This window comes from Vibrio sp. E150_011 (assembly GCF_053544015.1).
The window spans coordinates 57,672-115,342 of record NZ_JBHFOL010000006.1 but is presented as its reverse complement, the minus strand read 5'-3'; the positions used below and the strand labels follow the sequence as shown (position 1 = coordinate 115,342).

General features: G+C 44.2%; 49 protein-coding genes and 1 pseudogene (2 of these 50 cut by a window edge). 35 read left to right on the top strand and 15 right to left on the bottom strand.

The window, feature by feature from the left end:
• The 9 genes from ACE1OE_RS11765 to ACE1OE_RS11725 form a co-directional block, all read left to right on the top strand.
• On the top strand, positions 1–160 hold the 3' portion of the coding sequence (locus ACE1OE_RS11765; RefSeq protein ID WP_102468532.1) for a hypothetical protein. The gene continues 32 nt to the left of window position 1, outside the view; 160 of the gene's 192 nt are visible here — the last part of the coding sequence; its start codon lies beyond the left edge, outside the window; its stop codon occupies positions 158–160.
• A gap of 632 nt (positions 161–792) precedes the next feature.
• Positions 793–1,866, top strand: coding sequence for a 4-hydroxyphenylpyruvate dioxygenase (gene hppD, locus ACE1OE_RS11760; RefSeq protein WP_449211171.1), 1,074 nt, complete (start codon positions 793–795; stop codon positions 1,864–1,866).
• Complete coding sequence (locus ACE1OE_RS11755; protein WP_449211170.1) at positions 1,859–3,004, top strand: homogentisate 1,2-dioxygenase; 1,146 nt, start codon at positions 1,859–1,861, stop codon at positions 3,002–3,004. Before hppD ends, ACE1OE_RS11755 begins: the two co-directional genes overlap by 8 nt.
• A 12-nt stretch (positions 3,005–3,016) precedes the next feature.
• Positions 3,017–4,054, top strand: coding sequence for a fumarylacetoacetate hydrolase family protein (locus tag ACE1OE_RS11750; protein ID WP_449211169.1), 1,038 nt, complete (start codon positions 3,017–3,019; stop codon positions 4,052–4,054).
• 39 nt (positions 4,055–4,093) lie between these two features.
• The gene (gene maiA / locus ACE1OE_RS11745; RefSeq protein WP_449211168.1) at positions 4,094–4,768 is read left to right on the top strand and encodes a maleylacetoacetate isomerase; all 675 of its coding nucleotides are present in this window, start codon (positions 4,094–4,096) and stop codon (positions 4,766–4,768) included.
• A 699-nt stretch (positions 4,769–5,467) separates the two neighbouring features.
• Positions 5,468–7,012 carry a ParB-like protein gene (locus ACE1OE_RS11740; RefSeq protein ID WP_449211167.1) on the top strand — a complete coding sequence of 515 codons (1,545 nt, stop codon included), beginning with the start codon at positions 5,468–5,470 and terminating at the stop codon, positions 7,010–7,012.
• 535 nt (positions 7,013–7,547) lie between these two features.
• On the top strand, positions 7,548–8,174 hold the full coding sequence (locus ACE1OE_RS11735; protein ID WP_449211166.1) for an SGNH/GDSL hydrolase family protein: 627 nt from the start codon (positions 7,548–7,550) through the stop codon (positions 8,172–8,174).
• A 622-nt stretch (positions 8,175–8,796) separates the two neighbouring features.
• Positions 8,797–9,537, top strand: coding sequence for a DUF1499 domain-containing protein (locus ACE1OE_RS11730; protein ID WP_449211165.1), 741 nt, complete (start codon positions 8,797–8,799; stop codon positions 9,535–9,537).
• A 98-nt stretch (positions 9,538–9,635) separates the two neighbouring features.
• Positions 9,636–10,193, top strand: coding sequence for a ricin-type beta-trefoil lectin domain protein (locus ACE1OE_RS11725; protein WP_449211164.1), 558 nt, complete (start codon positions 9,636–9,638; stop codon positions 10,191–10,193).
• A 622-nt stretch (positions 10,194–10,815) separates the two neighbouring features.
• Here the strand turns inward: ACE1OE_RS11725 and ACE1OE_RS11720 are convergent.
• Entirely contained in the window at positions 10,816–12,204 is a 1,389-nt protein-coding gene (locus tag ACE1OE_RS11720; protein ID WP_449211163.1) for a DUF1254 domain-containing protein, read from the bottom strand.
• 184 nt (positions 12,205–12,388) lie between these two features.
• Positions 12,389–13,294, bottom strand: coding sequence for a LysR family transcriptional regulator (locus tag ACE1OE_RS11715; protein ID WP_449211162.1), 906 nt, complete (start codon positions 13,292–13,294; stop codon positions 12,389–12,391).
• A 211-nt stretch (positions 13,295–13,505) separates the two neighbouring features.
• On the opposite strand from ACE1OE_RS11715, the gene ACE1OE_RS11710 reads away from it, so the two are divergent.
• The 4 genes from ACE1OE_RS11710 (at position 13,506) to ACE1OE_RS11695 (ending at position 18,271) form a co-directional block, all read left to right on the top strand.
• Positions 13,506–15,035 (top strand): sulfatase-like hydrolase/transferase, encoded by a 1,530-nt coding sequence (locus ACE1OE_RS11710; RefSeq protein ID WP_449211161.1) that lies wholly within the window; start codon positions 13,506–13,508, stop codon positions 15,033–15,035.
• 123 nt (positions 15,036–15,158) lie between these two features.
• Positions 15,159–16,316: an anaerobic sulfatase maturase gene (locus ACE1OE_RS11705; protein WP_449211160.1), complete on the top strand. Its 1,158-nt coding sequence runs from the start codon at positions 15,159–15,161 to the stop codon at positions 16,314–16,316.
• 287 nt (positions 16,317–16,603) lie between these two features.
• Positions 16,604–17,872: a DUF1254 domain-containing protein gene (locus ACE1OE_RS11700; RefSeq protein ID WP_449211255.1), complete on the top strand. Its 1,269-nt coding sequence runs from the start codon at positions 16,604–16,606 to the stop codon at positions 17,870–17,872.
• Between the two features lie 102 nt (positions 17,873–17,974).
• Positions 17,975–18,271 (top strand): hypothetical protein, encoded by a 297-nt coding sequence (locus tag ACE1OE_RS11695; protein WP_449211159.1) that lies wholly within the window; start codon positions 17,975–17,977, stop codon positions 18,269–18,271.
• 38 nt (positions 18,272–18,309) lie between these two features.
• Here the strand turns inward: ACE1OE_RS11695 and ACE1OE_RS11690 are convergent, their stop codons facing one another.
• Complete coding sequence (locus ACE1OE_RS11690; protein WP_449211158.1) at positions 18,310–20,328, bottom strand: acetoacetate--CoA ligase; 2,019 nt, start codon at positions 20,326–20,328, stop codon at positions 18,310–18,312.
• A 199-nt stretch (positions 20,329–20,527) separates the two neighbouring features.
• Between ACE1OE_RS11690 and phhA the strand changes: the two genes are divergently transcribed.
• Positions 20,528–21,322, top strand: coding sequence for a phenylalanine 4-monooxygenase (gene phhA, locus ACE1OE_RS11685; RefSeq protein WP_372059646.1), 795 nt, complete (start codon positions 20,528–20,530; stop codon positions 21,320–21,322).
• Positions 21,312–21,656, top strand: a complete 345-nt coding sequence (locus ACE1OE_RS11680) for a 4a-hydroxytetrahydrobiopterin dehydratase (protein ID WP_102468540.1) — start codon at positions 21,312–21,314, stop codon at positions 21,654–21,656. The genes phhA and ACE1OE_RS11680 overlap by 11 nt, the downstream gene beginning before the upstream one ends.
• A gap of 285 nt (positions 21,657–21,941) precedes the next feature.
• Here the strand turns inward: ACE1OE_RS11680 and ACE1OE_RS11675 are convergent, their stop codons facing one another.
• Positions 21,942–22,415 carry a CreA family protein gene (locus tag ACE1OE_RS11675; protein WP_372059644.1) on the bottom strand — a complete coding sequence of 158 codons (474 nt, stop codon included), beginning with the start codon at positions 22,413–22,415 and terminating at the stop codon, positions 21,942–21,944.
• A 75-nt stretch (positions 22,416–22,490) separates the two neighbouring features.
• Between ACE1OE_RS11675 and ACE1OE_RS11670 the strand changes: the two genes are divergently transcribed.
• Both ACE1OE_RS11670 and ACE1OE_RS11665 read left to right on the top strand, forming a co-directional pair.
• A complete protein-coding gene (locus tag ACE1OE_RS11670) occupies positions 22,491–22,985 on the top strand; it encodes a flavodoxin (RefSeq protein WP_102468542.1) in 495 nt (164 codons plus the stop codon).
• Between the two features lie 122 nt (positions 22,986–23,107).
• The gene (locus tag ACE1OE_RS11665; RefSeq protein WP_102468543.1) at positions 23,108–23,785 is read left to right on the top strand and encodes an HAD-IA family hydrolase; all 678 of its coding nucleotides are present in this window, start codon (positions 23,108–23,110) and stop codon (positions 23,783–23,785) included.
• A 447-nt stretch (positions 23,786–24,232) separates the two neighbouring features.
• On the opposite strand, the gene ACE1OE_RS11660 is transcribed toward ACE1OE_RS11665, so the two are convergent.
• Positions 24,233–25,933, bottom strand: a complete 1,701-nt coding sequence (locus tag ACE1OE_RS11660) for an amidohydrolase (RefSeq protein ID WP_449211157.1) — start codon at positions 25,931–25,933, stop codon at positions 24,233–24,235.
• Between the two features lie 489 nt (positions 25,934–26,422).
• Here ACE1OE_RS11660 and hpf point away from each other — a divergent pair, with 489 nt between their 5' ends.
• Entirely contained in the window at positions 26,423–26,779 is a 357-nt protein-coding gene (gene hpf, locus ACE1OE_RS11655; protein ID WP_372059641.1) for a ribosome hibernation-promoting factor, HPF/YfiA family, read from the top strand.
• Positions 26,780–27,132: 353 nt separating this feature from the next.
• Positions 27,133–27,942, top strand: coding sequence for a ribonuclease H family protein (locus tag ACE1OE_RS11650; RefSeq protein WP_449211156.1), 810 nt, complete (start codon positions 27,133–27,135; stop codon positions 27,940–27,942).
• 185 nt (positions 27,943–28,127) lie between these two features.
• Here the strand turns inward: ACE1OE_RS11650 and ACE1OE_RS11645 are convergent.
• Positions 28,128–28,763: pseudogene (locus tag ACE1OE_RS11645) on the bottom strand (CoA transferase); the annotation flags it as partial.
• A 49-nt stretch (positions 28,764–28,812) separates the two neighbouring features.
• Between ACE1OE_RS11645 and ACE1OE_RS11640 the strand changes: the two are divergent.
• A complete protein-coding gene (locus ACE1OE_RS11640) occupies positions 28,813–29,151 on the top strand; it encodes a hypothetical protein (protein ID WP_449211155.1) in 339 nt (112 codons plus the stop codon).
• Positions 29,152–29,201: 50 nt separating this feature from the next.
• Here the strand turns inward: ACE1OE_RS11640 and ACE1OE_RS11635 are convergent, their stop codons facing one another.
• The 4 genes from ACE1OE_RS11635 to ACE1OE_RS11620 form a co-directional block, all read right to left on the bottom strand.
• On the bottom strand, positions 29,202–30,656 hold the full coding sequence (locus ACE1OE_RS11635; RefSeq protein WP_449211154.1) for a catalase: 1,455 nt from the start codon (positions 30,654–30,656) through the stop codon (positions 29,202–29,204).
• A 431-nt stretch (positions 30,657–31,087) separates the two neighbouring features.
• Positions 31,088–31,333, bottom strand: coding sequence for a hypothetical protein (locus ACE1OE_RS11630; protein ID WP_449211153.1), 246 nt, complete (start codon positions 31,331–31,333; stop codon positions 31,088–31,090).
• Between the two features lie 178 nt (positions 31,334–31,511).
• The gene (locus ACE1OE_RS11625) at positions 31,512–33,587 is read right to left on the bottom strand and encodes an alpha-amylase (RefSeq protein WP_449211152.1); all 2,076 of its coding nucleotides are present in this window, start codon (positions 33,585–33,587) and stop codon (positions 31,512–31,514) included.
• Positions 33,588–33,747: 160 nt separating this feature from the next.
• Complete coding sequence (locus ACE1OE_RS11620) at positions 33,748–35,814, bottom strand: ATP-binding protein (RefSeq protein WP_449211151.1); 2,067 nt, start codon at positions 35,812–35,814, stop codon at positions 33,748–33,750.
• Between the two features lie 156 nt (positions 35,815–35,970).
• On the opposite strand from ACE1OE_RS11620, the gene ACE1OE_RS11615 reads away from it, so the two are divergent.
• The 4 genes from ACE1OE_RS11615 to lhgO all read left to right on the top strand — a co-directional run bounded on the left by ACE1OE_RS11615 (position 35,971) and on the right by lhgO (position 42,231).
• Entirely contained in the window at positions 35,971–37,320 is a 1,350-nt protein-coding gene (locus ACE1OE_RS11615; protein ID WP_449211150.1) for a sigma-54-dependent transcriptional regulator, read from the top strand.
• Between the two features lie 355 nt (positions 37,321–37,675).
• The gene (locus tag ACE1OE_RS11610; RefSeq protein ID WP_449211149.1) at positions 37,676–38,689 is read left to right on the top strand and encodes a TAXI family TRAP transporter solute-binding subunit; all 1,014 of its coding nucleotides are present in this window, start codon (positions 37,676–37,678) and stop codon (positions 38,687–38,689) included.
• 156 nt (positions 38,690–38,845) lie between these two features.
• The gene (locus tag ACE1OE_RS11605; RefSeq protein WP_449211148.1) at positions 38,846–40,999 is read left to right on the top strand and encodes a TRAP transporter permease; all 2,154 of its coding nucleotides are present in this window, start codon (positions 38,846–38,848) and stop codon (positions 40,997–40,999) included.
• Between the two features lie 8 nt (positions 41,000–41,007).
• On the top strand, positions 41,008–42,231 hold the full coding sequence (gene lhgO / locus ACE1OE_RS11600) for an L-2-hydroxyglutarate oxidase (protein WP_449211147.1): 1,224 nt from the start codon (positions 41,008–41,010) through the stop codon (positions 42,229–42,231).
• Between the two features lie 86 nt (positions 42,232–42,317).
• Here lhgO and ACE1OE_RS11595 read toward each other — a convergent pair whose 3' ends face one another.
• Positions 42,318–42,926, bottom strand: a complete 609-nt coding sequence (locus tag ACE1OE_RS11595) for a YitT family protein (protein ID WP_449211146.1) — start codon at positions 42,924–42,926, stop codon at positions 42,318–42,320.
• Between the two features lie 284 nt (positions 42,927–43,210).
• Between ACE1OE_RS11595 and ACE1OE_RS11590 the strand changes: the two genes are divergently transcribed.
• Together ACE1OE_RS11590 and ACE1OE_RS11585 are read left to right on the top strand one after the other, a co-directional pair.
• Positions 43,211–43,816, top strand: a complete 606-nt coding sequence (locus ACE1OE_RS11590) for an acyl carrier protein phosphodiesterase (protein ID WP_449211145.1) — start codon at positions 43,211–43,213, stop codon at positions 43,814–43,816.
• A gap of 270 nt (positions 43,817–44,086) precedes the next feature.
• A complete protein-coding gene (locus ACE1OE_RS11585; RefSeq protein ID WP_102468553.1) occupies positions 44,087–45,175 on the top strand; it encodes a ketoacyl-ACP synthase III in 1,089 nt (362 codons plus the stop codon).
• Positions 45,176–45,281: 106 nt separating this feature from the next.
• Here ACE1OE_RS11585 and ACE1OE_RS11580 read toward each other — a convergent pair whose 3' ends face one another.
• Entirely contained in the window at positions 45,282–46,985 is a 1,704-nt protein-coding gene (locus tag ACE1OE_RS11580; RefSeq protein ID WP_449211144.1) for an FAD-dependent oxidoreductase, read from the bottom strand.
• Between the two features lie 223 nt (positions 46,986–47,208).
• On the opposite strand from ACE1OE_RS11580, the gene ACE1OE_RS11575 reads away from it, so the two are divergent.
• The 3 genes from ACE1OE_RS11575 to ACE1OE_RS11565 are packed head-to-tail and all read left to right on the top strand — an operon-like array spanning position 47,209 to position 48,390.
• The gene (locus ACE1OE_RS11575) at positions 47,209–47,502 is read left to right on the top strand and encodes an ArsR/SmtB family transcription factor (protein ID WP_102468640.1); all 294 of its coding nucleotides are present in this window, start codon (positions 47,209–47,211) and stop codon (positions 47,500–47,502) included.
• 48 nt (positions 47,503–47,550) lie between these two features.
• On the top strand, positions 47,551–47,967 hold the full coding sequence (locus ACE1OE_RS11570; RefSeq protein ID WP_449211143.1) for a YeeE/YedE family protein: 417 nt from the start codon (positions 47,551–47,553) through the stop codon (positions 47,965–47,967).
• 9 nt (positions 47,968–47,976) lie between these two features.
• Positions 47,977–48,390: a DUF6691 family protein gene (locus ACE1OE_RS11565; protein WP_372059625.1), complete on the top strand. Its 414-nt coding sequence runs from the start codon at positions 47,977–47,979 to the stop codon at positions 48,388–48,390.
• Between the two features lie 111 nt (positions 48,391–48,501).
• Here ACE1OE_RS11565 and ACE1OE_RS11560 read toward each other — a convergent pair whose 3' ends face one another.
• On the bottom strand, positions 48,502–49,392 hold the full coding sequence (locus ACE1OE_RS11560) for an endonuclease/exonuclease/phosphatase family protein (RefSeq protein WP_449211142.1): 891 nt from the start codon (positions 49,390–49,392) through the stop codon (positions 48,502–48,504).
• A gap of 295 nt (positions 49,393–49,687) precedes the next feature.
• Here ACE1OE_RS11560 and nrdD point away from each other — a divergent pair, with 295 nt between their 5' ends.
• The 4 genes from nrdD (at position 49,688) to ACE1OE_RS11540 (ending at position 54,745) form a co-directional block, all read left to right on the top strand.
• Complete coding sequence (nrdD, locus tag ACE1OE_RS11555) at positions 49,688–51,808, top strand: anaerobic ribonucleoside-triphosphate reductase (protein ID WP_372059623.1); 2,121 nt, start codon at positions 49,688–49,690, stop codon at positions 51,806–51,808.
• 212 nt (positions 51,809–52,020) lie between these two features.
• Entirely contained in the window at positions 52,021–52,494 is a 474-nt protein-coding gene (gene nrdG / locus ACE1OE_RS11550) for an anaerobic ribonucleoside-triphosphate reductase-activating protein (RefSeq protein ID WP_102468559.1), read from the top strand.
• A gap of 243 nt (positions 52,495–52,737) precedes the next feature.
• Positions 52,738–53,922 (top strand): amino acid aminotransferase, encoded by a 1,185-nt coding sequence (locus ACE1OE_RS11545; protein WP_449211141.1) that lies wholly within the window; start codon positions 52,738–52,740, stop codon positions 53,920–53,922.
• Between the two features lie 103 nt (positions 53,923–54,025).
• On the top strand, positions 54,026–54,745 hold the full coding sequence (locus tag ACE1OE_RS11540; RefSeq protein WP_449211140.1) for a putative ATP-dependent zinc protease: 720 nt from the start codon (positions 54,026–54,028) through the stop codon (positions 54,743–54,745).
• A gap of 115 nt (positions 54,746–54,860) precedes the next feature.
• On the opposite strand, the gene ACE1OE_RS11535 is transcribed toward ACE1OE_RS11540, so the two are convergent.
• Positions 54,861–55,397 carry a hypothetical protein gene (locus ACE1OE_RS11535; RefSeq protein ID WP_102468562.1) on the bottom strand — a complete coding sequence of 179 codons (537 nt, stop codon included), beginning with the start codon at positions 55,395–55,397 and terminating at the stop codon, positions 54,861–54,863.
• A 112-nt stretch (positions 55,398–55,509) separates the two neighbouring features.
• Complete coding sequence (locus tag ACE1OE_RS11530) at positions 55,510–55,881, bottom strand: YgiW/YdeI family stress tolerance OB fold protein (RefSeq protein ID WP_449211139.1); 372 nt, start codon at positions 55,879–55,881, stop codon at positions 55,510–55,512.
• A 194-nt stretch (positions 55,882–56,075) separates the two neighbouring features.
• On the opposite strand from ACE1OE_RS11530, the gene ACE1OE_RS11525 reads away from it, so the two are divergent.
• Positions 56,076–57,548 carry a cobyric acid synthase gene (locus tag ACE1OE_RS11525; protein WP_449211138.1) on the top strand — a complete coding sequence of 491 codons (1,473 nt, stop codon included), beginning with the start codon at positions 56,076–56,078 and terminating at the stop codon, positions 57,546–57,548.
• A protein-coding gene (gene modA, locus ACE1OE_RS11520) for a molybdate ABC transporter substrate-binding protein (protein ID WP_449211137.1) crosses the window boundary here: on the top strand, positions 57,545–57,671 show its 5' portion. It continues 635 nt past the right edge of the window; 127 of the gene's 762 nt are visible here — the first part of the coding sequence; its start codon is at positions 57,545–57,547; its stop codon lies off the right edge, out of view. Before ACE1OE_RS11525 ends, modA begins: the two co-directional genes overlap by 4 nt.

The following is a 57,671-nucleotide window of genomic DNA, read 5'->3' as shown; positions in this document are numbered from 1 at the left end:
GCTTTTTACCAGTCGATTATTTGCCAGTATCGGACCGCATATTACCCAACTTGAGCATGATGCACCTATTCTCATTCGCTCGGCAATCATTGTCGGCGTTGCGGTATATCTCATTTGGACGGTAGTGAAATACCTTAAAAAGTACAAAGCGTCTCGCTAAAGTTAGTTTTCGCAAAAACCTTTAAAGGGTGGCCTACCAAAGTTCAAAGCGAAAACAGAGCTGAAGTGTGCGGCACCAGCCAAGCTGGACATCCTGTGATTCGAATTGACAGTACTTAACGTTATTCATGTTTTTCGAATGACGCTAAGAAGCTTTGTCCAAAGCTTTGGACAAAGGTGTGTCCGTGTTGCTCTACGCTAACACGGAATCGACTATGTCCCGTCATTGCACCCGCAAGTCCAAATTCTCTTCATCCCCTTGAAAAAGCACGTTTTCATCCGCGTGTTGTTTCGATTCATGAACATTTTAAAACTTATTAAGCCACTGACTATAGCGTTTTATGTCTTAGAAGCGTTTGTGTAAGTGATACCTTCGCGATGAAAAGGCCGCCTTGTAACAATTCATTCACATCTGGCGCTTGACTGTAAATCAAACCACCGCCATTCAATCCATTGGTGTTATTCACTTTCCTGATTTAGCTATCTGCGTGTAATAATTATTTTACAACCTGATGGGGTTTAACCATGATGGGCTATTTTCATCCATGAATTTCCTTATCTCGGCCTGTGAGCCAAATTTAATAAAGGACAAAAAAACACAACACGACACCAACAGGTACAAGGAGATAGTTCATGGTGGATACATACAACCCGCTTGGCACGGACGGATTCGAGTTTGTTGAATATACCGCCGTTGACTACAAGGGAATTGAGCAACTTAAAGCGCTGTTTGTGTCACTTGGTTTTGCTGAAATCGCCAAGCACCGTTCAAAAGAGGCTTGGCTGTATCGACAAGGTGACATCAACTTTATCGTTAATGAACAGCCACACAGTCAAGCGGAAGCGTTCGCCAAGGTACATGGACCATCGGTCTGTGGCATGGCTTTTCGGGTTAACGAAGCTACGGCTGCAATGGAGCAAGCGCTCAAGGGCGGCGGTGAAGAGTACAAAACAGAAATAGGGCCGATGGAATTGAGCATTCCTGCCATTTACGGCATCGGTGAAAGCTTGCTCTATTTTGTCGATCGTTATGGTAAGCAGAGCATCTATGATGTGGATTTCCGATTTTACGATGATGCTGAAGAACGCATGGCCGAAGCCAATGTTGGATTGTATGAAATCGATCACCTCACGCACAACGTTAAGCAAGGCAACATGGACGTGTGGTCTGGGTTCTATGAGCGTCTTGGAAACTTCCGCGAGATTCGCTACTTCGACATTGAAGGTAAGCTCACAGGCCTTGTGAGCCGCGCCATGACCTCGCCATGTGGCAAAATACGAATACCAATCAATGAGTCTTCCGACGACAAATCACAAATTGAAGAATTCATCCGTGAATACAACGGCGAAGGCATTCAACACATCGCGCTCACCACCGATGACATCTACAAAACCGTGAAAACCTTACGTGATCACGGCATGGACTTCATGCCAACCCCAGATACTTACTACGACAAAGTCGATCAGCGTGTGAAAGGCCACGGGGAAGACACCGATTTGCTGCGCGAATTACGTGTGTTGATTGATGGTGCGCCTACCAAAGACGGCATCTTACTCCAAATTTTCACGCAGACGGTCATCGGCCCAGTGTTCTTTGAAATTATTCAGCGTAAAGGCAACGAAGGCTTTGGCGAAGGCAACTTCAAGGCGTTGTTTGAATCGATTGAAGAGGACCAGATTCGTCGGGGAGTATTAGACGATGCATAAATGGATCTCGTTTCCTCATCGGGAGGGCGTGTGCTCCAAACAAGCGCATGCCGACTTTCCCAAAGAGGCTATTTATGAAAGGGAGGCGGGGCGGAGTGGTTTCTTCGGTCCTGCAGCTCACTTTCATCACCAACATGCCCCAACAGGGTGGTCTGAGTGGGAGGGTGATTTACGCCCGCGTGCGTTTGATTTTACGCTAGTGGAAAAAGCCAGCCAGATAACCCCTTGGGCGGTGCCTCATCTCTTGCACAATGCTGACTGCAAAATCCGCGTGTGGCGAATGGATGAGAAGATGGAGTTCTTGGTGCGTAACTCTGATGGGGATGAGCTGCTGTTCATTCACCAAGGCAGCGCCGATCTCTATTGTGATTATGGCCATTTAGCCTTGAGCGAAGGGGATTACGTGATGATCCCACGCTCGACCAATTGGCGCTTAGAGCCAAGCGAGCCGATGTTCATCTTGATGATCGAAAATACCGATGCCGCGTATTCCTTGCCAGAAAAGGGCATGGTCGGTAATCACGCGGTGTTTGATCCAGCCGTGCTCGATATCCCGTCGATCAATGACAAGTTCCGCACTCAGTATGCAGAAAGCCAGACTCAGGTTCAGGTAAAACGCCACGATAAAGTGAGTGTGATCACCTATCCGTTCAACCCATTGGATGCGATTGGTTGGCATGGCGACTTAGCGGTAGTGAAAGTGAATTGGCGAGATATTAGGCCGCTGATGTCACATCGCTATCACTTACCTCCTTCCGCACATACCACATTTGTGGGCGCTGGGTTTGTGGTGTGTACCTTTGTGCCGCGTCCGATTGAGAGCGACCCCGGTGCATTGAAAGTGCCGTTCTATCACAACAACGACGACTACGACGAGGTGCTGTTTTATCATGCGGGAGATTTCTTCAGCCGCGACAATATTGAAGCGGGCATGGTGACCTTCCATCCAGCTGGATTTACCCACGGGCCTCATCCTAAAGCCTTCAAAGCAGGGCAAGCGCACAAGAAAAAATTCACCGATGAAGTGGCCGTGATGATCGATACTCGCCATGCACTGCAGTTCTCTGATGAACTCGATAGCGTTGAGAACAAAGAATATGTCTATAGCTGGCAAGAGTCGGCTGACGATAAGAAGTAAGGGACAACAAGGATGAAATTAGCAACCAAGAAAAATGGCACTCGTGATGGGCTGTTGATGGTCGTGAGCAAAGATCTCAAACAGTGTGTCGCTGCCACTGAAATCTTCCACGCCATGCATCTTGCGCCAACCATGCAGGTGGCATTGGATAACTGGGATAACGTGGCTTCACAGTTGCAAGCGTTATACCTCGCGTTAAACCACGGGCAGGTGTCAGGCAGTGAAGTTTTTGACTCCCAGTATTGTGAATCACCTCTGCCGCGTGCGTATCAATGGGCAGACGGCAGTGCGTATGTCAACCACGTTGAGTTGGTGCGTAAAGCGCGTGGCGCTGAAATGCCAGAAAGCTTCTGGGTTGACCCCTTAATGTATCAAGGCGGCTCAGACGCGTTTATCGGTCCTCGTGACAATATTGAATTTGCCAGCGACGAATGGGGTATCGATTTTGAGGGTGAAGTCGCCATTGTGACAGGCGATGTGCCGATGGGTGCAGATGCTAAACAGGCGCACGATTCCATTCGTTTACTGATGTTGGTGAACGATGTGTCGCTACGCGGCTTGATTCCCGCGGAGCTTGCTAAGGGCTTTGGCTTTTTCCAATCTAAACCGTCTTCGGCGTTCTCTCCGGTCGCGGTCACACCCGACGAGCTTGGCGAACAATGGAAAGGCAGCAAGGTACATTTACCGCTGATCTCAACCTACAACGACCAGCCTTTTGGCTGCCCAAATGCGGGCGTTGATATGACCTTCAATTTCGCACAGTTAGTTGTGCATGCCGCGAAAACTCGCCCACTATCGGCGGGTGCAATCATTGGATCTGGCACGGTATCGAATAAGCAAGGCATGGATCACGGCACCTCAATTGCTGAAGGAGGCGTGGGGTATTCATGCATAGCGGAAGTACGCATGATTGAGACCATCCGAGATGGCAAACCAGCGACGCAATTTATGTCGTTTGGTGACTCAATTCGCCTAGAGATGTTTGATGCGGCAGGAGAGTCTATTTTTGGCGCGATTGACCAAAAAGTGAGCCAATATCGAGCGCTATGATCCACATAATGAGGGGTTTTGTATGAGCGAGCGCATTTTATGAATGAGCACATCACACTCTATGACTATTGGCGTTCGTCGGCAGCCTATCGAGTGCGTATTGGGCTGAACCTAAAGCAGCTCAACTATGAGTCTGCTTCGGTGCATTTAGTGCGTAATGGCGGCGAGCAGCATGACCCACAATATCGAGAACTCAATGCAAGTGAACTCGTGCCCGTGCTGGTGGATGGTGAGGTTCAGCTCAATCAGTCGCTGACGATTTTGCAATATTTGGACGAAACCTACCCAAAAACCTCGTTCATTCCTGAGCACACACCGCTGCGCTATCAAGCACTAGCAATGGCTCAGGATATCGCGATAGAAATTCACCCTCTTAACAACTTGCGTGTGCTGCAGTATTTAGAGAGGGGTTTGTCTTGCGAACAAGAGGCGAAAATGGATTGGATTCATCATTGGGTTCACCAAGGATTCAGTGCGCTAGAGGAGAAGTTAGCGAAGCACCGAAAAACACACGGTGATTCGATTTATAGCCTCACAGATTCGCCATGCATTGTCGATCTCTGCTTGGTGCCGCAAGTCTATAACGCGATGCGCTTTGCGGTTGATATGTCGCCTTATCCGTTGATTAACTCGATTGTGGGTGCGTGTAACCAGCTGCCTGCCTTTATTGATGCAATGCCTGAAAACCAAGCGGATGCGGATGCACCGCTGTAAACGTAAATACTCATCTCTTGCGCCACCAAAATCGTTTTTGGAGATAAACGGTTTACTTTCCTTTTTCCTCCAACTAACAATATCCGTCATCTTCACGAAAGTGAGGATCTCACAAAGCGCGTAGACAATTGAAAAAATTCGATTAAGTTAAGTACATCGAGTTCGCAACGCGCTGAATGAAATACCTTTTTTAAGGGGATGACGGTTAGTTTTATTTGTTGGGGAGTAACATGCCAGAATTTATTCTGCGTTCATGAAAACAGAACGGGCACATTCTTGGATAGATCCCTCTTAGCTTATCGCTCTTCAAACCATCTCTATTAGGCCGTCATCCTCGTGCAAACGAGGCTCTTCATCAGCGTGTGACTCACTTAATTAGAAATGAATGAAATCAAAATAGGTCCACTACGCGCTGATGAAGATCCCCTTTTTCAAGCGGATGACGGTTAGTCTTTATTTGTGGGAGCAGTAAAATGACACAGTCTATTCTTTACTGAGCGGACACGTTCCTGGACAAGGCCTTACTAAATTAGCACTCAACGGATTACCTGAGGTATAGCAAAGCCTAAAATCGGTAGGCCGAAATCAATCACCCACCACAGAACGGCTGCAACATCTTCTTTATCAAAGTGAAATATTAATGTCACGATTGCATATTAATTTAACGAATGAATTTTTATTCCATATATAGAGAGACTTATGAATAAGACTGGGATTTTTGCCACGATTGGCGCTCTGGCTATCTTCGCCTTACCGACTCACGCAAGCAATGTCTCTGAAGGCAATGTTATTAACCTTGGTCTCCATGAGTTAAAACCAACTCAACCATCTGTGGGTTATGACCAAATTATGTACAAGTTGGGTCGTTACCAATTTGACCAAGAAAAGATGTTTGATGAAATCTGTGAAGCCAACGGTCAAAAAGGTGTAGCGAGCATAAAAGAGCAAGCACACCCGAATATTCCTTCGACTTTCACCTGTGAAATGGAAACAGGTGCACGTAAACAAGACATGAAGACAGTGGTTATCGCACCCAACGGTGAATACTACCTGACTGACGGTCATCATACGTTCAATGTGTTCTACCGCATGTCGCAAGGTGGCGCATCGTTCAATGTGAATGTGGTGATTGATAAAGATTACCGCAACCTCAAAAACATGGATGCGTTCTGGAACCAAATGGCAAAAGACGGTAATACATGGCTGTTTGATAACAACGGCGAAGCGATTAGCTATCAACAACTTCCAACCTCTCTTGGGTTAACCAACTTCGCTAACGATCAATACCGTTCACTGATGTACTTTTCTCGTGATGTGGGCTGGAACAAGCCAAATCAACCAGTCCCGTTCTTAGAGTTCTACTGGTCAAAAGAGGTACGCAAAGCGATTGATGCAGCCGACTTTGATCTAAACTCTACCGAAGGTTACGCAAAGGCAGTCAATGCGGTTAGCAACTATATCCTATCTATGGATACCAACAACGTTGGTGGTTCAAAGCTCTCGGTTAAGCAGATGGGGCAGTTTAGCGCATACCACCAAAAAGGCTTCGATAAACTGTTCAAAGAGCGCGGTAAGGTTGACTACATGCTGCGTTACAAAACCACATCTACCGCCAATGGTTTAAGCTATGACTTAGCAGCAGCGTCAGCTCCCACACTAAAACAGTTAGACCAATTTACCCTTGAAGCAAACTCAAGCTTTAATGATTACCCAGCAGCTTCTGCTGATGGCATCGTCAATGCAATTGTAGAGATCCCAACAGGTACTTCCGCTAAGTGGGAACTAAGTAAAGACGATGACAAGCAAGTTATCTGGGAGCACAAAAAAGGCGCACCACGCGTGGTTAACTACCTTGGCTATCCAGGTAACTACGGCTCTATCCCACGTACTGCACTACCAAAAGAGTTTGGTGGTGATGGCGACCCGTTAGATGTGATTGTTCTTGGTCAGTCTGTACCACGTGGTGAAGTTGTTCCTGTACGTCTGATCGGTGTGATGAAAATGCTAGATGATGGCGAGCAAGACGACAAACTCGTTGGCGTTCTCACTAACGATTCACCATTTAAAGATGTTACTTCTCTAAACGATCTAAACACTACCTATCCAGGTGTTCAAGACATCGTTGGCCTATGGTTTGAAAACTACAAAGGCCCAGGTGGTGGCATGGAACTGCAAGGCTGGGGTGACGACGTGGAAGCCAACAAGATCCTCGATGCAGCAAGAAAACACTACGCTGTGAATTAAACTGCGGTTAGATTATTGGGATTTGATTTAAGCCCTCGTCGCGTTGCAATGAGGGCTTTTTTCTTGGAGCTGCGGAAATGTAGCTACATATACTGGATTTATGAAGCTTTTGGACAGAAGCTCTCAGGCTCTTCTACCCATCCCAATTAGGCCGTCATCCTCGTGCAAACGAGGATCTTCATCAGCATGTGACTCACTTAAATAGAAATGAATAACACACGAATAGGTTCACAACGCGCTTACGAAGATCCCCTTGTTCAAGGGGATGACGGTTAGTTTTATTTGTCGGGCAGTAACATGCCAGAATTTATTCTTCGTTCATGAAAACCGAACGGGCACATTCTTGGACAATTCCGCGTTAGGATTAAAATAATGTTCTGGCTATTCGCATAACTTTTAGTATCGAAATCAAACGGCCAGCCGATATATAGCTGACCAAATTCAATCATCAACTACACAAACATTATCATGACAATAGTAAAAATATTCACCATATAATTATTGATACTTTTGTAATACATAGGAATTTTAGTTCATGAAAACAATATTGTGTTTTGGTGACTCCAACACTTGGGGTTGTTCACCAGATTCGCCGCGTAGATATAACGACAATGAACGCTGGACGATGTTGCTTCAGTCGCAGCTTCCATCGCAATTTCGTGTTATCGAAGAAGGTCAAAATAGCCGTACCACTGTACTTGAAGACCCCTATGAGCCAGGTAAAAAAGGTCTCGATTACTTTCTCCCATGTTTAGAAAGTCACCATCCAGATTTAGTAGTCATACTTCTCGGAACCAATGACCTTAAATCTCGATTCAATGTTACTGCTAGTGATATATCTAAAGGTGCTGCGCGACTCGTTCAAGTGGCACAGAATTTTCAGCACTCTACTCAAGATAAACCTATTGATGTCTTGTTAGTTTCACCAACCCATGTACTCGAAGTCAATCCACTGAAAGAAGGGTTTGAAGACGCAGAAGAGAAGTCTAAACAACTTGGTCACTACTATAAACTTCGTGCAAATGAGCTAGGCTGCCACTTCTTAGATGCGGCTACGTTCATTAAACCGTGCGAAATTGAAGGGATACATTGGCAGAAAGATCAGCACGCAAAATTTTCTGGCGTGTTAGCTGACCTAATTCCAAGGCTAATTGAAGCATAGTAACCGCCCTAGTGAATTTCAAAGTGATGACCCTCAGCCAATCACTAGCACAAAGCCAGCTTAAAAATGTGCTAGTGGTGGCTAAGCACATTTTTTGGACAAATTGTATGGTACACCCCGTTTTTGTAAATGATAAATCCAAAGTAAAGGCGCTGGTTTGTGCTAATATATTCAGAGTCTATTAGAGACTTTCATTAGTTTCGCTCTACGATGAGATCCGCGCCAGATTGTTCTCAAAAACGTGAAAGCATTCTATATTGCTGTTCTCAAAGCACATGGAGTCCCACCATCTAATGCAAAAATGCTCGCTATTAAAGAATACCTTGAAAGGTTATTAATAATAGTAAGGCAAGTTTCAGAGATAAGTATTAACGGTTTTGTTGCGCAAACTCGGAACTGGACAGAAACGAGTCAGTGCATTTGCTAAATTAGTAAGTGACGGATTATTTCAAGTATGGCTAAGTTGCATTATTAATCCGTTTATTTTTCATTCCCAACAACGGCCTTAACCCCACGTTAACCACCTAACTGCTAATCTTATCACTATCTCTGAAATTATGATTCTAAGATAGAGTTTCATTATTTCTCTAGCCAAATTTCAGATAACTTTCAAGGATAGAAAATGACAAACGCCCGTACATCTCATATTGGAACATTATTGTTAATCATCGCCTTCTCCGCACTCTTAGCCGTTGCCGTGATGATTTTTGGCGCTCATTTGGACTTGTGGGATCCCATTGTTGGCTTTGGCTATATTCGAAGTTATCTCAACCCAATTGGTTTATCTTTACTTGGCTTAAGCTGTATTAGTCTCATCTATCATGCGGTTTCAACTAATCGTGTTGGTCTATTTAAATCTTTGATAGCAACTATTGTTGGATTAGCGCTAATCGCACCGATGATTCAAGGTATCATTAAGCCTTCAAAACGCGCCCCAGCGATTCATGATATTACAACAAACACCGACAATCCGCCTGAATTCATAGTGCTGGATGATACACGCGAGGGGGCGAAAAACTCTTTGATTTACAAAGGAGAAGCCGTCGCAGCAATACAGAAAAAGGCATACCCGCACATCAAGTCAATACAATCGAACCTTTCTGCAGTAGATGCGTATGAAAAAGCCTTAGGTGTTGCGAAGGATAAAGGTTGGGAAATTGTTGCTAAAGAGCCCGAGACATTTCGTTTTGAAGCGACAGATATAACGACATTTTTTGGCTTTATGGATGATGTCGTTGTTCAGATCACTCCATTGAACACAGGAAGCCATATCGATATAAGAAGCGTATCCAGAATCGGTCGAAGTGACAAGGGCGTTAATGCAGCCCGAATCGTCGACTTCACCGAAAGCTTCAATCATTAAGCATATAATTAACTGATCTATATAAAAGTTGTCATCGCCTATACGAAAATGACAGAGTACTAAGCGTACACGAATATCACCAAAAGGAAGATATTGATATGAAACACAAAAGAATGACCAAACTACTCGTGGCTTCTGCCTTTATTTTTGCACCTTCAATCCTCTTTGCAGCAGAACCCAATGTACCTACAGAGCCTCCTTATATTGTGTTGAATGAGAACTTAGATGAACCAAACGGCTATGGATTCTGTATTGATACATATGGCCCAGGCCAATCTGAATTAATGCAAACGCACACTTGTAAACCTAAGGCTCCAGAAGGTTCTCCTCGTAACTATTCAGGGCATGATGTGAGATTTGAATACGACAGCGAAGCAAATAGGATTCAATCTTATGCGTTTGAAGGATTGTGTATGCAGGGACTTTTGGCGAAAGGAAAGAGCGAGTTAGCACTACTAGAATGTAGTGATGCGAAGCACCAAGGCTTTATTTATAAAGAAGATCAAACATTCAGACTTAAAGCAGATACAAGCTACTGTTTAGCAGTGACATCGGAAACACAAGAAGCAGGCCCGTGGGTAAAGCGACCACTTGAACTGATTCAGTGTGACGAAGCTGATCCAAGCCTAATGAAATGGACTGTGGTTTCTGAATAGCAAGCACTGAACTGAACGACTATTTTTGTTGTTTCGCTACGTATCATTCTACATTGGTTGTGGTGCGCAGTGTTGCCCTAAGGTCTGATGGATTGCTTGATAGGCTGTCTCTGCACATTACAACCAAAATGTTCAAGATAAGTACTTTTTCGCAGTCTTGAACCATATTGCACTCTCTAAGGCTGAGTTTGGTCAATAATCTGGTGACCAAACTATTCTTATGAAGGTTTACTGCTATCTAAACACGAAATGGGGCAGAAATGAGTTTCTAAAAATTGAATATGAGCGATTCATAGATAACTATAGGTATGGCAAGTCCAAGTCGCTTGGCTTAGTGACCAGTATTGCTTGTGCCGATCTCGACTCAGTAAACCCTTTTCAGATTCAGAAAAACTCGGCAAGAAGACGCTGCTCAACTAGCGTAAATCAGCGTCAACTCTTGGAACGTCAAGTTTGAAGGCCCGTTGCCGAAGAAGTATATTCAATCCTAAACACTGTTATTGAGAGCGAAAACACTGTCTTCACTCTAATAAGTACTCAAAGATTTATAATGCTAACGTCTTTCTCTTCGATGCCATTCAGTTATCGTTGTTATTGAAGACAAACAGCAAAATCGCGTGGCCTATTGGTGATGTTCAATTTTTATTACTTGTGGCATCGGATAGTCATTGTCTAATACTGCTTGGGTTGGCTCGTACAGGCGAATATGGAGATAGAACTCATCTTCTGGGGCAGGCAACCAATTACACTGATCGTCAGCGGGGCGTTGATGCTGGATACAAATCGGCAGGGTGCCATCACTAGCAAATTTCAATTCGCTTTTACGATTGGTGGACAGTGAGTATCGATTGATTTCATTTTCAACCATGAACAAATCTTTAGCGTCGTACAGGGTCAGAGACCAAAATGCATTCGCTGGGGTATCAGCCGGCATAACCATTTTGTAGCGATGTTCACCAGACAGCTGCTTACCATTGGAGTCTGTATAGCGATTTGGGTAAATAGCGCGTTCAGGGACATTCAGACCTGCAGCTCTCATGTTAATGCTTGCGCGACTTAAATAGTCGTGGCCATAGCGTCCTCCTTCAAACATCATAGACCAACCATTATTCGTGGTGCCTAGGCTGCGTCCTGCAAACTGAATTATGGCAGACGATGATTCCAGAGCGCGCAGCAGACCTTTCTTCTGAGCTTCAGTTAATGCGTTGGCGTTAAAAGGAGTGTTTCCCCCAATGCCTATTATCTGAAACTGTTCCACAATGGCCGCATCTTCCGGTAGAGGGTTTTTGCGCAACTCTTTATCGATCAAAGCATACCATTCCAAGCCTTTCGGTTTGGCCATTGGTGGAATGCCACCTGAAGATTCACCGAGTGTGATTGAGTGATGAGATTGCCCTAGCTCACTCAACGGGTAGCTAAGAAAGTAATCATGGATGGCAAGAGCGTCATTTAGGTCACTCTCACCCGCAACCCCGGTGCGATGGATAAGCCAGACATTCGGGGTTCGAGATCTCACTACTTTATCAATCCCTTTAGGGAGGGCTCCTTGCCAATCTTTAGTGACAAGCAGTACCTTTGCACCTTGGTTACCGGTATTCGCGGCGTAAAGGTCGTCGATCGATTCAGAATACGCATCCAACAGTTGAACAATGTAGTAGCGCTCATCTGTACGCGGCAACTCCAACACCATAGGACCGGTGACGTCGAGATCGTAATGGGCTTGCGAGTAAAGAGTGTCGTTGTTCACTGTGGGTACAATGCGAGTGTCGGGGCCGGATAATGCTCGTGTTTTACCCATCTGATTCATCGGTGCCATGGCATTGTCCATTGGGATATCCACCGAGGTTGAGGTTTCTCTTACGGCAGCAACGGTTAATGGCCCTGCACCGTAAATGAAGGCTTGTACGCCAAGTTGGTAGGCGAGTTCTTCTTCGGCAGACACCGAGTCTGAGGCGGTTGCGTTGGCTGTAAATGACAGTAGGATACTCAGCCAAAACAGTGTTTTTTTCATGGGGCGTTCCTTAAAGAAAGGCGGTCTAATGTCTTACGAGGCTATCAAAGGAGCGACCAGGCTAATATCGAAGACTGGCTATAAAGTTTATTAAAAATATTAATAGCATTTCTCTGTCATTTGAAACTTGGGATTGGGACTTGAGCCTTTAGAAATAAAGATAGAAACAGAGACATCGATTATTTTATTCACGATTGGCTTCAATAATGGCTTTGGATTCTTGAAACAGCCATTCCGTAAACGGATCCATTCGATTCCGCTGGTGGCTAAACAATGAAAACGGTCGAAACTGAGCCTCTTGAGTCAGTGATTTAGGCAAGGGTTCAAAGCGAAAATCTTCCGATAAATTTAGAGCCGTATTTTGGGGCACAATACCCAAATAATCACTCTGTTTCACAATTCCTAACATCACCCCAAGGTCGCTGGTTCTAATATTAATATGCTTGTTAATATTAAGCGCTTTTATGAGCTTTTCACTTCTTGAAAACTCGGTTTCACCTTGGATTAAGTTGATGCAAATTGGGTAATGTATATAGTCCTCAACAGTATTGCCTGAGACAGGGTGCTTGGCACGCATAACCAATACAAACTCATCCTCACCGATGTCTTTTTGCATAAGATATTTACTGGTTTCCATAGGGAGATAATTAAAGCCCCAGCAGTTTGCTTTAAGCTCCAAATCCCTCAGTGCATCAAATCCCCACTGGTAGCAGTTCACGGTAACGTCTGGCGCAAGAAGGCTTATTTTACTGACCATAGGAATGGCCAACGTATTCATAAGAGGGGGCGAGAAAATCAGTGATATCTCTCCCGTCAGATTGTCTATTTGCCACTCGCTACGATTCACATACAGTGCATCCAGTTCTTCCAGCATCATAGGCAGCTGCACTAACAGTTCGTTGCATCTTGTTGTGGGCTCAAACACGTTCTTATTGCGCACAAAAAGTGGGTCTTGAAACTGCTCTCTGAGCTTTTGCAGCATCACGCTGATGGTTGGTTGACTCACGCGTAATCTTTTGGCTGCGCGTATGGTCTGTTTTTCTTCACTGAGTACCACCAGTAAGCGCAATAAGTTTAAATCTCTATTCATAATCATTGTTCTCTTTCATTTTCTGCGTGAGACCGTCTTCTTGGTTATTGCCAGCAGGGTGCAGAGTTATCGCACACTAGTATACGCTCAATAATTAAACGCTGTATTAAAAATATTAATAGTTGCTATAGGCTCATTTTTAGCGGCTTTGGGTACTATTTGGCTATTCAATTAACAGAGAATTGCCATGAAATCACCGAAGAAGACATTCATGAAAAGTGCGATCGCGTTGTCTGTCGCCGCTTCCTCTACATTGCTCGCGACCAGCGCAATGGCTAAGAGCCCAAACATTGTCGCCATTATGTTGGACGATGTTGCTCCTATGGATATTTCAGCCTATCACCGCGGACTTGGTGCGATCAAAACGCCTAATATCGACCGAATTGCTAATGAAGGGTTGATGATCAGTGATTATTACGCGCAAAGCAGTTCTACTGCAGGCCGAGCGGCCTTCATCACTGGCCAATACCCGTTTAGAACAGGACTGACATCCGTTGGGCAACCCGGTTCAAAGCTGGGTTTGAAAAAAGAAACGCCAACGCTGGCAGAGCTACTTAAGCAAAAGGGCTATGCGACCGTTCACGTGGGTAAGTCACATCTAGGCGATAATAATAACCATCTTCCGACGGTGCATGGCTTTGATGAGTATTACGGATTCTTATACCACCTCAATGTAATGGAAATGCCTGAGCAGCCTGAATTTCCAAACGACCCTAACTTTGTTGGTGTCCCTCGAAACGTCATCCACTCAACGGCGACGACAACCTTTGATGAGAATGTTGATCCAAGATTTGGTGTGGTAGGGAAGCAGGAGATCACCGATAAAGGTGCGCTAGGAAAAGAGCGCATGAAGCAAATCGATCAAGAGTTCCTGAATTTTGCGCTTAACTGGCTCGATTCTCATCAAGCGAGCCAAGATGAACAACCCTATTTTATGTGGTTCAACCCTTCACGTATGCACACCATTACGCATGTGAGCGAGGAATATCAAGGTTCGAGTCAAACCAACACTTATTATGACGCCATGAAAGAGGTGGATGCTCAGATTGGTGTTCTTCTGGACAAATTAGAAGCGATGGGAGAGCTCGAAGATACCATCATCATGTTTACTTCAGACAACGGGGTGAACACTGATCACTGGCCCGATGCTGGCGCCGCGTCTTTTCGAGGGCAAAAAGGCACCACCTGGGATGGGGGCTTTCGAGTACCTATGCTTATCAGCTGGCCTGGTAAACTACCAAAAGGTGAGTACGTTGACGGTTTAATGTCGGCGGAAGATTGGGTGCCAACCTTAATGGCGGCTGCTGGAGAGCCAAATATCAAGCAGCAACTGCTTGAAGGTAAAGAGATTGAAGGCGTAAATCGCGTCGCACATATCGATGGTTACAATCAACTCGACATGCTGGCTAACGGTAAAGAAAGTCAGCGAGAAGAGTTTTTCTTCTACAACGAGGGCGATCTTAATGCGGTTCGAGTTAATCAGTGGAAGGTCCATCTAAAAACCAAATCCACTTGGACAGAGCCTGCTAAAGCATGGCCTTTTGGTGTCCTAGTGGACATAAAAGCTGACCCTTATGAACGCTCGCCGGATACTCATGGTTGGTATCACTGGATGAAGCAAAAGTCTTGGGTGTTGCCTTACTTCTATCAGGCAATTGGTGAATACCAGCAATCGTTAGTGGAATACCCTCCCGTCCAAAGAGGAACGGGTGTGGGTATGGGGAACGACACCATTAACTGATGACGCTGACGTAATCACAACGCTTATGTGCAAGGTGATTGCGTCTCTTCAACGTCCCTTTTCCCTACTTTGTTAGCCGATCTTAAGGCGCATTGCCCTGTTGCACATTAACCAGAGAATACGATGCAAAAACTACCCTATAGCTTAACCATAAAACCCGTTGGGGCAACGTGTAACCTCGATTGCAGCTATTGCTACTATTTATCCAATGAGGGTTGTCGTCCCTCCGAAATGCCTAGTGAAATGGTTGATGTCGTCGTAAAAAATCACATCGAGTCTCAACCAAAAAAACACACTAGCGTCGATTTTATCTGGCACGGTGGAGAGCCGATGCTGCGTGGAAGGGCGTTCTATCAGCACGCCTTTGAACAGCAACAACGGTGGGCAGGCGACAAAACAATTGTGAACACCATCCAGACCAACGGTACGTTAATCAATCGACAGTGGGCGCTGTTTTTTCGAGATCATAATGTGATGGTAGGGGTCAGCATTGATGGGCCTAACTTGCTCAATGATATGGCTCGCATCGACAAGACTGGACAGTCGAGCTTTGAGCGTACAATGGCCGGCATATCGCGTCTCAAAGAGTATGATATTGAGTTTAATACTCTCACCGTGATAAACCGCCGAACCTATCAGCATGGTCAGAAAATCTATCATTTTCTTAAACAAGCAGGCAGTCGATATCTTCAATTCCAACCTTGTTTGGATCATGAACTTGATCGCCGCTCTAGCGTTGATTGGTCGCTGACAGGGGAGCAGTGGGGGCAGTTTCTTTGCGATGTGTTTGATGAGTGGTGCAAAGACGATATTGGAAAGGTCTATGTGCAGTTTTTTGAAAACTGCCTGATGATTTTAATGGGGCAACCCAGCCAGATGTGCCATCACAGTGCTCAATGTGGACAGCAATTAATGATGGAAGCCAACGCAGACGTCTATAGCTGCGACCATTATGGCTATACAAAGCACCGAATTGGGGATGGATTCAATACGCCTCTGCAATTTCTAGTGACGGATACACAGCAAAGAGAGTTTGCTGAGCAAAAACAAGCGACACTAAGCACACACTGTCGCGAGTGCGACTTTTTGCAATTGTGCCAGGGTGGATGCCCTAAGTATCGCATTGAGAAAGTAACGGATGAAAAGGGGGAGAACGAACAGCAACACAATGTACTTTGTGCCGGATATCAGCAGTTTTTCCGTTATGCACTGCCACGAATGCTCAAAATGGTGGATGCCATGAACAGTGGGTATTCACCGCAATACTATTCTCTTGTGTAAAAAATGCCCTTGTGTAGAAAAGGCCCTGGTGTAAGTCATGCGCTTTTGCAAACTAGTTGTTTTTACAAACCAGTTGATTTTGCAAACCATGCGCCTTAGCAAAGCCTGCGTTGGCGCAAGTCCACCGATTTTTCTATCTCCTTTTAACTCAACCTGACAATGATTACCTTATGACACCACTGGTGAATTCAATGATTTCAAGACTATTAGTAGCGTTACTTATTAGCTTCGTCAGTTGCCACGCCTCCTTTGCAAGCCAGCAACGTTCGCTGACAAAACCGATCGAAATGGCAACCGATGCGCAGTCGCAACAAGATAACCAGCAGTTGGCCCAGCTTGCCTATGAATACGCGTACAGCATCGATGAGGCGTACAAGTATTTTTATGACACCGTTGTTGTTGCTGACTACCCATTAAATCAGTTTCAAAACATTCGAACTTTGGCGGATGACACATATACCGCGCACCCGTCCATTAACAACGACACCTTGCACCTTATGGGCTGGATGGATGTGGGGGCTGAACCGGTAATCGTGACCATTCCTGACCATGATGAAGGGCGCTACTGGTTATTTCATACCATGAACATGCAACACTTTACCGATTCGGCTTTTGGTTCACCGGATAGAGGCTCCAAAGGAGGCATGTTTATGTATGCATTGGAAGGATGGCAAGGGGTCGTTCCTGCCAGTGTCGATGAGGTCATTTACGTCGAACACCCTTTAGTCAAAATGATGGGGCGTATTATGGATTTAGGCGGAGAGGACTCGAAAACTGCGCAATCATTGATGGATCATTGGAACATCAGAACGTTGTCTGCTTTTTTAGGTCAAAAAGGCCCCGAGCCTATTGCCAGACATTACCCTGACCCAGACCAATCTCATTGGGTAGAGAGAACGAACTTTATTCTCTCTGAAGGGTCTATGCGACAACACGATTCAATGCTTCTGAGCTTTTTCGGTCTGGTTAAATTAGGTGACAATCCGACAAACGAATGGACAGAGTCCGAATTAGATTCGATTGCTCTAGCGCAGAAAAATGGAACTGAACGCATTGTAAACGCCTGCTTTGACGATTCCAGAGATGTGTTGGGTACACGTCAGCAAATGACGCAGGTTCCAAGCTTCCAACACGCCTACGGAACGTTAATGGGGCAATGGGGTTTACCTGCTCAGCACACCATGTACGGAGGAGACTTCTTTGATTCTGACGGTGACGCACTTGATGGCAGTAAGTTCGACTACACGGTGACATTTACCGCCCCCGAGATTAATTCAGGTGGTTTTTGGTCTTATACTGCGTACAGTGCGGCCAGTAGGCTTATGGAAAACAACGCACTTAATCGCCACTCTCGGGGGGACCGGACATTACAGCAAAATCCCGATGGCACATACACAATAACTATGAGTTCGAACGTTGAAGGGCAAGAAAATAATCCCAATTTCCTGCCTATACCCAATCATAAGTGGTATTCGATTCTGAGAATGTATACCCCAGGACAAACTGTGGTAAATGATGAATGGAAGTCTACGCCATTTAACAAAGTACCAAAATAAAGGATATGGATTGGCAAGGACGCTAGAACCCTGTTGCTGACGCTATTGAGACCAGTTACTTTTACTTGGTCGAGGATTTTTATAAGTACAAGACAATTTGTGATGCGATGTGGGATACCACTTGAAGCAGGGCAATGTGAACCTAATGCGCTCATTAATGATCGCAATGATGATCGCAATGATGTTTGCAGAGGCATTACCGCTTTGAGTTATTTGCAAAGTAATGATCGTGACATCTGCCGTGATATGGAGAATTTTCTGGCTGCATTGAAAAGCCTTGCACCTGATCAGTATTATCACCCGCAAGATGAACTGCAGCTTACAATTTTGTCGATCATCAGTTACATCTCAAAGACCGGAAAAACTGCCATACCGTTCAATCCATGGAGGGTTTTCTAAGTTACGTTCTTCTAGAAATGAGCCTCTCTATTTTTATATTAAAGTGAAGCTACGCGCTTTATCTCGTCCAGCACATCGGCGTTGGCTATCGCGCCCATGTTCTCAACTGGCTTGCCATTGACCACCTGTTTAACCGCCAGCTCCACGAGTTTGCCTGAGCGTGTTTTTGGAATGTCGCTGATAGCAAATATTTGGCTTGGAACGTGCCTCGGCGAGCATGAGGATTTGAGTTTGCTCTTGATGGTTGCCAGCAATTCGTCACTCAAAGTCATATCTTGCTGCAATTGAACAAACAGCCATATCTGTTCATTGCGGTCGATATTTTTCCCGACAGCGATGGAGTCAACGATGCTCTCAATGGTATTCACTTGCTGGTAGATCTCGGCGGTACCAATTCTGACGCCGCCAGGATTGAGCGTGGTGTCGCCTCGTCCATAGAACCGGTAGCCACCATGGATAGTTTGTTCAACTTCGTCACCGTGATGCCATACATTGTCGAACTTGTCCCAGTAAGTGCTGTGGTAGCGCTCACCAGTGTCATTCCAAAAGCCTGCAGGGAAGTTGGGAAGGGAATTGGTGCACACCAATTCACCTCGCCGCTGCGTGAGACTTTGTCCTTCTGAATTAAATACTCGTACATCAATTCCCAGCCCCGCGAATTGGCACTCGCCGCGATAAACAGGGGAGATAGGGTTACCCAATACAAAGCAGCCACAAATATCTGTGCCGCCAGAAATTGACGCTAAATGCAGGTCTTGCTTGATGTGCTTGTAGACGTAATCGAACTGCTCAGGGTAGAGCACCGAACCTGTCGAGCAGAGGGTTCTTAAGTGAGGAAGGGAGTGGCTCTTAGCGGGAGAAAGCGGCGCTTTTTCAATCGTTTCTAAGTATTTAGCTGAGGTGCCAAACAGCGACACATTGGTACGTTGCGCTAAATCCCAGAGTACATCGGGCTGCGGATAAACTGGGCTGCCATCAAATATCACCAAACAAGCGCCACTGGCGAGCGCAGAAACGTGCCAGTTCCACATCATCCAACCACAAGTAGTGTAGTAGAAAACGCGATCGCTTGGTTTAATATCGCAATGAAGTTGATGCTCTTTCAGATGGTTGATGATGGTGCCACCCACCGAGTGCACAATGCATTTCGGTTTGCCCGTTGTGCCAGAAGAATACAGAACAAACAATGGGCAATTGAAATCTACACGCGTAAAGCGCAAAGGTTGCGGCTGATAATGATTAATGATGGTTTGCCAGCTTTGGCTCAATACATCAGGCTCAACGCTGTTTTTTTGAAAGTGACCGCTCTGATTTAAATAGCCGATGGAACACACCTGCTTTAGCTCGTTTAAGTGTTCGCTGATGTCGTGATTTTTGTCCGTCATATCGAACGCCTTGCCATTGAAGGTGTAGCCATCGCAGGTGAACAGTACCTTGGGTTTTACTTGGCCAAATCGTTCAATCACACTCTCTACGCCAAAGTCAGGCGAAGTCGATGTCCAAATCGCGCCTAAGCTGGTGGTGGCTAGCATTGCGACGATGGTTTGCGGCAGGTAAGGGGTGTAGGCTGCGACCACATCGCCTTGTTGCACGCCGCAAGCAATGAGCCATTGTTGAACACTGGATATTTCCTCACATAGCGTTTGCCAAGTGTAGGTCTGTTGATCACCGCGTTCATTCTCAAACCAAATTGCGAGCTCGTTTGGCAATGTATTCTCACTATGCAGCAAGTTTTCTGCATAATTGACTTGCGCGTCAGGGAACCAAATGGCATCACGCTCAGATTTTGCTTGCTGCCAACGGCTGTTGCCTTGTTTTAATACGCTGTCTCCTTGCGAACCCACCATGCCACAAAACTGCCATACGTGTTGCCAAAATAACTTGGGCTGATCCACCGACCATTGGTGGAGGTCGGCGTAGCGGGTTATTTCCCTATCGAGACCCAAGCTTGATGGTTTCGATTCTGGTAGAACGAGGCTATCTATAAATCGGGTTACGTTGGCTTGTGTGATACGTTGTTTGCTTGGTCGCCAAATTGGCTTATTGCTCTGATGCATTCCTTCGCCTTTAACAAAAGGTTAACGTTTTCAGTCTGGTATTCAGGTTTTACAAAGTCAAAAGATCAGTAAAATAAGCACCCAACAGAACTGTGTAAACAAAATGTTACAGAAAAGCTGGTTTCAATAAATGGTACAAATTGGCGCTTAGTAAGAGTGGAGGTAGGCTTAAAGGGAGACATTCGTTAGGAGGTGGATAATGACTCGATATCATTCTAAGCCCGTGAGCCAAGAGGGGTGGGTTGAGTGGAGCCTCGAAGACGACGCCATTTGGCACGACTTAGTGAAAAGGCAATTGAACGTCGTCAACGATCGCGCTTGCGATGCGTATTTGCATGGTTTGACCCTGCTTGATCTACCCTCAGACAGGGTTCCTCAGCTCCCTGAGATAAACAAGGTGCTAAAGGAAACTACGGGCTGGCAGGTGCAGCCTGTTGCGGCATTGATCGATTTTGACCATTTCTTTGATTTACTCGCCAACAAGCGATTTCCTGTCGCGACTTTTCTTAGAACACGAGATGAGTTTGATTATTTACAAGAACCTGATTTCTTCCATGAAATTTTTGGCCACTGTGCCATGTTGACTAATACCGATTTCGCTGCTTTTACGGAACATTATGGAAAACTAGGACAGGTGGCAACACCCAAGCAGCGCGCTTATCTTGCTCGTTTGTATTGGTTTACGGTTGAGTTCGGCTTAGTCCGAGAGGGGCAGAAACTGAAAATCTATGGGGGTGGCATTCTTTCGTCTCCAGCAGAAACGCTTTATGCGTTAGAAGGGAACGTGGCGATCCGTGATGAGTTTGATATACATACTGTCCTAAGAACCCCTTATCGCATCGATATCATGCAGCCTAAATATTACGTCATCGAGGGTTTGTCTGAACTCTTTAAAATTAGTCAGACAAACCTTTTACAGCACGTTGATCGCGCGATAGAAGCGGGATTACTACCACCACTTTATGAACCCAAGGAACCAGTACATGTTGAATGAACAAAAATGTGAAGCCTGCGGTATCGATGCCATTGCGCTTAATAAAGATGATCAACAAATTTTACTGTTGGAGCTGTCTGGCTGGCAGATTATCGAAAGAGACGGTATCCCACAGCTTGAAAAAGTGTATAAGTTTAACAATTTTAAGCAGGCGTGGGCATTTAGTAATAAAGTGGCAGCGTTGGCGGAAGAAGAATTTCATCACCCTTCTATCTTATTGGAGTGGGGCCAAGTCACGGTGACATGGTGGAGCCATTCGATCAAAGGCCTGCACAAAAATGATTTCATCTGCGCATCACGCTGCGATGTCACCGTAGCCACAAATAAAAAATAACCGTCAAGCCTTTAAAGAAAAGAATCTTTATCAGCACGTTGTGAGTTGATTCTTACCCTTTGGTTTTTATCTAAAGTGAGTCACACGGTTTAAAAGCGTCTCGTTTCACAAGGGAGGGCGATCCAATGTCGCTAGGATGGATGAAATGGGCGACAAAAATAGTCGCGGGAAAAGAGATAAGGATGGCGTTTAAGGTAATACATTCGTTTTATTTGAGAGTAACGAATTTGAAGTCTGCTAAATTTTATGGGTAGTCAACGGGTGTTGGACTACCCAATGATTGGACTACTGTGCGGTCTCTACGGTCTCTACATAAGCTTTAGTTCCCCAAAGCGGTACCGTTGACAAGCTATGTTTAAAGCTACCCGATGTCTCTTTCGTTGAGTAAGATAAATACATAATAGTTTGGTTGTCAGCATCAAAAATACGTCGTACTTTCATGGTTTTAAATAGAATACTTTTTGATTTTCGAAAGACAATTTCTCCAGATTTAGATCTGTCTATCTGTGCTATCATTTCAGGCGTAATTTCGCCAGTTTGACGGCAAGATATTGAACTGTCACTTGGATCTGAAAAGCTCAAGTTGGCCTCGATACTCGCGATGTGGCACGTTACACCAGGGACCTCGGGGTCCGTTAATGTGTTGAGTTTAATGTCTTTTAATGTAAACATGCCAAGTGAAACATCACCGACCTCCTTATCTCCACAACCTGTTAGGGCGAGGGCGATAGCTGGAACGATCAAGAGCTTTTTCAACATATTGGTGTAATCCTTTAATATAAGAGCTTACGTATACCATAACCACGGTCAGCAAAAAATCAAATAGGATTTACAATGAAAGACGCGGCAATTGCTCTATATAACAAAAAGAATGAATGGTTAGCGAGCCAAGTTGATGTGGAATTTCCTACCCCAGAAAGCCTAAAAGGGCGAGCGTTGTATCTTGATTCACTCACGAGTCGATATTTAGAGTCTGTTCCAAACTCAGAAATGCAGAAGGTGAATATTGAGTGGCACCTTGTCGACTTTCATCGACTTACTGTTATGTTTGCCTTAATGCAATCTAAGCAATGGGGAACCGAAGAAGGGCAAAACCTTATCGTGGAGTTCTTAACTCAAATTATTCTTGAACCTGACTATGGGTTGTATGTTGGTTTTGAGGATGGTCAGCCAACGTGCGCCGCATTATTAAGTCAAGACGATAACGTTATGCTGGTTTCTGACGTTATTAGTTCAGATACTGCGGTCGATTATGACCGAATCGCGTTGTCTTTAATACAGAGTTTAGAAAGTTCAAACTTATCTGAAGTTTGGATTGAAAAACGGTGATCGGCTTGGAAGTTTCGACTATTACTTAAATAAATGTTGTAAACCCTCGCGTAGATACCGTTTTGCGTACTCATAGTCGGTTAATATTTACGACGAATTAAGTAGTATGGACTTAGAGAGATATGACGGTAGTTAAGTGCGTTTTGTTCGATTGTGATGGCACGCTAGTCGATAGCGAAATGCTGTGTTGTGATGCACTTGTTGCCACCTTTAAAGAGGTGGGGGTTACGTTACCTTTAACGGTCGTCAGCGAAGACTTCACCGGTGGGAAGATAGCAGACGTGTTAATGTCGGCGCAGCAGGCTGCGGGTTCACGTGTGTCACTGGATATTCTCGAGCCAATTTATCGTCGAATTACCACCGAACTGTTTGAATCTAAGTTGACGCCTATCGATGGCGTCGAACTTCTATTGGACTATTTGGATAGCGAAGGCGTTGAATACTGCGTTGTGACAAACAGTCCGACACACAAAGCCATTCATATGTTAACGATTGTCGGTTTGGCAGATAGATTTAAAGGGCGAGTTATTTCTGCTTTTGATGCAAACAGCTGGAAACCTGAGCCCGATTTGTTGAGATATGCCGTAACGATGATGGGCTTTTTACCCAATGAGTGTGTCTATATCGACGATACCATTAAAGGGGTGACGATGGGGGTGGCGACGGATATTAATACGATTCATTTTGCTAAAGTATGCCATATCAAACAATCCAACGTAGTGTGCTTAACGGCAATGGATCAAGTGGTGGATTATATCAGTGACTTGAATGGGTCAGTGCATCACGCAGTTAGTTCGTAATCTAATCCTTGTCTGCACCATCATCTTTTTGATGTACATCGAGGTCCACTCTTTTGAGTACTCTTTTGTGTAAAACCCGCAATTTGCACATAAGAAGGTTTCGCCGCTATCGGACAGTAAATATTCATCGGCGTTACATTTTGGACAGCATTGGCTTAACTGGGTATCAATGGTGTTCTTTTTCATGTACTAAACCTTTTCACTTTTTTAATTGAGTGGTCTCTCATCAGCTTAAGCATAATACGGGTCACTAATTTTATGTTGAAAAATTAGCCTCTTGCATTGTACGCTGCGAGTTATATCACGGCATTGATGAGCCAATATTTAAATCACCAACATTTCAATTCAATAAACTTGCGTTAACGGTTGCTCTGTTGCTGTAACTGTTAGCCTGACGGTTTCAACGGCTACTTTAGAAGGCGATAATCTCGTACTTGTCGTTAGTCCTCATCTTTGTTGCATACCATAGTTGTAAACCATAACTCCGTTTAACCACGTCATCAAAATGGTTGTGTTCGAAATCTCAGACACTGGAATTTTAGTGATGTCCTTATTTAGTACGACGAAATCAGCGAATTTCCCAACACCAATTGACCCTGTCACATCGCTTATTCCTAAACTATGGGCTGCGTTGATCGTGTATGCATCGACCGCTTGTTCAATGGAGTGAAAGCCAGTCTTGCCCATCCGTAAGCTGTTAGATATACCAACGAGTGGATTAATGTCGTGCACGTTCCAATCACTACTTAAAGTGAGGTTAGCCCCTGTATCAAGTATTGCTCGTGGGTTCATCATAGCATTGGCTCGAGATTGACTTAAAAAGGGTTCAGCCCATTGGTGTTCATGCTGCACAATGTACTCTGAGCCGACTTGAAAATCGGCTGTAACATTGAGTTCGTTAAAGCGAGGAATATCACTTTTATTGACGAGTTCAACGTGAGTCAGTGTATAGGGTTTGTCTGATCCGGCCTTTCTTACTGACTCAATCGCATTGAGTGATTCGTGAACGGCACCATCTCCGATCGCATGGATATGCGCACTGAACCCCATTTTATCAAGAGCCGTCAGCCATGATTTCATTTGCGTGGGTGGGATGTAATTTATCCCGTAAGGGAAGTCGGGTAGATAGGTATCTCGATAAGGCGTAAGCGTTTTCGCTGTGCCATTAATAAATATGCCATCACTGTACATTTTGACTTGATTGACGATTAGTAAGCGGGATGGGTTATTAGAATAAACAGACTTTAGAAAAGCGAGCTGTTTATTCATTGGGTCAGCAGGGTAGATCCAAGGGCGCAAAGAAATGCGAGCCGTCAAGACATTGTCTTTTAGTGCTTGTTGCCATACCTCATACCACCCACGCTTCCAATATAGTCGCCCGTCACCAATGGTCGTGATACCATGTGCTGCCGCTTCGTTTAATCCCATTATTAGGCCATCATAGCTTTGGTTGAATTGGTCATCGAGGTTATTCCAAGCCAATTCCATCACGATATCACCGGCATTATCAAACAATATGCCATTAAGCTCGCCTGTCACTTCGTCTTTGAGGATAGCGCCGCCTTGTGGGGCTGGAGAGGCTTTATTGATGCCCGCGAGTTGCAATGCCACAGAATTAACCCACATAGAATGAGAAGTCTGCTCCATCAAGATAACGGGTCGATCTGGAAAAATACGGTCAATGACCTGAAGCGGCGTGAGTGAGCTGCTACTGTCCAAAACGGCGTCTAATGAGAAACCATAACCCATAACCCAACCATCGCCCTTAGATTGGCGACGACAGGCTTCTAAAGCAGGAATATGTTCTAGAAGAGACGCGCTCATACTAAGCTCGCAGTTCCCGCCAGCTTCTGAGGCTGCCTCAAATACATGATTATGGTTATCAATAAACCCAGGCAGTATCATGGCACCTTCTAAGTCAAGGACCTTCGTATTTGCAGAACGATAGCCATTAATCTTTGATACGGGACCTACATAGACAATACGCCCGTTTTGCACAGCGATTGAATCGGCATTGTGATGTCCATAAATCGTCGCGTTGGTTAAAATAGTATCTGCAGGTGCACCGGCAATGGCACTTGAAATTAAACCTGTATTAATCAGCATTGTAGCTAAAATGAGGGTTGTCGTTGAAGAGATTGATTTCATGGTCTGTTCCTTTCATACCGTTCTTTTCATTAGAAATATCGCGGTGTACGGCAATGCTTTAATTGTACTTAACATAAGGAAGAAAGGAAAAATACTCGCTTTAAGAATAATGAGACAGCCGCGACGAATTGCTCGACAATAAAAACCGATGAGAATAAGTAGTGATGCGTGACGCTGTCACTAATTGTGAGTGTCATTCAGAAGGATTATCGCTCTCGCGTATGCTCGATGTCATCGATTCGCTGAGGCTTGCAGTAGAATCGGGACACCACCAGAATAGGAAGCAATTTTCTTGTTTTGCAGTGAAAAATGACAAGAGTGAATCACTTGCCCCTAACATATTCTGTCGAATGGTGACGTATTCAAGGGGTGGCGTGAAAATTATTTGAGAACACGGAAGTTAATCACACAAGAGCACAAATTCACTTGGTGAAACTACGCGGAGTTTGCTACGTTTAAATCACACAGTGATTGGAAAGGTAGAATTATATGAAAGTAAATGTTCAAACACATCATGTATCAATCAACGATGACTCTCGCAAAGAAATTGAAAGCAAATTTGAGAAGGTTTCCGCTCACTTTCCACAACTGATCAGCTGCGACATTATTATCACAAAGGAACATGGGCAGCATAATGTGGAAGTCTTTACCAACTACGAAGGTGTTCGAGTTGTAGCAAAATCAACCGACGATGTTATGTATCCAGCTATCGCAGCCGCACTGAAAAAACTTGAAGCAGGTTTGCGAAATCGTAAAGGACAGCTAAAATCTGATCTCCATGAGAAACCAACGAGTACGAAACCTGAAATTGCATCGGATATCATTCAAGAAATGAAACTTGTGTAATAAGGTACAACGAACAACTTTAGAGCCAGCACTTAGTGCTGGCTTTTTTCATGTTTTCCGTTTATGTCGATATTCCGCTACGGGCATTAGTGAATGGCTAGTAGCAAATAGCTAGTAACAAATAGGTATTGGCAATCGCGGCTACAAGATATGCTTACTTCACCTCATCGTTTACCCATATCCAAGCGTGCTCGTCTGCAGTTGCAGGAAAGCAGTGTTGGCAATGGAAATTGACGTTTGACTTGGTTAAGGTAGTCGGAATGTACAACATCATTGGTTACAGGCTTTACGAGGATTCGTTTGACGGTCTAACCTGTGATGAAAATTAAGGCACAGCATTTAAGGGTACAACATTGGCAAAGAAGTATTATGTGGTTTGGAAAGGACGTGAAACGGGTATCTTTTTGACGTGGGCAGAGTGTAAAGCGCAGGTAGACCGCTTCAATGGCGCGAGATATAAATCATTTCCGACACTAGCCGAAGCAGAGACTGCGTTTGGATCAACTGGCACGCCAACTCCTAATTCAACTCCGGCTAAATCCAATTCAATTGCGTCTAAAAAGTCGCCCAAAGCTAACGTATCCAAAGCAAACGCATCCAACACCACCAAAGAAAAGTTGACGCAACAAACAATCGACATGATGCCGTTCGATATTAAAATATTCACCGATGGTGGTTGTGAGCCGAATCCGGGTAAAGCCGGAACTGGTATTGCGGTATACAGTGCTAACGTCTTAAGTGAACTGTGGTATGGCAAGTACCAGTCATTTGGTACCAATAATACTGCCGAGTTGAATGGGTTATATGAGGCGATGTTATTAGCCAAACAAAAACTTGCTCAAGGCCAGACAGTCAGCATTTATTGCGATTCAATGTATGCCATCCAGTGCATCACTACATGGGCGAAAAGTTGGTCGGCAAAAGGTTGGAAAAAATCAGGAGGAGAAATAAAAAATCTGGATTTAATTCAACCAATGTATTCCCTGTATCTAGAAATTAAAGAGAATATCGACATTTACCATGTTAATGGTCACGTTGGTATTGAAGGTAATGAATTGGCTGACCGTATGTCTATTGTCGCTATAGATTCAGCTGAGGAAGGGTTTGTCTTATACTCGGATCTTTCTGACATTGATCAGATCCTCGGATTAAGAACGGGTTAATAGCCAAAGGCGTGTTCTTAGTCCCAATGCATAAAGCTATCAATGCGTAAAACTAGTAACGTGTAAAAATACGAACTTATCAATGTACTAACGCATCAAAGTATCCGGCACCAATGTGTTGATGCCGGATATGGAATGGATGGGGAAGCAAGAAAATGCGCTCTTGCTTCCACAACCATGTAAGCCTAGTCCCATTTAGGCAAATCACTTCCCAACGGAGAGGTTGGTCGCGCCCAGTAAGCGGGTGTTTGCGAATAAACCAACACCGGTTTTAGGTGGGTAATTCGCCCAAATGGCGTCATGGTATCTGTTGAAAATTGACTGATGTTCCCACCTGACACCACTTTTTGTATTGTTTTTAACATCGCCTCACTGTCTTTGAGTACAGGTTGGGTTTGCTGGTCTTGATACCACATACATGTTGAGGCAAGTGAAACACTGACCTGCTGCGGGCCACCGATTGACGCTCTGTTATGGAGTGCTTTTAGAATTCCCATCGAACCCATCAAGCCAGTGCCGTAGTCCGTTATGAAACCGTAAGGGCAGAGGATTGGCTGGTTTGTTAAACCATGATCAAATGAAGAGCCAACGGCAGCTTGTGCAATGTTTTCCCAGCCGTGACGGTTTTTCCAAGGACCAACTTCGCCAAAAGCAGAGCTCGAAACAATGATTAAGTTTGGATTGATAGATAATAATTTATCGGTAGTGATACCAAATTTATGTTGTAACCGACCTGGCGCATAACCATTGACATAGACATCAGCATCTTTGATTAACTCATAGAATGTTGCGAGGTCATCTTCTTGATTAAAGTTGAGATAGGCATTCTTCTTACTCTATTCCCAGATTTTTCCTCCTCAGTACTTTACTGTGTATGACCATGGTAAAGCTTACGAGGAAATGCATGTCGATGGTGGGTTGTCTCATCAACTATTCTTTAATACTTATGGCTTTGATTTAAAATCCGCATCAGAAGCTTATGGTGGGAGTGGTACGGCCAATGCCAATGCGAATTTGACAAACATAGAGAAAGACTTTGATGTTAAGACGGATGAGTCAAAGTTTTTTGACGAAAATTATATGAAGGCGTTATATGACTATGGCTATGACAAAGCGAAGAGCGGGCAACTATGGACTGCGACCGTTAAAGCGGGAGAGAAAATAGAAAAACGCGAGGATGAATTACATGATGAAATGTCAGTGAAATGAATAACACACGGTGGTAATGTCGTTCCAGCACCACCGTGTGAGACTTAAAGTTACAGTGTATTAAACTCGCTTACGTCAATACCTAACAAGGAACCGATACCTTTACCATAGTTAGGATCAGCTTGGTAACAGTGTTTTAAATGTCGAACCTGAATCTCTTTAGGGACACCCTCTAAATTTCGAGCTGTATTATCAAATAATATGGCTTGCTTTTCTGGTGTCATTAAGCGGAATAAATCACCCGGTTGGCTAAAGTAATCTTCATCTTCTCTATGATTCCAGTGATCGGCGGCACCATCAAGACTCAATGGTGGCTCTGAAAAATCAGGTTGCTCAGCCCATTCACCTTGATCGTTAGGTTCATAACCTAAAGTGCCACCATGGTTACCGTCGACACGCATTGCGCCGTCACGATGGTAGCTGTGTACTGGGCAACGTGGCGCATTTACTGGAATACTATGATGGTTAACACCTAAACGGTATCGTTGAGCATCCCCATACGAGAACAGACGACCTTGTAACATCTTATCTGGAGAGAAGCTGATACCTGGTACAACAGCAGCAGGGTTGAATGCCGATTGCTCAACTTCTGCAAAGAAGTTCTCAGGATTACGGTTGAGTTCAAATTCACCCACTTCGATTAGTGGATAATCACGATGCGGCCATACTTTAGTGAGATCGAATGGGTTGTACGGTACTTTCCCCGCATCGTCTTCAGGCATGATTTGAACTTTTAATGTCCATTTCGGAAAATCTTTATTATCGATGCTGTCCAATAGATCACGTTGGTGGCTTTCACGATCCTTACCGACGACTGTTTCTGCTTCTGCATCGGATAAGTTTTGAATGCCTTGCTGTGATTTGAAGTGGAATTTAACCCAGAATCGTTCGTTATCACTGTTAATAAAACTGAATGTATGGCTACCAAATCCGTGCATGTGACGATAACTGGCAGGGATCCCACGGTCACTCATTACGATCGTTACTTGATGTAATGCTTCCGGTAGTGAAGTCCAAAAATCCCAATTGTTTTTTGCGCTACGCATGTTCGTTCTTGGGTCACGTTTAACGGCATGATTTAGATCTGGAAATTTTAATGGATCTCTCAAGAAGAATACTGGTGTGTTGTTTCCAACTAGATCCCAGTTGCCTTCTTCTGTGTAAAATTTTAAAGCAAAACCACGGATATCTCGTTCTGCATCAGCGGCACCGCGTTCACCGGCAACGGTAGTGAATCGTGCAAATAGGTCGGTCTTTTTGCCTATTTCAGAGAACAGCTTAGCCTTGGTATATTGGGTGATATCGTGTGTAACCGTAAAAGTACCATACGCACCGGAACCTTTGGCATGCATACGACGCTCGGGAATGACTTCTCTATCGAAGTGTGCGAGTTTTTCCAAAAACCAAACATCTTGCAGGAGTTGGGGACCGCGTTTACCTGCCGTCTGTACATTTTGGTTATGTGCAACAGGGCAGCCTGCAGCTGTGGTGAGCTTTTTACTCATAGAGAATCCTTTTCTGCTAATAGCGTATGTAGTAAAACAATGACTTAAATTCTGTAATTCGATGGTTTTAATGAATCAAAAACTAATATCGAATAGTAATTTTGTAGTCTAGCTTGGTATGACGGCTCAACGTTATTTACACAGCTTTACAAACGGCGAAACTGTATCATTGAAGTGTGATGTTGTGCGGCTAGTTTATTGATTTAAATCAATATAAGGGAGTGGCTTCTGGGGCTGGTGTGCTTATTTGTGATGGAAATTGTTATGGTATCAATTGAATAATTTTGTCGTAAAGTGCCAGCTAAATGAACGGGTTTGGCTGTTATTTAGAGGATGGTGTGTAGGTTGGAATCAGCCATTTAATAATAGGAGATATCTTTAAATGGCTGAGGCATATTTAGTAAGGCTGAAACGCTAGCGTAGAACGGGCATTAACGGCGTTTTGGTCCGTTTCGGACTAAATCTTTGCCAGTTTCAAACACGTTGTCAGTGATCCATCGGGCTAAAAGCAATTGTTGCTTCTCATTAAATACCGCAACAAAATGACGTCCATCTGAATTGTTCGTAGCTATACCTACACCGGCAACGCCTTCTAACCCGAGTCCGCCGTTTTCTACAGATAATAAAAATGCTTCTAAATCATCAAGATTTTCAATTACTTCGTTTTCACTATTCATGGTATCCCTTATTCATGTTGTACGTGGTCTTTCATCGACACAACACGGTTGGTTGATAATGGAGGCACTTTACAACGCAAGTAGAAGGATGTGAATAGGTAAGGCGTAGAAACCGAGTACCTTTAAAGAAAGAAACTCGGCTTCATTGCCCTGTCAGATAAAGACTTCCCACATCAAACTATTTACCGAAGTAGGCGACGACAACGCGGTCGTCTCCTAGTGAACGCGAGAACACATACGCATTTTCATTGGCAAGTACTTGGTGCTGTCCAGCACCCACCGCAGGATGGCGATCTCTAAATTGTCCAACCACTTTCCAATGATCCAGTAGTTTTTGTTTATCCTCGGTTAACGTCCAAATCATGTCAGAGCGAGTACCTTGATGAAAATCATCAGCGAAAGGACCAATGTTTCTCGCGACTTCATCACCATAGTAAACTTGTATGGCACCCGGACTGAGAAGAAGGGCATTCGCGGCATTTTTTTGCATGTCATAATCTTTAAAACGACTAAAGAACAATTCTGTATCGTGGGATGACATATAACTGACGGGGTTAAAGTCGTCAGAATTGGTGATTGAGTCGGAGTAATGCTGATAAGTGTCGGCCATTTGGCTGAAACAAGCGGCACCTTTATCAAGCTTCTTCTGCATATCGAAATTGATTAATGCATCAAATCCATCATCAAAGTATGGGCTTCGATAAGCGCTGTGACCCCATACTTCGCCCATCATCCAAAATGGTTGGCCTGAGGTGTTATTTGATTCTCGCCATTGTTGCAAACTGGATGTCGCTTCTGATTTCAGTTTTAACCAAACATCAGCCTCGACATGTTTGACCGTATCAACGCGGTAGCCATCGATGCCAAAACGTTTCACCCAGTCTGTTTGCCACTCAATCAGGTAATCGGCTACGGTATAATCTTCACGCGCTGTGACGCGTGTTCCAGGGTTATCGAGTAGCCATTGAGGAGGGGTAACATGATCCGATGATTCGGTTTTAAAGTCGGGTAAACCGGCCAAAGATAAGGTGGTATCACTTGAACCAGGTTTATCATAACCGGGAAGTCCAGTGCGCACCCAATCCGCTCCCCACCAATCTTTCCAGTGTGTTGAAGTATAATCAATACTGCTGTGGAAGCTATGCCAATTTTCGCCATTTTTGGGCGCCCATTCAGCCCACAATGCAGGGAAATGTTCGGGAGTTGTAATCACTTTCAATTGGTCAAATTGGATATCCGCTAATGTCGCGTATCCGGGATGATTAATAACAGCATCAAGAAGGACTTTTATATCTCGTTTATGTGCTTCCTCGACCAATCGTTTTAAATCAGCATCGTTACCAAAGCTTTCATCGACTTTGGTAAAATCACGTGCCCAGTATCCATGATAGCCATAAAACGGAAAGGAACCGCTGTCCCCGCCACCGACAAAACCATGAACCTGTTCGACAATCGGAGAAAGCCAAATTACGTTAGTGCCGAGGCTCTTTATATAATCGAGTTTTTCAGTTACGCCATTTAGATCGCCGCCATGAAACGTACCAATCTCTTGTTTATTGTCGTTTTGTCGTTGATAAGGTTGGGGCTGTGTTGAACTTGTGTTGTTGAAGCGGTCAACCATGACGAAATAGATATTGGCATTTCGATAATTCAGTACGGGTTTCGTTCGAGTCGGCGTCGCGACAGGTTCTAGAAGCATTAAGCCGCCATTGTCCATCGAGGGCGTCACGTTCACTCGCCCATTTTTAACAATCACTTTTTGCCCAGATAAAGCATCTTGTAAGACGGTTCCGTCAGGATAACTTTCGGCAAGATCAATGGATCTTTCGCCTTCGCTAAATACTTCGCACGTCACGTTGGGCAATGGGCGCTTAAATTCTGTTTTAGCCACCTTTTTAGGCTGTCGCTTAAAAACTAATGAGTGAGTTTCTTGATCGTAAGTGAACGCATAGTCACCGGTGAACCTGATCTTTAGGGGCAAGTCAGAATCTTGGCCACATAATAAAGGAATAGGGGTATTAAATTTGATTTTATCAGGTAAGTGATTATCGCACTGCGCGTTAATTCCAGACACTTTAAGCTGATAGTCATCTTTGGTTAACGGTATAACGACCGCTTGGCCATCTTCTATCGGGTAATCTCGGCTGGTGGTGGTTGTCGAAATAGTAAGGTAAGGCGAGGCATGCAGAGCAGTCGTTACCATCATTGACGGCGCAGCAGCTAGCATACAGGTGAATAGAGTCTTGTAATTCATGGTCATTCCATTGTTATTATTTTTCACCCTTACTGTACGCAGCCATCAGTCAATCCACATCATTCTCGCGGCCTACGCCTTAAACTTTGTTGTTGTTCACATTTTACAAAAGCAGGGGCGTAGAAATAGGCCATAAAGAATATGACGATAGGGAGTCTTATCATGACGCTATTTGTAGAGATAACGTAAACGTCATTCCTTGCTTTCGGTTATTGCGCGCCGTTATAGTGCCATTCATGTCTCGCATATTATTCGCCGTGATCGATAAGCCCAAACCAAGCCCATCCCCGATTTTTTTACTGGTTTGAAAGGGTTCAAATATCGCGTCTAACGATAACGGTTCTATGCCACAGCCATTGTCTATAATGTGTACTTCGACCATTGAGCCAACGCAGTTCATTGTGATGATGAGAGTCGGGCGCTCAACATGATTGAGTGCGTCAATAGCGTTCGAAATAAGGTTACCGAGTACTTGCCTAAGGCGCTGTTCTTCACCAAGAATGTGGGGCAACTCTGATGGCGCTCGGACTCGGACGTTAATGCTAGATAATGCAGATTGGTAAATACGCAGCGTTTCTTCCAAAATATCAGGTAATGATATTGCGCTCAGTAATTCTGGTTTGTTGTAGGCGAAACTCTTTAGCTGACGAGTCATATTCGCCATACGGTCGATTAATGTCTGAATGAGGGTATTGTTGGCACGCATCATATCGTGCTCATTGCGCTCCATTAATAGCTCATTGGTGGTTAGGAGCGTGCGAAGCCCAGTGAGCGGTTGATTTAACTCATGCGTAATAGCGCTAGACATACGGCCTAAGGCCGCCATTTTACTGGCTTGAATGAGCTCATCTTGCGCATGCTTCAGTGCTTGAGTACGCTCCTCTACACGCCTCGCGAGATCTTGGTTCGCTTGCTGAAGCGCTTGTTCTGCCGTTTTTCTTTTGCTGATGTCGATGACCGTGGCAAGAAAAAAAGCCTGTCCATGCCAAGGAAACAAGGTTAATGAAAATAAGACGGGGAAAAGGCTACCATCACTTCGTTTTGCCATCGTATCAACGGCGCTTAATTCGGTATGCTCTTTGTGAGTCGATAAGTTTTTTAGCAGCTTGAGCGTCGTAGAGTTGGGGTTTCCCGCATCAAACAACTCCCATGCTTTTATCGACTTGCTGTGGCGGTCAGGTAAACAAAACTGACGTCGAGCCATGGGGTTAACATCAAACAAAAGCCCCTTATCATCAATCACCATTAATCCAACATGTGTTTTGTTGATCATCTGTGTGAGTCGTTGTTGAGACTCTTCCAAAATAGTTTGAATCTGCTGTTTGCTTAATTGTTTTTGGTGACGTTGAAAGATGATAATGCCAAGTAAGAGGATGAATAATAATAAGGTGATCGAGCTCCAACCGATGTCGTTAATACGTTGTTGTATCGGTTTCATTGGTGTGAGATAGCTAATTTTCCAGTTCAAATCATCTAAGGTCACCGTATGGCCCAAATAACGTTCATCGTTTACATGAAGAGCGTCGGCAAGTTGCCAAGCCTGTATACGAGTGTTGTTATAAAGCCAATGGCTATTTCGTAGGACCTGATGGTTCGAGTCGTTTAACCAGTCTGCGTTGTATCGAGCGCTACTTGATAAGAAAAATAGATCTTGGCGGTTTTGCAAAGCAATGACATCGCTACTGGTAATGATCTGATCAGTTAAAAGGCTCAGATCAATTTGTACTACGGCGATGCCAGCAATTGTTAATCCGTCAAAAATAGGCGCGGTAAGATAATAAAACGGGCTTGAGCCTTTTGTCTTACTCACCAATGAAACGCCTTCCCCTTGAGAGTGAATTTGTCGAGCGATGGCTTGTCTATCCGAGAGGCTAAAGCGTTCTCCTATTAGGCTAGACACTAATGCTTCGCCGGTAACGGATAAAATCAACCAACCTTCGGTATTAGCCGCTTTATCAAGCTGCAATAGCTCTTCTTGAATCGCATCAATTTGACGGATGTCACCTTGAACTAAGGCGATCGCTTTAGGGTTGTTAGTGACAAGATAGGGGAGGTGGTAGAAGCGTTTAAGGGTGCGACGTACTTCGCCAATATAATCTAACAACCGCTGCTGGACCTGCTCTTGAGCCTGACTGATAAGCCATTGTCGAGCGATCTCTCGACTCGTCCAATAAAAAGAGGCGATCAACGTGATGATAACCACAGCAGCTGTCCATTTCTTCCTCATTATCCATCCTGCGATCGGTTAATTTTCCTCATTAAAAGACTGCGCTGTTTTAACGGGTTGTAAAAGAGTTGTGATCATAAATTGAGAGCTAGCTCCTTTTATCTCATTGAAAATTTCCATACCGTAGGTGAGGCGTATTCATTTTGGTAATAGATTATGGTTTTCTCCGAAGCACCACGTGTGGCACTCATCGAAGATGATGACATTGTTCGCCAAGCAACAAGCCAATGGTTACAGTTAGCAGGATTCCACGTTAATGCGTTCAGTAATGGCGTGGAGGGGAAGTCGGCGGTGCTCACCGATGACTATGATGCGATAGTCAGTGACGTACGTTTACCGGATATCGATGGTTTAACCATATTTTCTGAGTTAGTCGCAAACAATATTACGACCCCTTTGATTCTCATTACCGGGCATGGTGATGTTGATATGGCGGTAAAGGCGCTGCAAAACGGTGTCTTTGATTTTATCGAAAAGCCTTTCCAACCAGAGCGTCTGTCACAAAGAGTCCAAGATGCCGTTGATTCCTACCGGTCTCAAATGTCTGTCCAAGATCGTCAAGACTACTTAGCGAGTATTAGTGGCTTAGAGCAAGTACTTATTGGGAAAAGTGACGCAATGGTGCAGCTGAGAGAGCAGTTGGTGAGGTTAGCGAGGATAGATACTCATGTCATTATTTATGGCGAAACGGGGAGTGGTAAGGAATTAGTCGCCACGAGTTTGCATAATGAAAGTCCTCGTCATGGCCAAGCCTTTGTACCGATTAATTGTGGTGCTATTCCAGAAAACTTATTTGAAAGTGAGCTGTTTGGTCACGAAGCAGGGGCGTTTACCGGAGCAAGCGGTAAACGAATTGGTAAGTTGGAATATGCCGATAAAGGTACATTATTTTTTGATGAAATAGAAAGTATGCCATTAGCCATGCAGGTTAAGGTGCTACGAAGCATCCAAGAAAATACCGTGGAACGAATTGGTGGTAACCGAACGATCAAAACGGATCTTAGAGTCATCGCCGCGGCTAAAGAGGATCTCAGTGAGAACCGAGCGTTTCGACAAGACTTATATTATCGCCTCAATGTTGCACAAATTCATATTCCCCCGTTACGTGAACGAGATAAAGATACGCTGATTCTATTTGAACACTTCGCTTCTCAGACCCGGACTGAAACCCGAACACTCAGTGATGCAGATAGACAGGCTGTGCTCAGTTATGCCTGGCCGGGTAATGTACGTGAACTTAGAAACGTTGCGGTTCGTTTTGCGTTAGATGATACGACTTCCGTAATGGAGATTATCACCACGAGACCCAGTTCGACCACAGAGCCCAGCCAAAGTGGCGTACCTTTAGCGATCCAGCTGCATAATTTTGAAAGGAAGGTGTTGAGTGAAGCGCTGGCTCGTCACCGCGGCTGTATCAGTGATGTGCTATTAGAGTTGGATATACCGCGACGAACACTCAATCAAAAAATGCAAAAATTAGGGTTAAACAGGGCAGATTTCACCTGACACTCGTTTTCGGTTTACCTGAGTACCCGGAAACGTATTGAGTGGCTAAACAAGCATTGAGTCCCTAAAAATGTACGGTGTGATCGGCAATAACTTGCTTAGTGTTATTTATTTTAAACTGCTTACTTGATCACACATTGTTAACATTTTCACGCAGTCAGGTGATTTGTCACTGGTATCTATGAGCAATATTTTGCTTATCGAAACGGATTTATTTGAGCAATATCTTGCTTGTTTTGTTGCTAAATTTAAATTTAATATCGTTAAATTAGTTGGTTAGTGTTTTGGCATTGTGCTTGCAATTAAGAGTTTACAAGTAACGAGTTCGCAACACTAAATAACACGGAGTGTAACAATGAACAGAAATAGAGTAGCTAAAGCGTTGGTCATCGCCCTCACTTCTTTTGGACTGGCTGCGAATGTCGCTGCCGCGGAAGAGCGAAGCTATATTTTGTCCACGGCCTCGACAGGGGGTACGTATTATCCTGTAGGCGTCGCCTTGGCAACATTAAGTAAAGTGAAGTTGGCGCCAAAGTATCATTTCTCTTTATCTGCAATTAGTTCTGCAGGATCGGGCGAAAATGTAAAGTTGCTGAATGAAAATGAAGCACAGTTTGCGATTCTACAAGGTCTATATGGCGCTTGGGCATGGTCTGGTGAAGGCCCTTATGCGAAGACAGGTCGTCAAGAGCAATTGCGTTCGGTCTCTATGCTTTGGCAAAATGTAGAGCACTTTATTGTACGTACAGAGTTAGCGAAAACAGGAACGGTTTCCGACTTAAATAACCTTGTAGATAAGAAGTTCTCAATAGGTAAGAAGAACTCGGGGACAGAAAACTCAGGTCGCCAAATTATGAAAGGTTTGAACGTTGACCCTAACTCATTCAATCTCGCCTATATGGGATACGGCGGCAGTGCCAGTGCATTGCAAAATGGCACCATCGATGGCATGAATACGCCAGCTGGTGTGCCTGTGGGTGCGGTGACGCAAGCTTTCGCAGCGCTAGGTGATGATATTTCTATTCTGTCCTTCACCGACGAGCAAATCAAAGAAGCGAACGGTGGCTTTACGCTTTGGACGAAATACGAGATTCCAGCGAATACCTACCCAGGGTTAGATAAACCGATCACCACGATTGCGCAACCTAACTTTTTAGCGGTACGAGACGATATTTCTGAAGACGACGTATATGAACTCACAAAAGCTATCTATGAGAACTTGTCATTTTTGCAAGGTATTCACAAAGCAACCAAAGCGATGGCACTAGAAAAAGCCATTGCTGGCCTACCTGTACCACTCCATCCGGGTGCCGCCCGCTACTATAAAGAAGTAGGGCTTGATATCCCTTCCCACCTGATTGCTCAATAGTTTAATTGCAAAGGCTAATGAGTCATAAGAGTGATGAGTCATAGGGCGTAGGTCTTCTTGAAACCACGTCCTTTTACACACTCGACATTGCCTCTTGCTAAGCAGGGGGCATACCCAAATGGTTAGGAGAAGAAGCCAAAAGGCTTGGAGTATGTCATGAGTGACAACGTACAGAAGGAATTGCAGAAGTTCGAGTTACCTACCCGAAGTGATTTCCCGTGGGTGACGACAACCATTACCGTTTTTGGTGTGGTGCTGTCTTTATTGCATATATGGTTTAATACATTATCGACGTTACCAGAATTGTGGATTTCTGCGACGCACTTTGCTGGGTTTGCTGTGATATGCAGCTTGTGGTATCCCGCTCATGTCTCATTGAAGTCGAGCAAAATTGCGCTCGTTGTGGATGTGTTTATCGCACTGGGGGCGATGGCCTGTTTGCTCTATATCCCGTACGCAGAAGATGCGCTGTACGAACGAGGCGTGAAGTTTGTGACGAGTGATTGGGTCTTCGCGATCCTTGCGATTGTCATTGTTATTGAGCTCATTCGCCGCACAATGGGCTGGTTCATTCCCATTCTTATTTTAATTTGTTTAAGTTATGTCGTGTTTTGGGGTAAGTGGGCCAGTGGGATTTTTCATTTTCCCGGTTTAAGCATGGAAACCTTGCTGTATCGCAGTTTTTATTCTTCTGAAGGTATGTTCGGGGCGATTTCTCGTATTAGCTGGACCTTTGTGTTCATGTTTATTTTGTTTGGGGCATTTTTGGTTCGTTCAGGAGTGGGTGACTACATTATTAATGTAGCTCGCGCCGCGGCCGGGAAAATAATCGGTGGCCCCGGGTTTATTGCGGTGATTGGATCAGGGTTGATGGGATCGGTCTCGGGGTCGAGCGTCGCCAACACGGTGTCAACAGGTGTCATCAGCATCCCATTAATGCAAAAGGCGGGCTTTCCTTCTCGGTTTGCTGCGGGCGTAGAAGCTGCAGCATCGACAGGTGGGCAGCTCATGCCGCCCGTTATGGGAGCCGGCGCGTTTATCATGGCGTCTTACACCCAAATTCCTTATGTGGATATTATCGCGGTCTCATTTGTCCCCGCATTGATTTACTTTTTATCTGTTGCTTTCTTTGTTCGTATCGAAGCCAAACGCAGCGGCGTACAAAAAGTGACCACGAGTGAGGTGCCATTGTGGAAAGTACTTATTTCAGGTTGGCATAACCTTATCCCACTTGCGGTTCTCGTGACGTTATTGGTGCAAGGTTTTACCCCAACGTACGCGGCGGGTATATCAATTTTGTCAGTCGTGGTGGCGTCTTGGTTCTCGAAAGATCATAAAATGGGACCGAAAGCCATCATTGAAGCGCTTTCGCAAGGCGCGAAGAATATGGCGACCACGGCGATATTGCTCGTTGGTATTGGCTTAGTGATTAATGTGATCAGTACAACCGGCATTGGTAACACGTTCTCTCTTATGATTGACGGCTGGGCAAGTGGCAATTTATTAGTCATGCTGCTGTTGATCGCCTTAGCGTCTCTCGTGCTTGGTATGGGATTACCTGTGACGGCTGCTTATATCGTATTAGGGACTTTGTCGGCCCCTGCTTTGTATAAGCTTATTGCAGAAAATCAACTGTTTGAACTGATGATGTCGGGTCAATTGCCGGAACAAGCCAAGGCCATATTTATGTTGGCTGCGCCTGAGCGTCTTGATCTACTCAATGCACCTATGTCGTTAGAAACAGCAAAAGAATTGGTCGCGCTTGTCCCAGCAGATTTTGTCGAAACGTTACTTGAACAAAGTATTGGAATGGAAGCGGTGGGTTTGGCGTTACTCGCGGCGCATTTAATCATATTTTGGCTGTCTCAGGACAGTAACGTCACCCCACCTGTGTGCTTAACGGCGTTTGCAGCCGCGACCATTGCGAAAACGCCTCCAATGCGAACCGGGTTAATGGCATGGAAAATCGCGAAAGGGCTGTATCTGGTGCCCTTGCTGATTGCTTATACCGGGCTGGTTAGCTGGGATGTCATGTCGGTGGTGAGCGTCGGATTCTTTGCCATTATTGGTACCTATGCGTTGATTGGCGCCATTGAAGGGTACTTAGAGGGGCCGTTAACCATTCTTTTAAGACTGGTACTGGTTGGAGTCGGTGTATGCCTAGTTTGGCATGATCTGCCTCTTATGGTGCGCTTGCTCGCCAGTGGCGTATTTGTGCTGATTTTTATGCACAGTAACCGAGTCTTTAATGAGCAGAAAGTGAAAGCTCAGCAAGCAAAATCGACGCTACCTTCGGCTTCAGCATCTTGAGGAACAACATGGAAATAGACTATGACTATGTGGTGGTGGGCGGTGGCATTGTTGGCGTCTCCACAGCTTGGCAGTTGCAGCAAAGATACCCCAATCGTACCATTTTATTGTTGGAAAAAGAGTTGGGCTTTGCACGGCATCAAACTGGCCACAATAGCGGCGTGATTCATGCGGGTGTCTATTATGCGCCGGGGAGCATGAAGGCGGATTTTTGTAAGCGTGGCGTTGAGCGAACCATCGCCTTTTGTCGTGAGCATGATATACCAGTAGAAAACTGCGGTAAGTTGCTGGTGGCAACCAACGCGATTGAACAGCAGCGCATGATGGAGCTGTATAAAAGATGCCATGTGAATGGTATTGACGTCACGTTACTTGACCAAGCTCAGCTCAAACTCGCAGAACCCAATATCACTGGCTTAGGTGCGATTTACGTGGCGAGCACCAGTATTGTTGACTATCGCTTAGTCACAGAGCGTCTGGCGAGTGAGTTTGAGTCAAAGGGCGGCAGCATTAAATTGCAAACCGAGGTCACTCAACTCACCGAAAATGATGAACATATTGTGCTCGGCTGCATCTCAGAAGGTAAAAAGGTAACGATCCAAAGCCAGTTTTTGATTACATGCAGTGGGCTAATGGCCGATAGAATGACCCAATTACTTGGTTTACAAACAGACTTCCAAATCATTCCGTATCGAGGTGAATATTATCGCTTAGATAGCCGACATAATAACGTGGTTAACCATCTGATTTATCCCATCCCAGATCCAGACTTACCTTTTCTTGGTGTGCACTTAACGCGAATGATAGATGGCTCAGTGACGGTGGGCCCAAATGCGGTACAAGGTTGGAAGAGAGAAGGTTATGGCACCGTCAATGTGAGCTGGAAAGACACTTGGCAGATGCTGACGTATTCAGGCTTTTGGAAGGTAACACGAAAACACTTAAAAACTGGGTTGTCTGAGTTTAAAAATTCTTGGTGGAAAGCGGGATATCTGAAAGCGGTGAATAAGTATTGTCCTAGTATTACTATTAACGATCTTAAGCCATATCCTGCGGGCATTAGAGCGCAAGCTGTGTTATCCGATGGCACGCTTGTCCATGATTTTTTATTTGCGGAAAGTAAGAGAAGCTTGCACGTTTGCAACGCACCGTCTCCGGCAGCGACGTCAGCATTACCCATTGGAGAATATATTTGTGACAAGGTAACGGGAAAACTGGAGGCTGAGGTATAAGTAGGATTGGCGGATAACGTTTGTTACCGCCAATTCTACGTTTGCTACTGGTTACAACTCGTTATTGTCTATTTAACAGTAACTGTCTATTTAGCAGTAACAACCGGTTGATAGCGACCGGGCTTGTGATTCATAGCTAGGATAAGATTGGTGGTAATTGCCCCTAGAATCGACAATACAATTAATGTCCAATCAACGATGAAGAGAGATAAAATTACGATTAAACAATCCAAAGCCATTTGAACCTTTCCTGCTCGAATGCCAAAACGGTCTTGAAGATATAACGCTAGGATATTGAAGCCTCCTAGGCTCATCTTATGTCGAAAGATCACCAACATGCCCATGCCAATTAATCCACCACCGATCATTGCTGCATAAAGTGGATCGAGATGAGCAAGTTCAATGACATGGTGTAGATGATCGACCGCAAATGATACGAGACTGACGGCGATGAAGGTATTGACAGTAAACGGCCAACCCATGCGAGTGGCTGAAAGCAAGTAAAAGGGCAGGTTAATGGCAAAGAACACTTGTCCAAATGTCAGGGCGGTGACTTTGGTTATAAAAATAGCAAGTCCGGCTGTGCCACCTGTCAATAGGCCAACTTGATTGAAGAAAATAACACCAAGCGAGACCAGTGCACTTCCAAGTAAAAGCGCAAGCAGGTTTTCTCGTAAACTATGATCCGTGTCCATGAAATTGCATTCCTTTGTTTGTCGTAAAACCGCCATCGTTGGCGAGTATTTATTATTTTGTTTTAGGACGTCATTACGTTGCCCGCCTAAAACGCTGGCAAGATAGTAGCGCTGTCACATTGAGTAAGTCGAGGTTCACACGAGGATTGGTTTTGTGAGTGCTGTGTCGTTAGGTTTACAGCTACTTTAACCATTTCAAAAAACAAGCTATTGAAAAACAGTATTTTGGACTTTTACGCGATAAGGGTCACACTCAATACTAAATATAATTCGAAAGGTAATGTATGAATTTTTTAGCGCACCTACATATCGCCCATCATTGTGAAAGCAATATGCTAGGCAATTTATTGGGTGACTTTGTGAAAGGCGATCCGGACAAGCAGTTCTCTCCGGCTATTGCAAAAGGGATTCGTTTACATCGAAGTGTGGATTCATATACCGACACCCATGAAATGGTTAAGCATTGTAAATCACTGTTCTCCGTAGATAATCGCCGTTTTGCTCCTATCGCTATGGATATGTTTTGGGATCATTGTTTAGCCAAAAGTTGGGATAGTCACCACGCCATGACACTGGCGAGTTTCGTCAATTTTGCACAAATTGAGGTAAACACTGCCTGTGAGGTTGATTCAGTTCTATTACCTGAACGTTTTATTCGCATGAGCGACTATATGTGGCGAGAGCGATGGTTAGAATCGTATCGGGACTTTGATAACGTTTGCTATGCATTAGAAAGAATGTCACAGCGAAGCCTGAGGATGGGACCTCTAGCTGAATGTGGTACTGACTTAGAAAGAAATTATTCCGTGTTTAGTGATTGCTTCGATGAGTTGTATCCAAACGTGCTAGATTTTTCACTACAGACACATACAAACTTAATGGTTGATTGAAAGTAGCGAACGAACGTCGTGTATGTCAACCTTGTAAAACATATGACTCGAACAGTATTACCCAAATTATGGTCACTTTTGCGACTGTGGGGAGAGGTTTAAATAACTCGTTCTATTTATTTGGTAAATGCTAGGTGTGAGTGCTTCGGGGCTCGATGAATGTATTGTTGATGGGCGTTAATTATTCCGGAATGTCTATTTGCAATTCGAGTCAAAATGTTGTGATATGATGGGAAAATTGCTTAATGATCCATTATAAATAGGTACAGAATGACAACTTTTTATGCGGAGATTACTGGTTGGGGTAAGTGCCTTCCACCAGCGACACTGACCAACCATGACCTAAGTACAGTTATGGAAACTTCTGATGAGTGGATTCGTTCTCGAACCGGAATAGAAGCGCGTCGCATTAGTCATGTAAATACGTCAGATATGGCAACCGTAGCGGCTCAGCATGCGATGGCCTGTGCTGGCATTACAGCAGACGATGTTGACCTTATTATCGTCGCCACTTGTTCTCCAGATTCCCTCATCCCGAATACGGCTTCACGCGTTCAACAAAATTTGGGTGTTCCTTCTGCAGCGGCTTTCGATCTTAATGCTGCATGTACAGGGTTTGTCTACGGTCTTGAAACTGCGACCAAACTGATTCAATCGGGAAATTATCGTAACGCCATTGTGATTGGTGCAGAGCGTCTTTCTTTCTTCCTTGATTGGAGTGAGCGTGATACTGCGGTTCTTTTTGGTGATGGCGCAGGCGCTGCGGTTCTTAGCCGCACTGAAACTAAAGTTGGCTTGCAAGATGCTCAGATAGGTTGCGATGCGAAAGGGCGTGATATTCTAGCGGTTCCTAAATTCGGAACAGCAATGGACCGTTTTGCTGCGGACAATGGTTACTTCGAATTTGAATTTGTCGGTAAAGAGATCTTTAAACGAGCAGTTAAGGGCATGGGCGCTGCGGCGAACACGGTTTTGTCTCGTTCTAACCTGACGAAAGAAGACATTGATGTGGTCATCCCACACCAAGCAAATATCCGTATTATTCAAACCTTGTGCGATTTGTCTGGTATTGAGCGCGAGAAAGCGTTCGTTAATATTCAACAGTATGGTAATACTTCGGCTGCAACGGTTCCCATCGCATTATGTGAAGCCGTTGAGCAAGGTAAAGTAAAACCAAACGACAATCTGCTTCTTGCTGCATTTGGAGCTGGCTTAACTTGGGGTGCGGGTCATATAAAATGGGGTGAACGAGTCACACCAATTAATTCTAGTGATGCTGCCTTGCCTGAGTGTGACAAGACGGCGCTTGAATTAATGGCGGACGCGATAAAACATTGTCAGAACAAGCCTGTTAAGTAGCCTTTGTTCTTAAGGAAAAAGGAAGCCGATTGGCTTCCTTTTTTGTTTAAATTATAGAGGACAGATTTTAGAAGACAGCAAGCTCAAATGATTACTGTCTACCCGACTACTTGCGTGCAAATTGGTAAGTACGGTACCCACCAATAAGATTGCGAGCTTTAAAGCCACAATTGACAAGCTGACGATAAGCTACGTTACCGCGTAACCCAACTTGGCAATAAATGATGATCTCTTTGTCTTTAGGCAATTCATCCATACGTTGGCGTAATTGATCAACAGGAATGTTGACGGCGCCCTCGATAAAGCCTCCATTTTCCAGCTCTCCTGGGTTACGAACATCTAGTAATAGTTGATCGCCAGTGAGGTTGTTAATTTCATTAAAGTGAATCGGAGTCGCATCACCATTAATGATGTTGTTAGCAACAAAAGCCGCTTGGTTAATCACGTCTTTTGCACTGCCGTACGGAGGCGCATAGGTGAGTTCTAAATGTTGCAGTTGTTGAACCGTCATTCCAGCACGCTGTGCGACGGCCATAATATCGATGCGTTTGTCGACTCCGTCTTTCCCCGCCGCTTGTGCACCTAAAATTTTGCCATCGGTAGGATCGAACAGCATTTTGAATGAAACGAGCTCTGCACCAGGGTAATAGCTCGCATGGCTTGCGGTATGGACATACACCTTTTCGTAATGAATGCCTTCCTTGAGGAGCTGTTTCTCATTTTTTCCTGTTGAGGCAATAGCAAGATCGAAAATCTTACAAATCGCGGTGCCTTGAGTACCCTGATAAGACTCATTTCGACCGAACATGTTATCCGCTGCCATTCTACCTTGTCGGTTCGCAGGGCCAGCAAGAGGGACGAGAGTTTGTTCGCCTGTCACAAAGTCCATTTCTTCAATAGCATCGCCAACGGCATAAATAAATGGGTCACTTGTTTGCATCGTTGGTGATGTCCAGATCCCGCCCAGTTCACCAATTTTTAGGCCAGCTTGCTTAGCAAGAGAGGTTTCAGGGCGAACACCAATTGCCATGATGAGTAAATCAGTTTGCAGTACTTCATTGTTACTCAGTGACAATGATAAATGACCGTTAATATGAGTATGTTCGGTATTTTCACCAGTATCGATACTTGGGACATGATCGGTTGGTGTATATTCAACCGCTGTTAACGCGACCCCTAATTTTAAATCGATACCATGGTCTAGGATCTCGGCGTGCGCAAACCCGGCCATTTCACGATCAACGGGTGTCATGACTTGGTCTGCAAGCTCTAATAGAGTGGTTTTAATCCCACGCTGGTGGAACGCTTCCATCATTTCTAAACCGATAAAACCGCCTCCAACCACTGTTGCATGTTCAACATTATTGCTTTCAATGGTATTAAGGATGCGATCCATATCGGGAATGTTGCGCAGTGAATGTGTTAAAGGATTCATTGCTCCTGGGATAGGGGGAACAATCGGACTCGCGCCTGGGCTTAATAACAGAAAGTCATAATTCTCGGAGTATTCGGAACCGTCGAGTAAGTTTTTTACGGTCACTGTTTGTTCTTGTTTGTTGATTGAGACAACTTCATTCATGACACGAACGTCTACATTGAAACGTGATAAAAAGCTTTCTGGCGTTTGAAGAAGTAATTTGCTGCGGTCAGTAATGTCACCACCAATGTGGTAAGGCAGTCCACAATTAGCAAACGAAACGAAGCTACCGCGTTCGAACATAATGATTTCGGCATTTTCATCTAAACGACGTGCTCGTGCTGCTGCCGATGCGCCACCGGCAACTCCGCCTACAATTAATATCTTAGTCATGCTTACCTCGTCTCTAAATCGTAAAAGTGTCAGTTTTTTTCTGCGAGTCATCGCATCTGTTTTTTAATATATCATTAAAATTAGCTTTGTCTAATATAACTGTTACTAAATTTGAAATTACTACATTTGACTTGGCTAAATTTGCCATTGCTAAATAAGCATTGACTAATTTAATGGTATTGTGAATAATTCACTCATTGAATAAGGTGTTGAGAATTTAATGATGAATTTGGCGGATATGAAACCCAAAGTCGACGCGGTCGCGGAGACGCTTAAAATATTGTCCCATCCAAGTCGTTTGTTTGTACTTTGCCAGTTAGTGGGCGGAGAGCAAGGTGCAGGCGAGTTACAAGCGAACTCCGATCTAAGCCAGTCGGCGTTTTCGCAGCATTTGACGGTATTGAAAAAAGCGGATTTGGTTAAGGTTAGAAAAGAGTCACAACACGTGTATTACTCGTTAAAAGACGAGCGAATCAAGGCACTAATAGAGCAGCTTCATCGTCTGTACTGTCATTAGCATTTCACATAATTAGTTCTGCATCACGACGCAGAGCGAGGAGTAATAATGGACTTTGTATTTCCATGGGCATCGTTGTTTGGTGGGATGCTGTTAGGTGTATCTGCAACGTTGTTATTGTTATTTAACGGCAAAATTGCAGGTATCAGCGGTATTGTCTCTGGGGTATTAACCAGAAGAACTGGCGACGTGGACTGGCGGTGGGTCTTTCTGGTCGGCATGGTACTTGGTGGGTTTGCGGCAGGTTACTTTACTCACACAGTGCCTGTAGAAATGGTTGTGTCGTTGCCGTTTGTCCTTATCGCTGGTCTCATTGTGGGACTTGGTACCAGTTTAGGTAATGGTTGTACGAGTGGCCACGGGATCTGCGGGATGGGGCGTTTGTCGATTAGATCGATTGTTGCCACCATCGTCTTTATGGGCATCGCCATGTTGACAACCTTTTTTATCTTACATGTACTGTAGGGCATTCGTATGTATTTAGTTATTGCGTTAATTAGTGGCGTGTTATTTGGCGTTGGAATGATCGTGTCAGGCATGAGCGATCCCCTCAATGTAATTGGATTTTTAGATGTCTTTGGTCATTGGAAGCCAGATCTGGCGTTTGTGATGGGGGGCGCTTTGTTGGTATTTGCACCCAGTTATTGGTTTATTATCAAGCGCAAACAAAAACCGGTTTGCCAAGATGAGTTTTGTGTTCCGACTAACACTAAAGTTGATAAAAAGCTCATAATCGGTGCAACATTATTTGGCATCGGTTGGGGAATTGCAGGAATATGCCCAGGTCCAGCTATTGCGTCTATTGCTAATGGTAGCTGGGGTATCGTGGGTTTTGTTGTGACAATGTTACTTGGGCTTTCGATTGGCGGAAAGCTATCAGGACGATAACCAGACTATCGATAAGTCTCGCGACATTCCTTTATCAATGTATGTACGGATTGTGGCTGGAGAAAACGGAAGGGTTTTGAAAGGAGTCTTTCAAAACCCTTTTATTTGTTCTCAATAAAGTTGTGTTGAAACCGGACAATGATCGCTCATTTTAAAGTTAAGAACGTCATCGATATCCATTTTATTTTGAACGGCAGGCGCAGCGTTTAAGGTTGGACTAACAATAATGTGATCGATAATAGAACGAAATTGATGAGTTCTTTTGGGATTCTTGTTTGACCTTATCTTACATATCGCCTTGGTTGATTGTGTGGTTAAGCGAGGGCTATGATTTAGATTCTTAGTCATATCATTCCATAACCAGTCACCGCGATAAGCAAGATTATGGTTAAAGTCACCGAGTAACACATACTGGTGACCAGTTTGTTCTACTTGTTTAAGCCAACTATTAATAGCTTGCCCTTGGTGTTTAAGTTGTTTACATGAAGAAGAGTTTGAATACTTACCCGAGCATCCGGCTTTTAAGTGAACAGAGAGTAAGTGAATAGTTTGGCCATTGTGGTCAAGTCGGACTGCAGATGCAAACCTCAATCTATTTCCACTTGTTAGCGGAAAATCCGGTTCATCATATGAAGAAAGGGTATTGCGCACAGCAATTCCAGTATACTGGTTGATCTCGTTAAATTGATGCTTACTGTTGCGGGAAAGTGCACGTTCCGAAAAATAAACCCTGTACCCATTGCCAACCACTTTTCGTATTGCCTCTATTGAGTCGACCTCTTGAAACGCCAAAATGTCTGGGTTCACTTTTTGAAAATGATGAGCCAATGCCTCAAAATCGGAAGGCGAACGATCGCTTTGCTCGAACTTTGACGAGGCGGTCGTGGATAACCATTCTATATTCCAAGTCGTCAATGTGATCGCCTGCGACATTGTAGGAAAAATACTTATAGCCAGTACGCAAGTAAATTTTGTCATTTCATAACGGATTGTTCTAATCATCTTCCTTGCCATTTTAAAATTATCTCTGAGCCAATGTGCCGCAAGCGCTGGCAAAAAATCAACATAAACTTATCAAAAATGAGTGAAAATTTTATGCAATTCATCAACTGAGACCAAGTCCATCAAGATCGAATTCTTATTGCTCAGTACCTTCGTTTTGTTGATCTAAATCAATACTTTGAGTTGGTGGTTCTCGTTAAATACACCACAATATATTGTGTCAGAATTAAACGTAACAACCCTATATAGTGTATTTGTGGATAAGTCTGTGAATATTTGGGGGATAGGAGAAAGGGTGAAAACAATCGTAATCAAAAGAGACGGCTCTCGTGCTCCGTTTACAAAGGATCGTATAGAAGCTGCCGTAGTAAGAGCAGCAGAACATGCAGACAAAGCGCTTGAGCTGTATGCAACCAACGTTGCGTTAGCAGTCGAGCTGAAGTTGCAGGATTGCGAACATGTAGACATCCAAGAGATCCAAACGTTAGTCGAGAATGAGCTCATGCAGGGACCTTACAAAGGTCTTGCGCGTTCTTACATCGAATATCGTCATGACCGTGATTTGGCTCGCGAGAAAAAAAGCGCGTTGACCAAAGAAATCGAAGGGTTGATTGAAGAAAGTAATGCTGACCTACTGAATGAGAATGCAAATAAAGACGGCAAAGTAATCCCTACTCAGCGTGATTTGCTTGCTGGTATTGTCGCGAAGCATTACGCAAAAACACGTATTCTACCTCGTGATATTGTTCAAGCCCATGATGAAGGTGATATTCACTATCATGATCTTGACTACGCGCCGTTTTTCCCAATGTTCAACTGTATGCTTATTGATCTTAAAGGCATGTTGACTCACGGATTTAAAATGGGCAACGCTGAAATAGATACACCTAAATCTATTTCAACGGCTACAGCAGTTACTGCGCAAATCATCGCTCAAGTGGCAAGCCACATTTACGGCGGTACAACGATCAATCGTATTGATGAAGTATTAGCACCTTATGTAAAAACGAGTTTTGATAAGCACTTAGAAATTGCTAAAGAGTGGGATATTCACGCACCTGAGGAGTTTGCTACTAAGCAAACGGAAAAAGAGTGTTATGACGCGTTCCAATCACTTGAATACGAAGTCAATACTCTTCACACCGCAAACGGTCAAACTCCTTTTGTTACGTTTGGTTTTGGTCTTGGCACAAGCTGGGAATCAAAGCTGATTCAACAATCTATTTTAAAGAATCGTATTGCTGGCTTGGGTAAAAATCGTAAAACAGCGGTGTTCCCTAAATTAGTCTTCGCGATCAAAGATGGATTGAACCATCAAGCACAAGATCCGCATTACGATGTCAAACAATTGGCATTGGAATGTGCAACAAAGCGTATGTATCCAGATATTCTTAACTACGATAAAGTCGTAGAGATTACCGGCTCTTTTAAAACACCAATGGGCTGTCGTAGTTTTTTGAATACCTACGAGGAGAATGGTGAATTGCAACATGAAGGACGAAATAACCTTGGTGTTGTAAGTTTGAACTTGCCACGTATTGCAATAAAAGCGAATGGTGATCTCGATAAGTTCTATGAAATATTGAACGATCGAATGACACTTGCTCGCCGTGCGCTTGAAACTCGTATCAGTCGCCTGGAAAAAGTGAAAGCTCGTGTAGCGCCTATCTTGTATATGGAAGGGGCATGTGGCGTTCGTCTTAAAGCTGATGACTCTATTGCACACATCTTTAAAAATGGTCGTGCCTCTATTTCATTGGGCTATATCGGTGTGCATGAAACCATGACCGCGCTGTTTGGTGCGGACGTACATATGTACGATGATAATGACATCCGTGATAAAGCGCTGGATATCATTAAGCACATGAAAGAAACCGTGAATGCTTGGACTGAAGAAACGGGTTACGCATTCAGCCTATACGGAACACCAAGTGAAAACTTGTGCAGCCGCTTCTGCCAAATTGATGCGAAAGAATTTGGTGTGATTGAAGGGGTTACAGACAAGGGTTATTACACGAATAGTTTCCACTTAGATGTGCAAAAGACAGTTAATCCCTACGACAAAATAGACTTTGAGATGCCTTACCCAGAAATTTCGTCTGGTGGCTTTATTTGTTATGGCGAATTTCCGAACATGCAGCGGAATGTAGAAGCGTTAGAGAATGTTTGGGATTATAGCTACAGTCGAGTCCCTTACTACGGAACAAACACACCAATTGATGAGTGCTACGAGTGTGGCTATACCGGTGAATTTGATTGCGCAAGTAAAGGGTTTACTTGTCCTAAGTGTGGCAACCATGATTCATCTAAAGTATCCGTAACGCGTCGTGTTTGTGGGTATTTAGGCAGTCCTGATGCTCGTCCGTTTAACTTTGGTAAACAAGAAGAAGTTAAGCGCCGAGTTAAGCATTTATAATAAGCCGTGCTAAGCGTGCTTATGAAAAGCATGCGAACGAGAAACATAGTGCCACGCTAATGTGGCACTATGTTTTTTGATTATATGCTTACGTTATGCATTTAATCGGCTACCTATCCATGATTTATGATTTATGATGTAGGTGGTCTGTCGTTTACCCTTTTATCCTATGCCGATACACCATGATATGGTGAATCAGAGACACAAGTACTATGAATTATCACCAGTATCATCCCATCGATGTGGTTAATGGCCCGGGAACAAGGAGTACACTCTTTGTCTCTGGATGTGAGCATCAATGTCGTGGCTGTTATAATCAGACAACATGGTCGTTGCGTTCAGGCCATGAATTCACACAACAGTTAGAAGATCAGATTATCGCTGACCTTAATTGTACTCGTATTAAAAAACGTGGCCTTTCGTTATCCGGGGGAGACCCGTTGCACCCAGCGAATGTTGAGTCAGTGCTGAAGTTGGTCATGCGAGTGAAAGAAGAGTGTCCAGGTAAGGACATCTGGTTATGGTCGGGCTATACGCTATCGGCATTGTCACTTGAACAACAACGAATCGTAGACCTTATTGATGTACTCGTGGATGGGAAGTTTGAACAGAACTTGTTTGACCCTGAGTTGGAATGGCGAGGCAGTGCGAATCAAATTATCCATCGCTTTACCGATACTATTTAATAGCCACAGAAATACCATATGCTTCGTCAATAAACAAAATCCCTGCCACCTCGATCTCCGGCCGTATTGTCACCTGTTTTCATAACAAGCAAACTAAAGACCCCATAGCACAAGCAATGCTATGGGTTGTTTATTACGCAAACTTTCCTTCTGAATCTATAGAAAACACAAAAGTATTTCAAAAATTTGTTTCTAGTGATAACGTTGACGCCATCGCTTGAATTTCAAAGGGTTGTGACTTTCATGTTTTCTCATTTATCCGAGCCTACGCTCGATCCTATTCTGTCTCTTTCGGTTGCGTACCGAAATGATCCTCGCCAAGACAAAGTTGATCTTGGCATTGGTGTTTATCGCAATAGTGATGGCCAAACACCAATAATGAAAGCCGTTGCAGAAGCGCAACGAATCGTGACCAGTGAGCAACAAACTAAAGCTTATGTTGGACTGGCTGGCTGCGAAGAGTTTAATCAAAGCCTTGGTAAGGTTGTATTCGGTGAAACACCCATTTACGACCGTATGGAAATTATTCAAACACCAGGTGCCAGTGGCGGCTTAAGAATGTTAGGTGACTTACTTAACGTCGCAGCGCCGGGTACAACAGTTTGGTTATCGAATCCTAGCTATGTTAACCATAAACCAGTGATGGAAGCGGCAGGCTTGAATGTTAAGTATTACCGTTATTTCAACGCCGTTACAAAACAAGTAGACACTGACGCCATGCTGACCGATATCAGCACCGCGGGTGTGGGCGATGTCGTGTTATTGCATGGTTGTTGCCATAACCCAACCGGTGCTGATATATCGCTAGACGATTGGAAACAAATTACTGAACTCAGCGTTCGGAATGGATTTGTTCCATTTGTTGATGTTGCCTATCAAGGGTTTGGCGATGGGTTAGAGCAAGATGCACTCGGACTTCGACACATGGCAGAAAACGTTGAAGAGATGTTATTAACGACCTCCTGTTCCAAAAACTTTGGTTTGTATCGTGAACGCACCGGTGCGGCGGTTGTGATTGGTAAAAATGCCAAAGAGGCCGCGAATGCAAGAGGTAAACTACTAACATTAGCTCGCTCAACGTATACGATGCCGCCTGATCACGGTGCGGCGTTAGTAAAAACCATACTAGCGGATGAACATCTAACGGGACAATGGAAGTCAGAATTGGTGGAAATGCAGCAAAGATTGGTTTCGCTGCGTGATGGGTTATGCAAAGAACTTAAAAATAACCATTCATGTGACGAATTTGACTTTATCATGGATCACAAAGGTATGTTTACTGTGCTAGGATTTAGTGCAGAGCAGATGCAGCGCCTTCGTGTTGATTTTGGTATTTATGGTGTTGACGATGGCCGAATCAATATCGCAGGTTTATCTGAAGCGCAGCTACCTTATGTTGCCGATGCGTTGATATCAGTGAATCAGTAACATAATAAGAAAAGTATTGTGTTCTGTCAGAATGTTATCCAATTATAAATAATAATTAAGTGCACAGTAGTGCCATGTTGAATAGAGCTATAAAGGTGAATAAATGAAACCGTGGAAAGTAATTTTACCACTGATGTTGAGTGGCGGCTTAGTTGCTTGTTCTACTACGACTCCAATTGAACCTGTTAACCCTCCGCAAGTTGAGAAACCTACAACAGATTCGAAAGTGGACGAGACCTCGGTTGACTCTGAAGCCACTAAGTCGGAAGCTGATGCAGACAAAGTTAAACAAGAAGGTGAGGTAACGAAACCTGCAGAAACCAAACCTGTTGAAGCAAAGCCCGCTGAAAAGCCGGTAAAACCTGTTGCGAAACCTGCGCCTGTTAAAACAGACGAAGGTAAACTTATCTTAGGCGAGCAAGAGTATGTTCGTTTGGTTGATATGAAAATAACGACCAAAGCCCGTATTGATACAGGCGCGACAACTTCATCGTTAAGCGCAGTCGATATCGTTCCTTTTGAGCGTGATGGTAAAGATTGGGTCAAATTTAAAGTTAAGCATAAAGGCATTGAATCTAAAGAAATGAGTATGCCTGTTGAGCGTTGGGTGAAAGTGAAACAGTCGAGTTCAGATGAAAGCGATAAACGCCCAGTGGTAACATCGGTGATTACTATAGGCGACATGACAAGTAAAACTGAGTTTACGCTGGCGAATCGTACGCATTTGAAATACCCAGTGTTGTTAGGGAGAAGTTTTTTCCGAGATGTTGCATTAGTAGATGTCGGTAGAAAATACGTTCAACCAAAACCAAGCACCAAATAAACGTTGTTGCTTTGATTAAAAAAGGCTTTCGAAATGAAAGCCTTTTTTGTTACTTGAGTTTGACATATAGCTTAAGCAGGGCAGTCAATGTGTCATGATTATTTGACCTAATGGTCTAAAACTCAAATCGAACAGCCATTTCTACTTGCGTGCCATAAATACCGCCGTCTTTTAAGTCAGCACCAAGAGAAAGTTGGTCAGTTGAATGAAAGCGTGCACCAGCGCTCCAAATGAAGACGGTGTCATCTCTTCTATTTAACATACCAATTTGACCCACACCTTCAACATTTTCAAGCAACCATACTCTTGAGCCTATGTTGAACTCAGACATAAACTCGCTATCAAATTTTTCGTCGTCACGAGTCTTTACATTATGAACAAGAAGCTGACCATAGATATCTGCAAACTGACCGGCTGGTCCATTAAACCCAATCCCTCCAGCTACGTCCCAATCGCCCTCAAAACGAGTGTCACCTTTTAAAACAAAGTGCGTGTTTTCAGTAAAGAATGTACTAAATCCAGCGCCAATCGTACCTGGGTTAGCGCCTAGGCGGACTTGAAAAGCATTGTAATTAAAGTTGTTAGCTTGAACTAACGTAGGGGCGGCGACTGCGAGCGCTAAAAGGGCAGTACGACTTGCTTTACCTAGCATGAGAACTCCGTAATAAAATTGGGCGACATAAGGTCAATGTGAACAATTCGTCAAGTATATATAAAAAAGGTCTGCAAAATACAGACCAATTTATCTTATGTCACCAATTTATTTACATTATTTGAATATGGTCGACCTCTATTTCTGGTGTTGAGCCGCTTTCATATTCACCGTATATGCGAACTTTGGTTTTATTGTCGATAGGAGAAGATAGAACAACATCATCTAACTCGATTTGAATTTCTGCTTTTCCATCACTGAAAATAAATTTGTCACCTTTAATTTGGCGGACTAAATAACCATCAATAATCACATCCTTTTCACTAAACATGCTCGTATCTTTGAGAAGCTCAGAAACCGAGACTGTATCGACGGGACCATTATAAACAACGGAGGTTTGAGCGTGGTGATCGCCGCCTTTCGCTAGTGCTAACGCAGGCGTTAAAGATAGAGCAGCAATAAGACTAATCGTTGTTTTTTTCATCGTAAATATCCTTTGTATTAGGGAAGTGCTTCAGTTCGGAGTCTATTTAAACGCACTTAAACTTAACCACGCGTGAGGGGCTTATTCATTTTCCATTCACTCATAATGCAATTAAAAACTAATGGGAGAGCGTTTGGGATATTCTTTGAAAAAAGGTAAACTAACCAAAGGTTTTTAAAGAGATTTAGTAGCGTATGCGTCGGACTTCACAAGCATTGATGGTGCAAGGAACAACTTCAGATGCCGGTAAAAGTGTTTTGGTGGCAGGTTTATGCCGGGTGCTGGCAAGATGTGCAGTTAAGGTGGCACCATTTAAATCTCAAAATATGGCGCTTAATAGCGGGGTAACGGACGACGGCGGAGAAATTGGCCGTGCGCAAGTCGTGCAAGCTCAAGCGGCTCGAGTACAACCAACGGTTGATATGAACCCTGTTCTGATTAAACCTAACTCGGACATTGGTGCTCAGATTATTATTCAAGGTAAAGCGTTTGCAAATATGGATGCGGTCGACTTCCATGGGTATAAAAAAATCGCTATGCCGTATGTTATGGAATCATTTGACCGGCTCAGCGAGCAATTTGATACGGTTATCATAGAAGGGGCTGGTAGCCCTGCTGAAATCAACCTCAGAGAGAACGATATTGCCAACATGGGGTTTGCTGAGAAAGCCGATATCCCAGTGATTATTGTGGCGGATATTGATCGAGGAGGTGTATTTGCTCACCTTTATGGAACCTTAGCATTGTTGTCTAAATCCGAGCAAAATCGCGTGATAGGCTTTGTTATTAATCGATTTCGCGGCGATATCTCACTATTAGAGTCGGGTTTAGATTGGTTAGAAGAAAAAACAGGGAAGCCAGTGCTTGGCGTGATTCCATATTTACATGGGCTCAATATCGAAGCCGAAGATGCGATCGCAGGCGAACAGATTAAAAACGAACAAACCAAGATCACGATTGCCGTACCCGTATTGACTCGAATTAGTAACCATACCGATTTCGATGCGTTACGACTTCACCCCGATGTCGACTTTAGGTATGTAGGGAAAGGAGAGTCATTAGGCAGTGCTGACTTAATTATTTTGCCGGGTTCCAAGTCGGTGCGTGATGACTTAGCGTATCTTCGAGAACAAGGTTGGGATAACGAAATATATCGCCACCTGCGCTATGGCGGCAAGGTCATGGGGATCTGTGGTGGGTATCAAATGCTTGGGCAGAGTATCGATGACCCATTAGGTATCGAAGGCGCCGCTGGAAAAACTGTTGGACTCGGTCTTCTTAACGTTGAAACAGTGCTTGCGGAAACGAAACAATTGAAAAATGTAATTGGCACAATTGAACTAGCAGGGAAATTACAGCCAGTTCAAGGGTATGAAATTCATGCTGGCGTGACGCATGTCAACGAACATCAGCCGATTACGCGCGCTGATCATTTCGGTGAGGGGGCGTTAAATCAAGATTCTTCGATATTAGGCACTTATTGGCATGGAGTCTTTGACTCACCGGATTTTGTCGAGTTACTTACGAGTTGGGTTAATGGAGAACAGCTCAGTCATTTTTCGATCGTTGATGAAAAAGAGAAAGCGATCGACCGAATAGCCGATGCGTTGGAGTCCCATATGGACCTTAACAAGCTTTGGCCTGACATGAGGCTGGAACGTCAATGAAACGATTAGCGATTCTTTTTTTAGTGACGCTGTCACAGAGTGTGCACGCGGAAAAGCTCACTATTTATGCCGCGTCGTCAATGACGAACGCAATCGATGCTCTGGCTGTGGAATATGAAAAAG

Coding starts and splice junctions, on each gene's coding strand:
- ACE1OE_RS11595 (WP_449211146.1), bottom strand. CDS start 42,926: ATGGACACGGATCATAGTTTACGAGAAAACCTGCTTGCGCTTTTACTT.
- maiA (WP_449211168.1), top strand. CDS start 4,094: ATGAATGAGCACATCACACTCTATGACTATTGGCGTTCGTCGGCAGCC.
- ACE1OE_RS11670 (WP_102468542.1), top strand. CDS start 22,491: ATGAAAGACGCGGCAATTGCTCTATATAACAAAAAGAATGAATGGTTA.
- ACE1OE_RS11625 (WP_449211152.1), bottom strand. CDS start 33,587: ATGAATTACAAGACTCTATTCACCTGTATGCTAGCTGCTGCGCCGTCA.
- ACE1OE_RS11525 (WP_449211138.1), top strand. CDS start 56,076: ATGCGTCGGACTTCACAAGCATTGATGGTGCAAGGAACAACTTCAGAT.
- ACE1OE_RS11755 (WP_449211170.1), top strand. CDS start 1,859: ATGCATAAATGGATCTCGTTTCCTCATCGGGAGGGCGTGTGCTCCAAA.
- ACE1OE_RS11565 (WP_372059625.1), top strand. CDS start 47,977: ATGTATTTAGTTATTGCGTTAATTAGTGGCGTGTTATTTGGCGTTGGA.
- ACE1OE_RS11725 (WP_449211164.1), top strand. CDS start 9,636: ATGAAACACAAAAGAATGACCAAACTACTCGTGGCTTCTGCCTTTATT.
- ACE1OE_RS11675 (WP_372059644.1), bottom strand. CDS start 22,415: ATGTTGAAAAAGCTCTTGATCGTTCCAGCTATCGCCCTCGCCCTAACA.
- ACE1OE_RS11680 (WP_102468540.1), top strand. CDS start 21,312: ATGTTGAATGAACAAAAATGTGAAGCCTGCGGTATCGATGCCATTGCG.
- ACE1OE_RS11695 (WP_449211159.1), top strand. CDS start 17,975: ATGCGATGTGGGATACCACTTGAAGCAGGGCAATGTGAACCTAATGCG.
- ACE1OE_RS11560 (WP_449211142.1), bottom strand. CDS start 49,392: ATGATTAGAACAATCCGTTATGAAATGACAAAATTTACTTGCGTACTG.
- ACE1OE_RS11720 (WP_449211163.1), bottom strand. CDS start 12,204: ATGAAAAAAACACTGTTTTGGCTGAGTATCCTACTGTCATTTACAGCC.
- ACE1OE_RS11615 (WP_449211150.1), top strand. CDS start 35,971: ATGGTTTTCTCCGAAGCACCACGTGTGGCACTCATCGAAGATGATGAC.
- ACE1OE_RS11750 (WP_449211169.1), top strand. CDS start 3,017: ATGAAATTAGCAACCAAGAAAAATGGCACTCGTGATGGGCTGTTGATG.
- ACE1OE_RS11690 (WP_449211158.1), bottom strand. CDS start 20,328: ATGCATCAGAGCAATAAGCCAATTTGGCGACCAAGCAAACAACGTATC.
- ACE1OE_RS11570 (WP_449211143.1), top strand. CDS start 47,551: ATGGACTTTGTATTTCCATGGGCATCGTTGTTTGGTGGGATGCTGTTA.
- ACE1OE_RS11665 (WP_102468543.1), top strand. CDS start 23,108: ATGACGGTAGTTAAGTGCGTTTTGTTCGATTGTGATGGCACGCTAGTC.
- lhgO (WP_449211147.1), top strand. CDS start 41,008: ATGGAAATAGACTATGACTATGTGGTGGTGGGCGGTGGCATTGTTGGC.
- ACE1OE_RS11540 (WP_449211140.1), top strand. CDS start 54,026: ATGAAACCGTGGAAAGTAATTTTACCACTGATGTTGAGTGGCGGCTTA.
- ACE1OE_RS11735 (WP_449211166.1), top strand. CDS start 7,548: ATGAAAACAATATTGTGTTTTGGTGACTCCAACACTTGGGGTTGTTCA.
- ACE1OE_RS11530 (WP_449211139.1), bottom strand. CDS start 55,881: ATGAAAAAAACAACGATTAGTCTTATTGCTGCTCTATCTTTAACGCCT.
- ACE1OE_RS11710 (WP_449211161.1), top strand. CDS start 13,506: ATGAAAAGTGCGATCGCGTTGTCTGTCGCCGCTTCCTCTACATTGCTC.
- ACE1OE_RS11545 (WP_449211141.1), top strand. CDS start 52,738: ATGTTTTCTCATTTATCCGAGCCTACGCTCGATCCTATTCTGTCTCTT.
- ACE1OE_RS11575 (WP_102468640.1), top strand. CDS start 47,209: ATGAATTTGGCGGATATGAAACCCAAAGTCGACGCGGTCGCGGAGACG.
- ACE1OE_RS11620 (WP_449211151.1), bottom strand. CDS start 35,814: ATGAGGAAGAAATGGACAGCTGCTGTGGTTATCATCACGTTGATCGCC.
- ACE1OE_RS11630 (WP_449211153.1), bottom strand. CDS start 31,333: ATGAATAGTGAAAACGAAGTAATTGAAAATCTTGATGATTTAGAAGCA.
- nrdG (WP_102468559.1), top strand. CDS start 52,021: ATGAATTATCACCAGTATCATCCCATCGATGTGGTTAATGGCCCGGGA.
- hppD (WP_449211171.1), top strand. CDS start 793: ATGGTGGATACATACAACCCGCTTGGCACGGACGGATTCGAGTTTGTT.
- ACE1OE_RS11605 (WP_449211148.1), top strand. CDS start 38,846: ATGAGTGACAACGTACAGAAGGAATTGCAGAAGTTCGAGTTACCTACC.
- ACE1OE_RS11610 (WP_449211149.1), top strand. CDS start 37,676: ATGAACAGAAATAGAGTAGCTAAAGCGTTGGTCATCGCCCTCACTTCT.
- ACE1OE_RS11635 (WP_449211154.1), bottom strand. CDS start 30,656: ATGAGTAAAAAGCTCACCACAGCTGCAGGCTGCCCTGTTGCACATAAC.
- ACE1OE_RS11590 (WP_449211145.1), top strand. CDS start 43,211: ATGAATTTTTTAGCGCACCTACATATCGCCCATCATTGTGAAAGCAAT.
- ACE1OE_RS11660 (WP_449211157.1), bottom strand. CDS start 25,933: ATGAAATCAATCTCTTCAACGACAACCCTCATTTTAGCTACAATGCTG.
- ACE1OE_RS11705 (WP_449211160.1), top strand. CDS start 15,159: ATGCAAAAACTACCCTATAGCTTAACCATAAAACCCGTTGGGGCAACG.
- ACE1OE_RS11580 (WP_449211144.1), bottom strand. CDS start 46,985: ATGACTAAGATATTAATTGTAGGCGGAGTTGCCGGTGGCGCATCGGCA.
- ACE1OE_RS11535 (WP_102468562.1), bottom strand. CDS start 55,397: ATGCTAGGTAAAGCAAGTCGTACTGCCCTTTTAGCGCTCGCAGTCGCC.
- ACE1OE_RS11715 (WP_449211162.1), bottom strand. CDS start 13,294: ATGAATAGAGATTTAAACTTATTGCGCTTACTGGTGGTACTCAGTGAA.
- ACE1OE_RS11730 (WP_449211165.1), top strand. CDS start 8,797: ATGACAAACGCCCGTACATCTCATATTGGAACATTATTGTTAATCATC.
- ACE1OE_RS11700 (WP_449211255.1), top strand. CDS start 16,604: ATGGCAACCGATGCGCAGTCGCAACAAGATAACCAGCAGTTGGCCCAG.
- phhA (WP_372059646.1), top strand. CDS start 20,528: ATGACTCGATATCATTCTAAGCCCGTGAGCCAAGAGGGGTGGGTTGAG.
- ACE1OE_RS11740 (WP_449211167.1), top strand. CDS start 5,468: ATGAATAAGACTGGGATTTTTGCCACGATTGGCGCTCTGGCTATCTTC.
- hpf (WP_372059641.1), top strand. CDS start 26,423: ATGAAAGTAAATGTTCAAACACATCATGTATCAATCAACGATGACTCT.
- ACE1OE_RS11585 (WP_102468553.1), top strand. CDS start 44,087: ATGACAACTTTTTATGCGGAGATTACTGGTTGGGGTAAGTGCCTTCCA.